The organism is Paenibacillus tuaregi (assembly GCF_900086655.1).
GTDB lineage: Bacteria > Bacillota > Bacilli > Paenibacillales > Paenibacillaceae > Fontibacillus > Fontibacillus tuaregi.
This window is the reverse complement of record NZ_LT575476.1, coordinates 2,276,984-2,329,615: the sequence shown is the minus strand read 5'-3', so window position 1 is coordinate 2,329,615 and position 52,632 is coordinate 2,276,984. Positions and strand designations below refer to the sequence as shown.

At 50.5% G+C, this 52,632-nt stretch carries 52 protein-coding genes (1 of these 52 running past the window's edge); 9 read left to right on the top strand and 43 right to left on the bottom strand.

The genetic code is table 11. The features are described 5' to 3' along the window. The 14 genes from BN6628_RS26300 to BN6628_RS10745 all read right to left on the bottom strand — a co-directional run. On the bottom strand, positions 1-1,554 hold a 1,554-nt coding region (locus tag BN6628_RS26300), incomplete at its 3' end, for a dynamin family protein (protein ID WP_187386128.1). Between the two features lie 166 nt (positions 1,555-1,720). Continuing rightward, on the bottom strand, positions 1,721-2,002 hold the full coding sequence (locus BN6628_RS10805; RefSeq protein ID WP_068617244.1) for an NAD/NADP transhydrogenase alpha subunit: 282 nt from the start codon (positions 2,000-2,002) through the stop codon (positions 1,721-1,723). Between the two features lie 25 nt (positions 2,003-2,027). Beyond that, positions 2,028-2,708, bottom strand: coding sequence for an endonuclease III (nth, locus tag BN6628_RS10800; RefSeq protein ID WP_068617243.1), 681 nt, complete (start codon positions 2,706-2,708; stop codon positions 2,028-2,030). 78 nt (positions 2,709-2,786) lie between these two features. Beyond that, entirely contained in the window at positions 2,787-5,531 is a 2,745-nt protein-coding gene (locus BN6628_RS10795) for an S-layer homology domain-containing protein (RefSeq protein ID WP_068617242.1), read from the bottom strand. A gap of 78 nt (positions 5,532-5,609) precedes the next feature. Then, positions 5,610-6,275, bottom strand: a complete 666-nt coding sequence (locus BN6628_RS10790) for a GerMN domain-containing protein (protein WP_068617241.1) — start codon at positions 6,273-6,275, stop codon at positions 5,610-5,612. A gap of 23 nt (positions 6,276-6,298) precedes the next feature. Then, positions 6,299-7,687, bottom strand: coding sequence for an N-acetylmuramoyl-L-alanine amidase family protein (locus BN6628_RS10785; RefSeq protein ID WP_068617239.1), 1,389 nt, complete (start codon positions 7,685-7,687; stop codon positions 6,299-6,301). Positions 7,688-8,005: 318 nt separating this feature from the next. Next, entirely contained in the window at positions 8,006-8,620 is a 615-nt protein-coding gene (locus tag BN6628_RS10780) for a GerMN domain-containing protein (RefSeq protein ID WP_068617237.1), read from the bottom strand. A 27-nt stretch (positions 8,621-8,647) separates the two neighbouring features. After that, complete coding sequence (locus BN6628_RS10775; RefSeq protein WP_068617236.1) at positions 8,648-10,174, bottom strand: N-acetylmuramoyl-L-alanine amidase family protein; 1,527 nt, start codon at positions 10,172-10,174, stop codon at positions 8,648-8,650. Positions 10,175-10,488: 314 nt separating this feature from the next. Next, positions 10,489-11,091: a 3-isopropylmalate dehydratase small subunit gene (gene leuD, locus BN6628_RS10770; protein WP_068617234.1), complete on the bottom strand. Its 603-nt coding sequence runs from the start codon at positions 11,089-11,091 to the stop codon at positions 10,489-10,491. Positions 11,092-11,124: 33 nt separating this feature from the next. After that, entirely contained in the window at positions 11,125-12,549 is a 1,425-nt protein-coding gene (gene leuC / locus BN6628_RS10765; protein WP_068617233.1) for a 3-isopropylmalate dehydratase large subunit, read from the bottom strand. A gap of 294 nt (positions 12,550-12,843) precedes the next feature. Then, positions 12,844-14,043, bottom strand: coding sequence for a M20 family metallopeptidase (locus tag BN6628_RS10760; protein ID WP_068617231.1), 1,200 nt, complete (start codon positions 14,041-14,043; stop codon positions 12,844-12,846). Between the two features lie 45 nt (positions 14,044-14,088). Next, complete coding sequence (locus BN6628_RS10755; RefSeq protein WP_068617230.1) at positions 14,089-14,982, bottom strand: MetQ/NlpA family ABC transporter substrate-binding protein; 894 nt, start codon at positions 14,980-14,982, stop codon at positions 14,089-14,091. A 48-nt stretch (positions 14,983-15,030) separates the two neighbouring features. Next, the gene (locus tag BN6628_RS10750; protein WP_392397637.1) at positions 15,031-15,699 is read right to left on the bottom strand and encodes a methionine ABC transporter permease; all 669 of its coding nucleotides are present in this window, start codon (positions 15,697-15,699) and stop codon (positions 15,031-15,033) included. Then, complete coding sequence (locus BN6628_RS10745) at positions 15,683-16,708, bottom strand: methionine ABC transporter ATP-binding protein (protein ID WP_068617228.1); 1,026 nt, start codon at positions 16,706-16,708, stop codon at positions 15,683-15,685. Before BN6628_RS10745 ends, BN6628_RS10750 begins: the two co-directional genes overlap by 17 nt. Before the next feature lie 230 nt (positions 16,709-16,938). Between BN6628_RS10745 and BN6628_RS10740 the strand changes: the two genes are divergently transcribed. After that, positions 16,939-17,856: a LysR family transcriptional regulator gene (locus BN6628_RS10740; protein WP_068617227.1), complete on the top strand. Its 918-nt coding sequence runs from the start codon at positions 16,939-16,941 to the stop codon at positions 17,854-17,856. Between the two features lie 63 nt (positions 17,857-17,919). Here BN6628_RS10740 and BN6628_RS10735 read toward each other — a convergent pair whose 3' ends face one another. Further along, positions 17,920-18,771, bottom strand: a complete 852-nt coding sequence (locus BN6628_RS10735; protein WP_392397636.1) for a carbon-nitrogen family hydrolase — start codon at positions 18,769-18,771, stop codon at positions 17,920-17,922. A 149-nt stretch (positions 18,772-18,920) separates the two neighbouring features. On the opposite strand from BN6628_RS10735, the gene BN6628_RS10730 reads away from it, so the two are divergent. From BN6628_RS10730 to mtnB, 7 genes are all read left to right on the top strand, one after another. Beyond that, positions 18,921-20,111, top strand: a complete 1,191-nt coding sequence (locus BN6628_RS10730; RefSeq protein WP_316245800.1) for a pyridoxal phosphate-dependent aminotransferase — start codon at positions 18,921-18,923, stop codon at positions 20,109-20,111. A gap of 368 nt (positions 20,112-20,479) precedes the next feature. Continuing rightward, the gene (gene proB, locus BN6628_RS10725; protein WP_068617226.1) at positions 20,480-21,583 is read left to right on the top strand and encodes a glutamate 5-kinase; all 1,104 of its coding nucleotides are present in this window, start codon (positions 20,480-20,482) and stop codon (positions 21,581-21,583) included. 19 nt (positions 21,584-21,602) lie between these two features. Beyond that, a complete protein-coding gene (locus BN6628_RS10720; RefSeq protein ID WP_068617224.1) occupies positions 21,603-22,850 on the top strand; it encodes a glutamate-5-semialdehyde dehydrogenase in 1,248 nt (415 codons plus the stop codon). Between the two features lie 25 nt (positions 22,851-22,875). Further along, positions 22,876-23,742 (top strand): pyrroline-5-carboxylate reductase, encoded by an 867-nt coding sequence (gene proC, locus BN6628_RS10715; protein WP_068622189.1) that lies wholly within the window; start codon positions 22,876-22,878, stop codon positions 23,740-23,742. After that, positions 23,739-24,950: a 2,3-diketo-5-methylthiopentyl-1-phosphate enolase gene (locus tag BN6628_RS10710; RefSeq protein WP_068617222.1), complete on the top strand. Its 1,212-nt coding sequence runs from the start codon at positions 23,739-23,741 to the stop codon at positions 24,948-24,950. The genes proC and BN6628_RS10710 overlap by 4 nt, the downstream gene beginning before the upstream one ends. Continuing rightward, positions 24,947-25,624: a 2-hydroxy-3-keto-5-methylthiopentenyl-1-phosphate phosphatase gene (locus BN6628_RS10705; protein ID WP_068617217.1), complete on the top strand. Its 678-nt coding sequence runs from the start codon at positions 24,947-24,949 to the stop codon at positions 25,622-25,624. Before BN6628_RS10710 ends, BN6628_RS10705 begins: the two co-directional genes overlap by 4 nt. Further along, positions 25,621-26,268, top strand: a complete 648-nt coding sequence (gene mtnB, locus BN6628_RS10700) for a methylthioribulose 1-phosphate dehydratase (protein WP_068617216.1) — start codon at positions 25,621-25,623, stop codon at positions 26,266-26,268. The genes BN6628_RS10705 and mtnB overlap by 4 nt, the downstream gene beginning before the upstream one ends. 196 nt (positions 26,269-26,464) lie before the next feature. Here mtnB and BN6628_RS10695 read toward each other — a convergent pair whose 3' ends face one another. From BN6628_RS10695 to BN6628_RS10565, 27 genes are all read right to left on the bottom strand, one after another. Then, a complete protein-coding gene (locus tag BN6628_RS10695; RefSeq protein WP_068617215.1) occupies positions 26,465-26,803 on the bottom strand; it encodes a hypothetical protein in 339 nt (112 codons plus the stop codon). Continuing rightward, positions 26,787-27,902, bottom strand: coding sequence for a hypothetical protein (locus BN6628_RS10690; RefSeq protein WP_068622187.1), 1,116 nt, complete (start codon positions 27,900-27,902; stop codon positions 26,787-26,789). Before BN6628_RS10690 ends, BN6628_RS10695 begins: the two co-directional genes overlap by 17 nt. A gap of 21 nt (positions 27,903-27,923) precedes the next feature. After that, entirely contained in the window at positions 27,924-28,382 is a 459-nt protein-coding gene (locus BN6628_RS10685) for an anti-sigma factor (RefSeq protein WP_068617214.1), read from the bottom strand. Then, positions 28,379-28,885: an RNA polymerase sigma factor gene (locus BN6628_RS10680; RefSeq protein WP_235847616.1), complete on the bottom strand. Its 507-nt coding sequence runs from the start codon at positions 28,883-28,885 to the stop codon at positions 28,379-28,381. Before BN6628_RS10680 ends, BN6628_RS10685 begins: the two co-directional genes overlap by 4 nt. A 182-nt stretch (positions 28,886-29,067) precedes the next feature. After that, positions 29,068-29,406: a hypothetical protein gene (locus tag BN6628_RS10675; protein ID WP_068617213.1), complete on the bottom strand. Its 339-nt coding sequence runs from the start codon at positions 29,404-29,406 to the stop codon at positions 29,068-29,070. Between the two features lie 213 nt (positions 29,407-29,619). Next, positions 29,620-30,309, bottom strand: a complete 690-nt coding sequence (locus BN6628_RS10670) for a DnaD domain-containing protein (RefSeq protein ID WP_068617212.1) — start codon at positions 30,307-30,309, stop codon at positions 29,620-29,622. A 49-nt stretch (positions 30,310-30,358) separates the two neighbouring features. After that, positions 30,359-31,654 (bottom strand): asparagine--tRNA ligase, encoded by a 1,296-nt coding sequence (asnS, locus tag BN6628_RS10665; RefSeq protein ID WP_068617210.1) that lies wholly within the window; start codon positions 31,652-31,654, stop codon positions 30,359-30,361. Between the two features lie 23 nt (positions 31,655-31,677). After that, positions 31,678-32,892 (bottom strand): acetate/propionate family kinase, encoded by a 1,215-nt coding sequence (locus BN6628_RS10660; RefSeq protein ID WP_068617208.1) that lies wholly within the window; start codon positions 32,890-32,892, stop codon positions 31,678-31,680. Continuing rightward, entirely contained in the window at positions 32,889-33,761 is an 873-nt protein-coding gene (locus BN6628_RS10655) for a 3-hydroxyacyl-CoA dehydrogenase family protein (protein WP_068617206.1), read from the bottom strand. Before BN6628_RS10655 ends, BN6628_RS10660 begins: the two co-directional genes overlap by 4 nt. Before the next feature lie 142 nt (positions 33,762-33,903). Next, positions 33,904-35,406 (bottom strand): AAA family ATPase, encoded by a 1,503-nt coding sequence (locus tag BN6628_RS10650; protein ID WP_068617204.1) that lies wholly within the window; start codon positions 35,404-35,406, stop codon positions 33,904-33,906. Next, positions 35,399-35,935: a hypothetical protein gene (locus BN6628_RS10645; RefSeq protein WP_068617202.1), complete on the bottom strand. Its 537-nt coding sequence runs from the start codon at positions 35,933-35,935 to the stop codon at positions 35,399-35,401. The genes BN6628_RS10650 and BN6628_RS10645 overlap by 8 nt, the downstream gene beginning before the upstream one ends. Positions 35,936-36,206: 271 nt before the next feature. After that, positions 36,207-36,713: a cell wall elongation regulator TseB-like domain-containing protein gene (locus BN6628_RS10640; RefSeq protein WP_068617200.1), complete on the bottom strand. Its 507-nt coding sequence runs from the start codon at positions 36,711-36,713 to the stop codon at positions 36,207-36,209. Between the two features lie 33 nt (positions 36,714-36,746). Continuing rightward, positions 36,747-38,045, bottom strand: coding sequence for an amidohydrolase (locus BN6628_RS10635; RefSeq protein WP_068617198.1), 1,299 nt, complete (start codon positions 38,043-38,045; stop codon positions 36,747-36,749). Beyond that, on the bottom strand, positions 38,035-38,685 hold the full coding sequence (locus BN6628_RS10630) for a redox-sensing transcriptional repressor Rex (RefSeq protein WP_068617197.1): 651 nt from the start codon (positions 38,683-38,685) through the stop codon (positions 38,035-38,037). The genes BN6628_RS10635 and BN6628_RS10630 overlap by 11 nt, the downstream gene beginning before the upstream one ends. Before the next feature lie 31 nt (positions 38,686-38,716). After that, a complete protein-coding gene (gene dinG / locus BN6628_RS10625) occupies positions 38,717-41,575 on the bottom strand; it encodes an ATP-dependent DNA helicase DinG (protein WP_068617195.1) in 2,859 nt (952 codons plus the stop codon). Between the two features lie 168 nt (positions 41,576-41,743). Beyond that, positions 41,744-42,376 (bottom strand): hypothetical protein, encoded by a 633-nt coding sequence (locus BN6628_RS10620; protein ID WP_306432870.1) that lies wholly within the window; start codon positions 42,374-42,376, stop codon positions 41,744-41,746. Positions 42,377-42,488: 112 nt separating this feature from the next. Continuing rightward, positions 42,489-42,872: an aspartate 1-decarboxylase gene (gene panD / locus BN6628_RS10615; RefSeq protein WP_068617189.1), complete on the bottom strand. Its 384-nt coding sequence runs from the start codon at positions 42,870-42,872 to the stop codon at positions 42,489-42,491. Continuing rightward, entirely contained in the window at positions 42,865-43,770 is a 906-nt protein-coding gene (gene panC / locus BN6628_RS10610; RefSeq protein ID WP_068617187.1) for a pantoate--beta-alanine ligase, read from the bottom strand. The genes panD and panC overlap by 8 nt, the downstream gene beginning before the upstream one ends. Beyond that, positions 43,767-44,603 carry a 3-methyl-2-oxobutanoate hydroxymethyltransferase gene (panB, locus tag BN6628_RS10605; protein WP_068622181.1) on the bottom strand — a complete coding sequence of 279 codons (837 nt, stop codon included), beginning with the start codon at positions 44,601-44,603 and terminating at the stop codon, positions 43,767-43,769. Before panB ends, panC begins: the two co-directional genes overlap by 4 nt. A gap of 287 nt (positions 44,604-44,890) precedes the next feature. Beyond that, a complete protein-coding gene (locus BN6628_RS10600) occupies positions 44,891-45,862 on the bottom strand; it encodes a biotin--[acetyl-CoA-carboxylase] ligase (RefSeq protein WP_068617185.1) in 972 nt (323 codons plus the stop codon). Continuing rightward, positions 45,852-47,189, bottom strand: a complete 1,338-nt coding sequence (locus BN6628_RS10595; protein ID WP_068617183.1) for a CCA tRNA nucleotidyltransferase — start codon at positions 47,187-47,189, stop codon at positions 45,852-45,854. The genes BN6628_RS10600 and BN6628_RS10595 overlap by 11 nt, the downstream gene beginning before the upstream one ends. A 65-nt stretch (positions 47,190-47,254) precedes the next feature. Further along, positions 47,255-48,415: an N-acetyl-alpha-D-glucosaminyl L-malate synthase BshA gene (gene bshA, locus BN6628_RS10590; protein ID WP_068617181.1), complete on the bottom strand. Its 1,161-nt coding sequence runs from the start codon at positions 48,413-48,415 to the stop codon at positions 47,255-47,257. Between the two features lie 74 nt (positions 48,416-48,489). Beyond that, a complete protein-coding gene (gene bshB1 / locus BN6628_RS10585) occupies positions 48,490-49,179 on the bottom strand; it encodes a bacillithiol biosynthesis deacetylase BshB1 (RefSeq protein WP_068617179.1) in 690 nt (229 codons plus the stop codon). Further along, entirely contained in the window at positions 49,176-49,598 is a 423-nt protein-coding gene (mgsA, locus tag BN6628_RS10580) for a methylglyoxal synthase (protein ID WP_068617177.1), read from the bottom strand. Before mgsA ends, bshB1 begins: the two co-directional genes overlap by 4 nt. Positions 49,599-49,615: 17 nt before the next feature. Continuing rightward, positions 49,616-50,419, bottom strand: coding sequence for a 4-hydroxy-tetrahydrodipicolinate reductase (gene dapB, locus BN6628_RS10575; protein ID WP_068617175.1), 804 nt, complete (start codon positions 50,417-50,419; stop codon positions 49,616-49,618). A 21-nt stretch (positions 50,420-50,440) separates the two neighbouring features. Then, positions 50,441-50,974 carry a tetratricopeptide repeat protein gene (locus BN6628_RS10570; RefSeq protein ID WP_235847615.1) on the bottom strand — a complete coding sequence of 178 codons (534 nt, stop codon included), beginning with the start codon at positions 50,972-50,974 and terminating at the stop codon, positions 50,441-50,443. A 53-nt stretch (positions 50,975-51,027) separates the two neighbouring features. Continuing rightward, positions 51,028-51,360: a nucleotide pyrophosphohydrolase gene (locus BN6628_RS10565; protein WP_068617173.1), complete on the bottom strand. Its 333-nt coding sequence runs from the start codon at positions 51,358-51,360 to the stop codon at positions 51,028-51,030. Between the two features lie 153 nt (positions 51,361-51,513). Between BN6628_RS10565 and BN6628_RS10560 the strand changes: the two genes are divergently transcribed. After that, complete coding sequence (locus tag BN6628_RS10560) at positions 51,514-52,389, top strand: YitT family protein (protein ID WP_068617171.1); 876 nt, start codon at positions 51,514-51,516, stop codon at positions 52,387-52,389. Between the two features lie 62 nt (positions 52,390-52,451). Here BN6628_RS10560 and BN6628_RS10555 read toward each other — a convergent pair whose 3' ends face one another. After that, on the bottom strand, positions 52,452-52,632 hold the end of the coding sequence (locus BN6628_RS10555) for a sporulation protein YpjB (RefSeq protein ID WP_068617169.1). Its footprint extends 680 nt past the window's final position; the window shows 181 of its 861 coding nt (coding positions 681-861); its start codon lies off the right edge, out of view; its stop codon occupies positions 52,452-52,454.

The window sequence follows — 52,632 nt, the reverse complement described above, 5'->3', positions numbered from 1 at the left end:
GCGCGCAGCCAGGCTCCGCCGCACGGCCTCCTGCTGCGGGGCCAGCTCGGCCAGCAGCTCGGCGGCGATGCTCATGGCTGCGCGGCGATAGGCCATGGTGACGGCCGCTTTCACGTCTGCGGCATAGTTCAGCGTCGACTCGCCGGAGATGGTCGCACCAGCCTTGACCGGTCCGGAGATCCACTGGATATCCGCCTTTGGAAGCTCGTCACTCAGCCGCTGCTCCCAAGCTGCCGACCACAGCTCATGAGCCTGGCCAAGCTTGCGAATCAAGTCTCTGACATGCCAGTCCACCTGGGCGTTCACCTGATCTTTTAGTTTATGAAACAGCTCGTCCTGGCGGCGCTGCTTCTCCGCCTCTGTCTTGCCTCCGGCAAACAGAAAGCCCATCTTGAAGCCAGGAGCGCGGCTCTCCAAATACAGCTGCGCCGCTTCCCGGATTGGCGGAGTCATCAGCTGGGCGCTGCCAAGCAGCTTGTCCAGCTCCGCGGCGAAGCCGCTCTGGAGTCTTGAAGGCAGCATCTCGTTCTCTTCCGCTTCCCGTTGAAGTGCAAGAATCTCGTCCTCTACCCGCTGGGCCGCTTCCTCGCCCCCAAGCTGTACGAGCAGTTCATTCCGCTCTGTTTCCTCGGTATCTTTGAGCTGCTCCAGATGGCTTTCCGCCGTATGAAATGCGGAACAAGTTAAGCTGTAGTTCACCAGCTCCTCCCGGCGGGTGATCAGTTGGCCTATTACTTGCTTCAACTCTTGCAGCATGCTGTGCGGATGATCCGGCTGCTTCAAGGACAAATAGAAGATCCCTGTGGGCTTCACCTGCCACACGTCAAAAGCCTGCTCAACAGAACGACGATACTTGTCAAAGCTCAGCTCCTGTTCCCGGTGCTTGTCAATTTGATTGACAACGAGATACAGCGGCTTGCCCCAATCCGATAGGCTTTTGGCAAAGCTCAGGTTCGTTTCAGATTGGACATGGTTATAGTCCATGACATAGAACACCACGTCAGCCAGGTGGAGCGCCGATTCCGTGGCAAGCGCATGCCCCGCATCATTGGAGTCCACTCCAGGCGTGTCCAGCATCACTCCATGATCCCCGAGCAGCGGGATATGATCCCAGACGGAAATCCGGGAGAAGTCCTGGCCGTTCCGGCAGTATATTTCAAGCTCATCCAGCGAGGCTTCGATCGGCTCAGGCGCTTGTTTGTCTTCACCTGCTGCCATGGCTTCCGATGCGGCCGATGCAGCCTGTACCTGCGGCACACTGGCCGGGGTTAACAGGGCCCTCGGCGCCCCGCTGCGGATCATCACCACATTTGCACTGGTGGGAAGCGGACTCGCCGGCAGCACTCTTTTGCCGCATAAAGTATTAATCAGGCTGGATTTCCCTGCCGAGAAATGCCCGCAGAATGCGATGGTAATCTCGCCGGACAGGCGCTTTTGCTCAAGCTCATCCATATCCTGTGCGCCTTTCATGTCTCCGGCTTGCTTTAAATGCTCTTTCAACCTCTGCAGCATGGTCTGCAAAGGCTGCTTTGTATGAACTGAGAACGTTTCCATATTTGCTTCTCTCCCGAACTTGATTTTTCTATTGTTTTGTTAAGTGTTATGTGTCAGTTTGCAGTATAAATATGTTCATTTTAGCATTCAATCCGGCTGCGGGGAAACTTATTCGGGCAAAAAAAATAAAACCGGAGTGATCCGGTTTTATTTTTATCTAAAACTATTAACCTGCGGTTACGGCTTCCGCCTCATCCGAAGGAATCAGAATTTCAAATACCTTGCCGTGCTGCAGGATTGTAATGCCTCTGTCTTTGTCCTTCATTACAACGACTTCAGGCTTCTTCGCCATGCGCTCCAGGTAATGTTCAGGCACTTCCCCGGAATCGCTAATCGTTACTCCTTCAAGCTCACGCTCGTCATTCTCACCCAAATTAATCTCGATCACCTGTTCAAACATATCTGAGAATAACTCAAAATTGTCTGTGTAAACGGAAATACATCTCATGAAGTCTCATCCTCTACTATCAATATCATTTTTTGGTCTTGCTCTCTCTATCTTCTCTAAGCTGCGCAGTTTTCATACGCTTTTTGCCTTCCCGGCACACATCAAGCAGCGGACATACCTGGCATTTCGGGGACTGGGCCTTGCAGTGGTACCGGCCAAAGAAAATCAATCTATGATGTGTCAATGTCCATTCATCCCTTGGCACCTGTTTCATGAGCTTCTTCTCAACCTCTAAGACCGAATCCTTCCAGCCAGCCAGTCCCAACCGCTTACTGACGCGCTCGACATGCGTGTCCACCGCAATCGCAGGAACACCGAAGGCATTGGAGACCACGACGTTGGCCGTCTTCCTCCCGACCCCTGGCAGCTGAACAAGCTTGTCATGCTCGGAGGGAACTTCGCCCCCATACTGTTCAATCAGAATTCGGCAGAGATTCTGAATATGCTTCGCCTTATTCCGGTACAGACCAATCCGACGGATATCCTGCTCCAGCTCCTCAAGCGGAACCGACACATAATCCATCGGCGTATGGTACTTCTGGAATAAATCCACCGTCACTTTATTGACGGTCGCATCTGTACATTGAGCTGACAGAAGGACCGCTATCGTAAGTTCAAAGGCGTTGCTGTGATGAAGTTCACAGTGTGCATCTGGAAACATGGCTCCGATACTGTCCAGTATATGGCGGACTGCAGCCGCGTTCATGTGCATTCCTCCCGGCAAAAAAAAGTCTTGATACGGGACTGAATCCCGTATCAAGACGGTCAATCTCAAGAAACTGACTTATTGTTTTTCAATCTCAACAAGCTTGTTATTGTTGAAATATAATACAATATTATCATTTTCTTTGAGGGATTGCACGGTTAATGTGGTGTCGCCTTGGTGAACATATGTGTCCAGGCTCACTTCAAACCGGTAATTGTTATCGTTAAAGTCGTGTTTTACTGTAATAACTTTGGATGAAGCATCGTAATAACTAAACGGACGAACAATGGAGTTCAGTACGGTAAACACGGTTTGACCTGTCTCATCCTTGCGAATTTCAACATGATCCGAATTGGTCAGCGTATTTGCGTTTGTAGTCACCGAGCCATTGCGGATTACTTTGACACCGCCGTTTACCGGATAGGAAGTGTTCCCACCATTAAAGCTCTTCACCGTCACGGTTGAGCCATCCACGCTGAGAACCTTGCCGAGGTTCAGCTTAACCACTTGAACCGATACCACGTTTCTTCCATTGAACGTAACATTAATAACCTGCCCTGCGGTCAGTTCAGATGCCTTAATTGCCTGTCCGTTATCTCCCAGCAGAGTAGCCTTGTCCACATAGAATTCATCGGTAATGCCTTTGGATTTCGCTCTCACCCGGCTGTTCACAGTATCCACGGACACAACCTCGAATTGTACCGGAGTTTTGACGGCAAGCGTCTGCAGCGCATCCTGATTCGCGCTTAGCTGGGCAACAACCGCATCTCCCGGCTTGATATCGGAAAGGGACGGCGATGCGATTCCGTAAATTTCAAGCGGCAGGCTGCTTCCCGTATAATTCAGTGTCATGGTCTTGCCGCCGCTGAGCTGGATCGTCACGGTCTTGGCTGAAGTGTTAGCCGAGACATAAGTACCTTCGTATTTATAAATGATTTGGAGGGATAATGCCCGGTCTCCAATATGTGTGATGCTGACTTTGCGATCCTTGGTCAACAGTGGCTCAATGCCGCTAAGTGTTGGCGATGCAGAATTATAGTCCAGTTTGGTCTTCTCGTCCAAAGTGTACACGTGCAGCTTCTTCGCCCCATCAATAACCGTCAGCGCTTTATACTTGCTGTCATAAGACACCACTGTGGAATCCGTAAGCAGCTCGGATTGTCTTCCCAGCACTTGGATGCGTGTAACCTTCTCCTGGCCATCAAGCGTAATCTCAACCTGATCACCGGCGTTCACATCGGCGATCAGATCATTCAGACCCGCATCGGTAATGCCATCGATCAGAATGGACGGCTTATCAGCCAAGACCTTGACATCCAGGGCTCCGCTGGAATTTTTGAAGGTCAGCAGCTTGCTTCCCGCATTGACATCAACCAGCATGCCTTTCACGGTACGTTCCACACTCTGCGTTACTTCAAGATTGGTAAGCACACTGTTCTTGACGGTGTAATTTACTGCCACATTAGGCTTCAATTCACCCAGCGTAATAATCTGGCTTTGATAGCGAACCAGCGTGTTGTTATCGACTTTATACTGCTCCACACTGCCTGAAGCATCTTTTAAGGTCACCGTCTTCGCATTCTGATCAACGGATTGGATGGTTCCCGACGAAGTTTTATTCACCAGGCCCGACTTCACTTTAACAACCACGGTCTTCTTGTCGGGACTGAACGTCTCCTTCTGGATTTCGATGGTGCTGTCCGCTGTAATGGCTGTCGGTGCAATCACTTTCCCGTTCTGGTCAATAAACTGTGTAGCCGAGTCATATCCATAAGAAGTATACCCTGTCGGTGTGCTGACCCAAATGGTATTTCCCCCGGTTACTTTCGCAAACGTACCTTCGATACTTTCAACCTGCTGTTTAGGATCAGTGACTTCCACATACGCTGCAGAGCCGACTTTATCAATCGCCATTACTTTCGTGAACGGCTTCAGATCACTCTTCGCAATTTTGGTTTCAGAATCGCTTGTGAAGAATACACTCCGGTTATCCAGCGTAAAACTGCGCGTTTTGCCATCGATATACAGCGTCAACTTGGAATCGGTGAGTTCGGAGACAATCCCCTCATACACACCGGCATAACCCGGGTTAATGTACCCTTGTCCACGGCTGAAGAAGGTGGCGATTTGAGCGCGGGTTACCAGACCTAGCGGGTCGAATTTATTGCCTTCCACCCCTTTGGTTAAGCCAAGGTCCACGGCAACGGTAACAAAACCTCTGGCACCATTTGAGATTTTGGCGTTATCCGCAAATGTTGTGGATTTCGAGCCGGCTGCTTTGGCATCCGCTTCTTTGCCGAGCGAGCGCACAAGGATTTTGGCGATCCACTCCCGGGAAGCCTTTTTGGAGCCCCAAGACTCTTTAGCACCGGTTGCGGCGATTTCTTCTGTCTGGTCAATCAGCTTCTGCTGAATCGCCAGCGCGACGTAAGGTTCGTAATACTTGCCTACTTTCAGCTTATCTGGAACGACTGGCTTTGCCGGAAGCTTGCTGTCCAGATTCATGAAGCGCAGAGCAAGGGTGATAGCTTCTTCCTGTGTGATGCTGTCATTGGGACGGAACTTTCCTTTTTCCCCCAGAATAATACCTTCAGAGGCAAGCTTATAAATATGTTTCTCGGCCCAAAAGCCGCTGGCTACATCACTGAAAATGGAGGCTGTTCCAGCTGTCGTTTGACTGGACGTTGATGTTGTATTAGCCGCCGTAGTTGTTGTATTGGAATCCGCAAATGCGGCTGCTCCCCCGCTTAAGCACATTGCCGTAACCAGCATGGTGGAAACCGCCTTTTTAGATTGACGGATACGGCTTCTTTTGTAAGACATTGCATTCTCTCCTTTAACAAAAAATGGACTGCTGTATTCTCATTCGACATACAGCAGTCATATTCCTTTTCTTGCTAATTATTCTCTCGTCATGGGATGCGTCAGTTCGACATGGCCCATCAGCGTGTCGGCCTGTTGGCCATCCACGAGCAGTTCCAGGCTTTTTACCTCGTCAAATTGGAATGCCGTTTTCTTAAGCGCGTCAATGGCAAGTGATTCACCACCTGCACCCAGCCGTGCTTCATCCGGCAGATGGATATCCACAGTCAACTGTCCGTCTTTGAAGCTGACCGACTTGAACTCCACCTTTCCCCAGAGTGCGAAAAGCTTGCTGTCCCCGCTGCTTTGAAGAGACTTTACGGCAGCTTCATATTTATCCTTGGCTTCCGTGTAGGTGATTTCCTTCTGAACCTTCTTCAGCTCCAGCATTTGATCATCCGTGTAATAAGCCTCAATGGTTGTCTTCACGGATTTGGTCTCCGATTCATTTGTCCCTGTATTTCCGGTCTTACCGGTGCTTCCGGTGTTCCCACTTCCATTCGAACCGGAATTTCCTTGAACCTGCTGCTGTCCATTGTTTGCCTCGCTCGGCGTTTTGGACGCAGTCTGGTCGCCACTTGATGTCGTTCCTTCGCTCCCTTGTGTATTGTTGACTCCACCCGCTGACTGAGGCTTCTGGCCACAGCCTGCGCTGATCCCCACAACTACAACAAGCAGCGTTATGATCCATAATTTCCGTTTCACGTCACTTGCTCCTTTCGGGAAACCTACTGTACTTTGAGATATTCTTTGATGCCTGCCACGATGCCTTCAGCCACCTTGTTCTGGAATTCTTCTGTATAGAGAAGGGCCTCATCATTCTTATTGCTGAGAAAGCCGCATTCTAGAAGAACCGCCGGCATCGTAGTTTCCCGTGTTACATGAAGGCTGGCGTATCTTACTTTACGATCAGTAAGCCCGGAGGACTTAACAAGATATTTGTGCATGACTTTGGCAAGCTCCTGACTGGAATTTCTGGTGTAGTAAGTTTCCACACCACTAGCCGCAGCCGGACCGGAATTTGCATGGACGGAAATGAAAATATCCGCCTTCAGCTTCTCCGCTATCTTCACGCGGTCTGACAACGTAGGGTACGTATCTCCACTTCGCGTCAAGACCAGATCGATGTTCTTGTTGTTCTTTAGAAGCGCCTCAACCTTAAGCACCACGGCCAGATTGAAATCCTTCTCTTTCCGGTTCTTCACACTGATTGCTCCAGGGTCCGTTCCGCCATGTCCAGCGTCCAGAACCACAAGCTTCTTGCCGCTCGTCCCCGGTGGGGTTACCGGAGTCTCAGATGACCCCTTGTTTAAGTCCACGATCAGCAGACCGTCACCCGCATTAATTAATTCATAATTTTTAGCCTTATTCAGATCAAGCACAATGCGCACTGTCGAAGGATTATTGTTAAATAAGGAATAGCGCACTTTTGAAACATCCGGATACCCATCTACTTGGATAGACCCATTCTGAGTGCTGTCCAGCATGCCGTCAGGAAACGTATCGTCAAAACGCGCATTTGGCACGTCAATGACAATCCGGTCAGGATCAGCCATCTTGAACACACTCGGTTTCACCTTACCACTTAAGGCAACAATCAGCCGATTGTCGCTAAAGCTGATTCCCGTAATTGACGCGTTCCCGCCAGCTTGTCCGTTTCCAGACCCATTGTTTCCACTGCCTTCACTTGGGGTAATAAGATATACGGATTTGGTCTTGCTCACCCAGGTTACCTTTAAGCCCATCTGCTCACTGATAAAGCGAAGAGGAACCATGGTAGTATCACCTTTGAGATAAGGCGCTACAGGTACGGTAGTTTGAACCCCGTTTACTGTAGCCGCTTTCTTACCCACAACCAATTTGATCGTAGTATCCGCTTTCTGTATGGTTACCGTGCCAGTCTTATTCTCCCAGTTGACATTAAACCCCAGCTCCTCCATGACGACACGAATCGGAATCATTACACTTCCTTTTATTTCTTGAACCTGTCCATTCTTGGATAGACTCAATTCTTTCCCATCCAGATAGATATGCGTACCTGAATCAGCCGCACTTCCTATTCCGGGAAAAGCCCATAAAAAGAAAAATAAAACCGCAAAAAAACCTAATTTCTTCATCCTTCACCCCTACCATTGATGTATTTGTCCCTGGTGATTTCTACATAAAACCTAATCCTTCGACATCAGCCTGGACGCCTATTAGACGCGGTTCCCTATGAAAAGTTGCGAATTTATGCCAACTTTCCTGCCAAAATTTCCAGCTGGAACCCTCTTGTTCTTTATCGTCAATTCCTCGAAATAATTTAGGTTTTTATTGATATGGCAGCTTTTTCAAAAGCTTTCATCCCTTTCTCCGAAACAGCAAGGCGCTGTATTTACTGGATTGTATTACCAAAAAAAGAGAACCCGCTAACACGGATTCTCTCTTTACATACCTCACTTTGCTGATCGGGTCATAGGATGTTCCAACTCCTCGTGCCCCATCAGGGTATCAACCTTGCTGCCGTCAACAAGAAGCTCTATTGTTTTGACTTCGTTAAATTGGAAAAAGGTTCTCTTCAGCGCATCAATCGCTAATACCTCTCCTCCAGCCCCCAGCCTTGCCTCACCCGGCAGTTCGATATCAATGGTCAATTCCCCACTTTTCAGGTCTACAGACTTGAGCTTCACTTTCTGCCATAACGCAAACAGCTTGTCGTCTTCGCTACTTTGTAATGACTTGAATGCCTCTTCGTATTTCTCCTTATCATTCTTATAAGAGATTTCCCTCTGCTTCTCTTTCAAGTCCATCATGTCATTATCCGTATAATAAGTCCGGATGGACAGCGTTTTTTTATCATCCTGCGGGTCCTTCTTCGGCGGTTCGGTCTGATCTTGTTGACCGGCCCCATTTGCTGTATTAGCCGGCTCTTTATTCTCTTGTCCGGTCTGAGCTGTGTCCCCACCGCTTCCCTGTGGAGCAGACGGGGCAGTCTCAGGCTTTTGTCCGCAGCCCACGCTTAGCACAGCCAGCACAAGAAGCACACCGGCAATCCATAACCCTCTCTTCATCCTGGCTTCCCCCTCTTGAATCGAAGTTTACTGCAATCCGAGGTATTCTTTGATCCCTGCGACGATACCTTCCGCCACACGCTCTTGAAAGTCGTCATCATACATAAGGGACTCATCATTTAGATTGCTTAGATAACCAACCTCCAACAGCACCGCAGGCATCTTGGTCTCTCTTGTAACCTGAAGGCTCTTCTGACGGACCTTACGGTCAGGGAGGCCGGCTGCCTCTACAAGATGCTTATGCATCACATTAGCCAGCTCAATGCTGTCTGTCCGGGTGTAGTAGGTCTCTGACCCGGTTACGGAAGGTCCTGCACTGTTCCCGTGCACCGAGATGAAGATATCCGCGTTCAAACTGTTTGCCATCTTTACCCGGTCACTCAGGGTCGGGTAAGTATCGTCACTGCGTGTAAGCATGAAGTCAAGGCCGTCCACATTTTTAAGCAGCTCCTGGACTTTAAGCACTACAGCTAAGGTAAAGGTCTTCTCCACTTTGCCGGAAGCGCTCGAGGCACCCGGGTCTTTGCCCCCGTGACCTGCGTCAATAACGACTAGCTTCTTACCATTGTCACCAGGAGGAGTTACCGGAACCGACGATGAATCGGAATTCAGGTCCACAATAACCAAGCCATCCCCGTCGTTCACCAAATTATAGTTCTTACTGGTGCTCAGGTCCAAGACAAGACGTATTGTTGGTGGTTTGTTGCTGAACTGCGAGTACCGTACCTGCTTCACATCCAGGTAATCGGTCAGTTTCATAACTCCCTGTCCAGAGCTGTCCAAAGGTTGATCCCGCAGAAACGCATCAGAGAACTTGATATTCGGGATATCCACGACAATCCGGTCTGGACCCGTCAGCTTGCTTATCTTAGGCTTCACCTTACCGTCAACCGAGATCACCAGGCGGTTGTCACTGTAACTGATCCCGTTTAAAGCAGCCAGCGAACCTGTATTGGAGCTGTCCATCCCTCCTGATGAACCATCCGAATTCCCTTGAGTGGAACCGCTGCCAGAGGATGAGCCGGAGCCGCTGCTGCCCGGTTTAGGTACTTCAACAGATGACCCGCTATCCTTGCCTGAATTGCTGCCACTGTTCACACTTCCACTCCCGCTGCCGCTCTGGGTTTCAGACGTAGAGAGGAATACCGTTCTCGACTTATTATCCCACAGCACCTTCAGACCGGTCTGTTCTGAGACAAATCTTAATGGAACATATGTAGTATCCCCTTTGGTGATAGGGGCTGCCGGCATGGTGATCTTCGTTCCATTCACCAGGGCCGTTTTCTTGTTTACGGTCAGATCCAGCCTAGTCGTGCCCTGCTGAATATTCACCTTGCCCGACTTATCCCAATTTACGGTGTAGCCCAGTTCTTCCACAACTACCCGTATCGGAATCAGCACACTTCCCTTAATCTCCTGCACCTGGCTGCCCTTAGCCAGCTGAAGCTCTTTTCCATCCAGCTTAATATGAGTACCACCGGACTCTGCGTGCCCCTGCCCAGGCAGCGACAGTAAGAAAAAGAGTAAAAAAGCGATAAATCCCAGTTTCTTCATAATCACCCTACCATCCCATTTTTCAAATTGTTTGCATAGACGACCGACCGGCTGAGCGAGGACAACGAGGGTTAACACTATACGACATTAAAGACGCCACGTTCTCTTAAATGTTGCGAATTACTCCCATTTTATCAGGAAAAAATTTCATTTAATAGAGGGTTTAGAGATACAGATTTGTAATCTATTAAATTATTTTTTGACAAAAGCTCGTTCAGCTTGTTGAAACTTGGCCACGACACGGCAAAAGGCCCTGCCAGGATCATCCTGACAGAGCCTTTGTAATCATGTACCTTGCTTATATACCGGGTAAATTAAGCAAACAGGCGTGCGCTGTTCTTTTGCTCATAGGCTGAGATTTCATCCTCGTGCTTCAAGGTCAGACCGATATCATCCAGTCCTTGCAGAAGGAACTGACGACGGTGCTCATCCAGATCAAAGTTAATAACCAGACCGTAATCGTCAGTAAGAGTCTTGTTCTCCAAATCCACATGCAGCCTATAACCTTCATGAGCTGCTGTCCGCTGGAATAAATCCTCCACCTGCTCTTCGGAAAGCACAATAGGCAGAATCCCGTTCTTAAAGCAGTTATTATAAAAGATATCTGCGAAGGAAGGCGCGATGACACAGCGGAAGCCGTAGTCAAGGATAGCCCATGGTGCATGCTCACGGGAAGAGCCGCAGCCGAAGTTCACACGGGAGATCAGTACAGAAGCTCCCTCGTAACGGGGTTTGTTAAGCTCGAATCCTGGGTTCACGTTCCCCTGCTCATCAAAACGCCATTCAAAAAATAGAAACTGTCCGAACCCTGTGCGCTCAATGCGCTTAAGAAATTGTTTAGGAATAATAGCATCGGTGTCAACGTTGACCCGGTCCACCGGTCCAACGATACCGGATAATTTAGTGAATGCTTCCATGAATTTTGTCTCCCCTCTATTGGATTGTCTGTCTTAGCTGACAACCTCAGTCTTGAAATTCCAATCGCGCACATCCACGAAACGCCCTTTTACCGCAGCGGCCGCAGCCATCGCCGGGGATACGAGATGTGTACGTCCGCCGCGTCCTTGGCGCCCTTCAAAGTTCCGGTTGGAGGTCGATGCACAGCGCTGCCCTGGCTGAAGAACGTCCGGGTTCATCGCCAGACACATGCTGCAGCCTGCTTCACGCCATTCAAAGCCAGCTTCAGTGAAGATTTTGTCCAGACCTTCCTTCTCTGCCTGGATTTTCACACGTCCTGAGCCTGGAACCACAATAGCCGTTACACGGTCAGATACTTTATGCCCTTTGGCCACCGCAGCTGCGGCACGAAGATCCTCGATCCGGCCGTTCGTACAGGAGCCGATGAAGACATAATCGATTTCAATTTCAGACATCGGCGTGCCCGGGGTTAGTCCCATATACTCAAGCGCCTTCTCAGCCGCTTTGCGTTCATTCTCGGTTGCGAAATCAGCAGGGTTAGGCACCTGCGCACTGATGTTCGTTCCCATGCCTGGGCTGGTTCCCCAGGTTACTTGAGGAATAAGAGAATCCACATCGAACTCAACCACGCGGTCATACTGGGCACCCTCATCAGAAGCAAGCTCTTTCCAGCGGGCTACCGCCTCGTCAAAAGCTTCACCTTGCGGCACATACTGGCGTCCGCGAAGATATTCAAATGTAGTTTCATCCGGTGCGATCAGTCCCGCTCTCGCTCCGCCTTCAATCGACATGTTGCAGACCGTCATCCGTTCTTCCATGGACAGCTCGCGAATCGCTTCACCGGTGTACTCAATAACATAACCTGTAGCAAAATCCGTACCATATTTGGCAATGACGCCGAGAATAAGGTCCTTCGCCGTTACACCCGGATTACGCTTGCCGACAAAACGCACTTCAAGTGTCTTAGCCTTGGCCTGCTGCAGACATTGGGTTGCCAATACGTGCTCAACTTCGCTTGTTCCGATACCAAAAGCGAGTGCGCCAAACGCACCATGTGTGGAGGTATGGCTGTCACCGCAGACAATTGTCTTGCCCGGGTGGGTCAGGCCAAGCTCCGGCCCCATAACGTGCACAACCCCTTGATCGATGGTATCCAGATCAAACAGAGTTACGCCGAAGTCACGGCAGTTCTGAGACAAAGTATCGATCTGCTGTTTAGAGATTGGATCAGTAATATTGTAACGGTCTTTGGTTGGAACGTTATGATCCATCGTCGCAAACGTCAGCTCTGGACGGCGTACCTTGCGTCCGCTTAGACGCAGGCCTTCGAAGGCCTGCGGAGAAGTTACTTCATGCACAAGATGAAGATCAATATATAGGATGCTAGGCTTTCCTTCTTCCTGATGAATAACATGATTATCCCAAATTTTCTCATACATAGTTCTCTTCTGACTCATCATAATCACCTCTAATTAGCGAATGTCGCGATCTTTGTGACAAAGGGCCTGGTGTTTAGGTCCGGCTCTTCGTTTCGTTGCATTTACTATAGCACTCCATAGAGTATTATCGGAAATACATAAATACAATGAGTTTGATAGGTATGACCTATAACTTGAAGTTTTATAACGAATGAACCTTGCCTTTACGGGCTCCTAACCAGAATTTATTATAAAAAAAGACCACTCTGGCGCTATACCAAAGCAGTCTCTTCCTCTTTAACCTTAAATTATAAAACAAAGTCACTTCCTTCTTTAACCCTGAGGTTTGTTCCGGCTGAACTCCTCTTGAACAGCCGTAAGCACATCAGCCTCCTGGATCAGCCGTAAACCTGCCAGTGCAAGGGCCTTGGCTCCAATCAGGAGCGCTTCATCTCCTTGACTTGAAGCGGCAGCCTCACGGAATTCGGGAGTGTGTGCGATCAGTTCTTCAGGTCCGATTTTGATATAAGCATGGCTCGTCGGAACCACGTGGCTCACATTGCCCGCATCTGTTGAACCTATGCCAGAGCCCTTCTTCGGGGCAACCTCCTCACCCAATACGGCAAGTTCCTTGCCTACAATCTCATCAAGCGGCCGATTAAGGATAAAATCTTTGACCTCATTCTGAAAACGCTCAATCTTCACCGTGCTCCCCGTTGCCAAAGCCGCTGCTTCCGCAATGTTGCGGACCTTCGCAGACACCACCTCCGTATTCGCCCAGGTGCTTGCCCGGATAAAGAACCGGGCAGAAGCATATTCCGGGATAATATTGGGAGCATCTCCGCCATGGGTAATGATGCCATGAATACGAACCTCAGAAGGCAGCTGCTGACGTAAAGCATTGATGCCCGTAAAGAGTTGAATTACAGCATCAAGGGCATTAACCCCCTGCTCCGGTGCGCCCGAGGCATGTGCCGCTTTCCCATAGAAATGAAAATCCAGAGGGTCTACTGCCAAGGTTGGCGAGGTCAGAGAGGTTGTGCCGGAAGGATGAATCATCAGCGCGGCATCGATTCCCTCGAACAAGCCGTGTTTGACAAAGCTGCCTTTGGCGCTTCCGTTCGGTCCACCTTCTTCAGCCGGAGTGCCGAATACATACACTTCCCCGCCGGTCTCTTCGATGACTTGAGCCAGTCCAACCGCCGCAGCGGTGCTCAGCGTGCCGATGATATTGTGCCCACAAGCGTGGCCAAGCCCCGGAAGGGCGTCGTACTCAGCCAAATAAGCGATATTCGGACCAGGTTTGGAGGAGGCTCTGCGGGCCACAAACCCAGTCTCATGACCGGCCACATTCCGTGTCACTTCAAAGCCGGCTTTCTCCAATATGTTAGTTAAAGCACTGGATGCAAAGATCTCCTGGTTGCCAATCTCGGGGTTAGCATGAATCTGGTGGCTTGTTTCAATATATAGAGCTCGGTGATCATCAATATTTTGCAAAATTTTCTTCTTAAGGGTCTCCACAATCGCTCCCATGTATATTCCTCCCTGATCTTTATAAGAATTAGTCTCGGAAAATTGTTATTTTCCAGCTCTCTTTCCGTCCTCCACCAGCTTGTTTAAGGTGGCCTGTAGTTCTACGGCGGATAGATCCACCACCACATTGGCACCTTTAGAATCTTTCTTAACCTCATCTTCCACATCAGCCTCATGATAGAGATCAACAATAGTTTTGAAGGTGGCGTTATCTTTGTCCTTCGCTTGTGCCGCGAACACATTAATATACGGCTTCGATTGCTCACTCTTAGGATCGTCTTGGAAAATAGCGCCATCCAGCTTCAATCCTGCGTCCGTAGCCACGCCACTGTTGATTACAGATGCTGCCACATCATCCAGTACCCGCGGAGTCTGCTGAGCAGTTACAGGAACAATCTCAATCTTTTTCGGATTGCTCTCAATCTGTTCGGGGGTTACGAACAATCCCACATCCTCGGGCAGGGTAATCAGTCCGGCAGCTTGAAGCACTTTCAAGGCCCGCCCTTGATTGGAAGGATCATCCGGAATCGCGATTTTCGCCCCGTCAGGTATTTCCGGCACATTTGCGTATTTTTTGGAATAAAGGGCCATTGGAGCAATGACCGTTGCGCCAACTGGAACGATATCCTGGTTGTTCTCCGCATTAAACTTGCTGAGGAACGCCAGATGCTGGAACGCGTTCAGATCCACCTCGCCATTAGCCAGGGCCTGATTGGGCAGAATATAATCCGAGAAAGAGATCAACTCAATTTCGATGTTCTTCTCCTTCGCTTTCTTCTTCAGGGTCTGCCAGAATGGATCCTCCGAACCGGACACTCCGATCTTGACATGAATCGTATTCTTGGCTTGAACAGCACTTGAACTATTAGCCGAACTGCAGGCGGACAGAATAGACAACATCACAACTACAACCAAACTTAACTGAAATCTTTTCTTCATATTAAATTCCTCTCCCCAATCCCATTTCTATGAATAGTTAAATCGATCTTAGCGGCGCAAGAACTTGCGGGACAGATAGTTCCCCGCATACTGTGCGGCCTGCACAAGAACAATCAGGATAATGATTGTGACAACCATAACCGAAGTATTAAAACGCTGATATCCGTAGGTCATAGCCAGCGAGCCCAAGCCGCCACCGCCTACCATGCCGGCCACCGCTGAGAAATCAATGAGTGCAATGGAGATAAAAGTGAGCCCCAGGATTAGCGGACCTAACGACTCCCGGATCAGCACCCCAAATATAATTTGAAGAGGTGAGGCTCCTAGTGCCTTCGCAGCTTCAATCATCCCTGGATCAATCGAGACCAGGTTGTTCTCTACCACCCTGCCAATAGCAAAAGCGGCAATGATCGTCATGGGGAAAATGGCCGCCCATGTACCAATGGTTGACCCTATTACAAACCGGGTCAGCGGACTTATCGCAACCAGAAAAATAATAAACGGCACCGGCCGGACCACATTAATAACAAAATTAAGCAGGACAAACAGTATCCTGTTCTCGTACAGACTCCCCTTCCTGGTCAGGAACAATAGAAGTCCCAAAGCCAATCCTAGTATGGAAGCAAATATCAAGGTGACAGCCACCATTAACACCGTTTCGCCTAGAGCATCCACCACTTTTGGCCAAAACGCGCCCCAATCAATTGTCACTTTCATCCACCTCCAGTGCTTCCACAACTGATCTTAGTTCCTCTACCACCTGATGGATCTTAGAGTCCTCGCCAATGAACTCAACGATGAGGCTTCCAAATAATGACCCTTGCAGCTCATTAATGCTGCCGTACACAATATTGAAATCCAAATCGTACTTTCGGGATATTCTGGACAGCACAGGCTCACTTGTAATGCCATCTTTGAAAATCAGCCGATACAACCTGCCCGGATGCTTCTGTCTGACTTTCTCCAGCAGAGATGATGGCAGCTGGTCCTGGATTACAGAACGGATAAAGTTCTTGGTGGTCGCCTGTTGGGGATTGGCGAATATATCAAAGATCGGGCCTTCCTCAATGACTCTACCCTTCTCCATAACCGCCACCCTGTGGCAAATGCTGCGGATGACATTCATCTCGTGGGTGATCAAAAGAATCGTAATGCCGTACTCTTCATTCACTTTTTTCAGAAGCTTCAGAATCTCCCCCGTTGTCTCGGGGTCCAGAGCTGAAGTCGCCTCATCACAGATCAGGATATCCGGTGAGGTAGCCAGCGCTCTGGCAATGCCTACCCTCTGCTTCTGACCTCCCGACAGCTGTTCGGGATAGTACTCCGACTTGTCCTCAAGTCCAACGAAACGAAGCAGCTCTTTGACCCTCGCGTCCACCTGCTCCTTCGGCGTCTTGGCCAGCTTGAGCGGATACGCAAGATTGCCATAGACCGTGCGTGAATTGAAGAGGTTAAAGGTCTGAAATACCATGCCAATCCGTCTTCTCAGATCCTGCAGCTCTTTAGGCGAGACCGTTGTTATGTCACGGTTATGTACAATAATTCTGCCGCTTGTAGGGCGTTCCAGCAGATTCACCAGTCTGAGCAGAGTGCTTTTCCCTGCCCCGCTAAAACCAATAACGCCAAAGATCTCGCCCTGTCCTACCGATAAAGATACATTCTCAACCGCATAAAACGGTTTAAGGTTTAACGTAAACACCTTGCTGACTGCTTCAAATTGGATCAAATAATCGTTCCCCCTTATGATGAAAATTAAACTAATCAGGTAAATATACTTGGTATTTAAGTTACACATTAGGTCACATTCACCTTGAAGTCAATTCATAGGAAAATAGATATTTTCTATTAAATCGCGTAGTTTATCAGGAAAATCTATGTAACCGTTTAGAACCAAACCTATATAAGGTATAATACTCATAGGTATTGCTTATAACTTTGTCATAAATGAGGGATAACATGGAATTCAGACAGCTACAATATACCCTGCAAATTGCGGAAGAGCGGAATTTCTCGCGTGCTGCAGACAAGCTCCACATCGCCCAGCCTTCGCTCAGCCAACAGCTGTCCAAGCTGGAGAAAGAGCTGGGTGTCCTGCTTTTTCAGCGGAATACCAGTACGGTTGAGCTTACCCATGCCGGGGAGAGCTTTATTGCCCACGCCCGAAAAATTGTTGATGCCGTCGAACAGCTCCGTCAGGAAATGGATGACATCTCACAGCTCCGTAAAGGCCGGGTCGTTGTCGGCAGTATGCCAATCACCGGTTCACACCTGCTTCCTTATGTACTGCCCGCCTTCAAGGAGGCTTATCCGGATATTCAGATTTCCCTGCTTGAGGACACCTCCCTTAATTTGGAGAAGCTGACGGCTGGAGGAGGAACCGATCTAAGCCTGCTATCTCTGCCGCTTCAGGAGGATTCGCTTACTTACGAGCCGATCGGGGAAGAGCGGATTGATCTTGCTGTACCGCCGAACCATCCGCTTGCCTCTCTGACCTCCCTTGACAGCAGCCGCCAAATGGAGCTATTGAAGGACGAATCTTTTATCGTGCTCAAAAAAGGACAGGGGCTCCGCACGCTAACGATTGATATGTGCCGTCAAGCCGGATTTGAACCGAATGTGGTGTTTGAGAGCAACAATATTGAGACCATCCAATCCCTGGTCGCCGCAGGCATGGGAATTACGTTTGTGCCCCGGTTCATTGCCCGCGCCAAGCGCAGCGAGTTGATTCCAGTCTATATTCCAATTGACAACCCGGTACCGAGCCGGACCCTCGTGATCGCTTACCGAAGAGGACGCTACCTGTCCAAGGCAGCGGAAGCGTTCATTGAGACCTTCAAGCAAGTGCTGGACGAAAGAATGACCCCCGGCGACTAGCACCGGGAGTCATTCATAAAGCTGTATTCAGGGCAGCCGCCAGGCTCCCCATTTAACTTACAACTACAGTTCATACAACCCCGGACGCCGGTCTTCAAACACAGGAATTCGGCTCCGAACCTCATCCACAAGGGCAAAGTCAATTCCGGCTGTAACAATCTCTTCGCCTTCACTGCCTTCGGCAATGATCTCCCCCCAAGGATCAATGATCATAGAGTGGCCGAAGAAAGCATCCTTGCCGCTGACACCGACCCGGTTGCAGGCGATGACATACATCTGGTTCTCAATCGCTCTGGCCGTGAGCAGCGTGCGCCAGTGATGAAGTCTGGGATGCGGCCATTCCGCAGGCACGAACAGCGCCTTGGCGCCCCCAAGCGCTAGGGATCTGGCCAACTCCGGAAACCGGATATCGTAACAGATGGAAGCCCCTGCCGCCACACCTTCCAGATCAAAGATCACCCTTTGATCTCCTGCCGCCAGATACTTTTCCTCCTCCATCAGACGAAACAGGTGGATTTTGGAATACTCACCAGACTGCTCGCCCTCCCGGTTGTAGGTATACATCGTGTTCCGGACTTCACTGCCGGTCTTCTGGGCAACAGATCCTCCGATAATATTCACTTGATGTCTGCGTGCAAAACCTGACAGCCATTCCCGGCTCTCCAGGCCCTGCAGATCGGCCAGTTCATCAATCTGGGTTAGAGCGTAACCCGTATTCCACATCTCAGGCAACACCAGAACGTCCGGCTTCGTCTCGGCCTGCATGGCTTGCTCCATCCACTGCTCCAGCCGGTACCTATTCACCTTGGGTTCCCCAAGGACGATATCAGATTGAATTAAAGCTATATTAAGCTTAACCGCTTGCATCTCCTCTGCGGACATCTGAATCCCCCTTTCCTTGTTATATTTAATCATAGCCTTATCTGCTTAGGAAAAGCAACGGGGCTTAGTGAATTCATTCTATACAGCTGGGTTAAATCATGTTAAATTAAATGGAATAAACTAAGGACCAAAATGTGTGCGAAACTTCTAATCTGTACGCAAGAGTGAAAGTGGTGACTACTGTGAACAATCCTAAACCTTCCATTACAATACAACCTGCGGATGTGATGGGCCGCCTGCCCAAACAGTTCTTCGCATCCCTTGTGCAAAATGTGAACCGTGAGATAGCCGGTGGACATGACGTGATCAATCTTGGCCAGGGCAATCCAGACCGCCCTACACCGGATCATATTGTCAAAGCCGCACAGGAAGCCGTGGCCAAGCCGCTGTATCATAAATACTCCCCTTTTACAGGCTACGCCTTCCTAAAAGAAGCTGTAGCCCAGCGCTATCTGGAGGATTATGGGGTCACGCTTGACCCTGAGAAAGAAGTGGCCATTCTGTTCGGCGGCAAAACAGGGCTTGTGCAAATCAGCCAGATCCTTCTCAACCCGGGCGATTTGTGCTTGGTGCCTGATCCGGGATACCCGGATTATTGGTCGGGCGTGGCGCTTGCCGGAGCCGAAATGTCCTCTCTTCCACTGCGGGAGGAGAATAACTTTCTTCCCGATTATAGCTCTGTCTCCAGTCAAGATAAGCAGCGGGCCAAGCTGATGTTCCTGAACTACCCGAACAACCCTACCTCGGCAACCGCGCCCCTTTCCTTCTATGAGGATACGGTGCGCTTCGCCGCGGATAACAATATCGTAGTTGCCAGTGACTTTGCCTATGGGGCGATCGGATTTGATGGACACCGTCCGGTCAGCTTCCTGGAGACCCCAGGTGCCAAGGAAGTGGGCATTGAATACTACACTTTGTCCAAAACCTATAATATGGCAGGATGGCGGGTGGCTTTTGCGCTGGGTAACGAGAAGATCATTTCCCTCATTAATCAGCTCCAGGATCATATCTATGTCAGCCTCTTTGGCGCAGTTCAGGAGGCGGCCAAAGTGGCGCTGACGTCAAGCCAACAGCCTGTCACCGACCTGGTGGCTGTCTACGAGTCACGGCGCAACGCTCTCTTTGCTGCACTGGAGGAGATCGGCTGGCAGGCCCGCAAACCGGGCGGCTCCTTCTTCGCCTGGCTGCCTGTGCCGAAAGGCTATGACTCCGCCAGCTTTGCTGAGCTGCTGCTTGAGAAGGCCAAGGTGGCTGTGGCGCCGGGCATTGGATTCGGCAAGCACGGCGAAGGGTTTGTCCGGGTTGGACTGCTCAGCAGTGAAGACAGGCTGCAGGAAGCTGTTCACCGGATAGGCAGACTATCGCTGTTCTAAGCGATTTCACCTTTGCAATGCCACTTTTCCCATGTTATTCTTAACGATAATAGATCAAACGTGATGACGGGACCAGTACGAAAGACCAAGCGGCGCTGTCAGAGAGTAAATTCCTGTTGGCTGTGAGAGTTTACCGCCGCTCTATCGGAATCCTATCCCCGAACGGCCGGCACGAACATGCCGGACAGCTGCCCCTGTTACGGGCTGTAAGTTGGGTGAACCTCAGTTCACCAATAAAGGTGGTACCGCGGAAGTCAGAACTTTCGTCCTTTGCGCTGCAAAGGCGGAAGTTTTTTTATTTATAACCATACGGGGGCAAACCGTTGATCTGGCCCATATCGAACTAAACATGGTAGGAGTGAAATGTCATGCAACAACGTGTCGTCGTAAAAATAGGCAGCAGCTCGCTGACCTCCCCCGAAGGCGGCCTTAACCGGGATGCCGTTCATTTCTTCGCTTCGGAGCTTTCCGGGCTGCGTGAATCAGGCTTTCAGGTACTTCTGGTCACCTCCGGTGCTGTAGCCGCCGGTTTCCGGGAAATCGGTTACCCCGAAAGGCCGAAGCTGCTTCACGAGAAGCAAGCTGCCGCTGCCATCGGTCAGGCTCTCCTGATGCAGTCCTACCGGGAGGCTTTTCAAATCCATGGAGTCCAGGCTGCCCAGGTGCTGCTTACCCGAACAGACTTCTTGAACCGCAAACGGATGGGTAATGCCAGCATGGCCGTGGAAGAGCTCCTGAAGCAAGGCGTGATTCCTATCATTAATGAGAATGATACCGTATCCGTCGATGAGCTCAAATTCGGTGACAACGATACACTCTCCGCCCTTGTAGCGAACTTGCTTAAGGCCGATCATCTGATCATCCTGACAGATACGGAAGGACTGTACACCAATGACCCCCGGATTGACCCGTCAGCTACACGGATTGAGAAAGTGAGTGAATTTACGGACGAATTGTACAAAATTGCGGGCGGCTCCGGTTCCAAGGTCGGCACCGGGGGCATGCGGTCCAAAATTGATGCAGCCAAAATTGCCACCCGCGGCGGCGTGCCTGTATTTATCGGCAAGGGCGGCCTGCCCGGCGAGCTGCTTCGGGCCGTTCAAGGAGACGGGCGCGGCACTTACTTCGAGACACGGGCCTCTTCCCTCCCGATGAAGAAGCAGTGGCTCGGCTTCCTCTCCACCCCGCATGGCACCCTGATTGTTGATGAAGGCGCCGAGACGGCTTTGATCCATGGAGGGCGGAGTCTGCTGCCGGTAGGTGTTAAAACTGCAGAAGGTGCTTTCCACAATGGGGATGTGGTGGAGGTCGTGAATGAACAGCAGGAAGTGCTCGGACGCGGCATCGTTAACTATGATAAAGATCATCTCCAGGAAGTGCTTGGTCTCCCCAGCCACGAAGTGATGAAGAAGATGGATGGAATTCACCGGCTTGAGGTCATTCACCGGGATGAATGGATATCGCTCAAATAATTTTAAGGAGGCAATAAGGATGAGTGAAGTAAAAACCAAAGCGGAGCTGGCCGGATCGGCAGCTGTAATTCTGAATCAATTGACAACGGAGCAGAAGAACGAAGCTCTGCTCATTGTAGCCGAAGCACTGATTGCTGGAGCTTCCGCCATTATTGAAGCGAACCAGGAAGATCTTGAGCGGGGCAGGAAGAATGGCACGCCTGAATCCCTGCTCGACCGCCTTGCATTGGATAATGGCCGGATTGCCGGGATCGCTGAAGGACTGCGCCAGATCGTACACCTTCCAGACCCTGTTGGGGAAACACTGGAGACCCTGGAGCGGCCCAACGGACTTCACATTATAAAGAAACGGGTGCCGCTTGGAGTTATCGGAATTATCTATGAAGCTAGACCGAATGTTACCGTGGACGCCGTAGGTCTCTGCCTGAAGACAGGCAATTCCGTTGTGCTGCGCGGGGGTTCAGCGGCTCTCTCCTCCAACCGCAAAATTGTGGAGCTTATTCATCTTGCGCTGTCTGGCACGTCCATTCCACCGGAAGCTGTACAGCTGATTGAAGACGCGGACCGCTCTTCCGTTGACGAGATGCTGAAGCTGAATGGTTATCTGGACGTGGTCATCCCGCGCGGCGGCAGCTCCTTGATCCAAAATGTTGTTCAGAACGCCACGGTTCCTGTCATTGAGACAGGAGCGGGCATCTGCCATACGTATCTGGATGCCACCGCAGACCCGCAAATGTCCAAGGAAATCTCCCTGAACGCCAAAGTCCAGCGTCCTTCCGTCTGCAATTCGATGGAGACCCTCCTCGTTCATGAGTCCTTCGCATCGGTTTACTTAAGCGAGCTTGCCGAAGCCTTTAAGGAGGCCAAGGTCGAGCTGCGCGGATGCCCGCTCACCCTGCAGCTTGTGCCTTGGGCCAAAGCTGCCACCGAGCAGGACTACGCAACCGAATATAATGACTACATTCTGAATGTGAAAGTGGTTCCTCATCTTGATGACGCCCTGGCGCATATTGCCAAATTCGGAACCAAACACTCCGAATGCATTGTAACGGACAACGACGAGAATGCGGTTCGTTTCTTAAATGAAGTGGATGCTGCTGCCGTATACCATAATGCTTCAACCCGGTTTACTGACGGATTCGAATTCGGCTTCGGCGCCGAAATCGGCATCAGCACCCAGAAGCTGCACGCCCGCGGACCCATGGGCCTGCCTGCCCTCACATCCAGCAAATATATCATCCATGGCAGCGGTCAAATACGGCAATAAAGGAGGACAACCCACGATGACAGAAATGACTTCAAATACAGCCCTCACAAGCTCCAATCTGAATATTTGTTTTTACGGCGCGGGCTCAATGGCTGAAGCCATCGTCCGCGGTCTGATCAACAAATCGGTGGCCCGGCCTGAGCAAATTTCGATGCTTAACCGCAGCGACAAAGGGCGGCTTGATTTCTTAAATACGACTTATGGGGTTCAAGTTGCATCGGATCAACAGGAGAAACAGATAAGGCTCCAGCATGCCGATATCCTGGTGCTGGCAATGAAACCCAAGGATGCTGCTGAAGCGCTTAAAGCTCTTGGACCGCTTCTTCATGAGGATCAGCTCATTATCTCGGTCATTGCCGGTCTGTCCATCAGAACGATTCAGTCCCTGCTTGGCCGCAAGCAGCCCATTGCACGGACCATGCCGAACACGTCCAGTTCGATTGGACTTGGCGCGACCGGGATTTCCTTCTCTTCCGAAGCGGGAACTGAACTGCGCGAGCAGGTCATCTCGATCTTTGAGGCTGTGGGCATAGTCAGCGTAATCCCCGAGGAGCAAATGGACATTCTAACCGGGATTTCCGGCAGCGGCCCCGCTTACATCTACTATATGATGGAGGCTATGATCGCCGCGGGAACCGAGGGCGGACTCACCCCTGAACAGGCCCGCGAGCTTACCGTTCAGACGGTGCTTGGCGCGGCAAGCATGATGCTTCAGACCGGTGAAGATCCTGCACTGCTGCGCAAAGCCATCACCTCACCGAATGGCTCGACCCAGGCTGCTCTTGAAATTTTTGCGGCCGCAGGCTTCACGGATATTGTCAAAGCCGCCGTCCACCGCTGCGCGGAGCGCTCGCAGGAAATGGGCGCGGCTGTAGAGGAGGCTCTGTCATGAGCTTTTGCACAGCAACGTATAGGATTCATGATGCCAAAGCAGATTTCCGCAAAAAAGCCGAGTCCATTGCCGTCGGCATGACCGTTGGCAGCTGGACCGAGCTGCCGCAAATCCAGCAGGAGAATATGCGCAAGCATCTGGGCCATGTTGTTCGGATTGAGGAGCATGAAGACGCTCTGTACGGCCGTTATGCCGATGTTACCATTGCTTATCCGGATATCAACTTCAGCCGCGACCTTCCTGCCCTGCTGATTACCGCGTTCGGCAAAATCTCCATGGACGGCCAGATCAAGCTGCTCGATCTGGATTTCTCCAAGGAATTCTTGTCCGGCTTCCCCGGACCAAAATTCGGGATCGAGGGAATCCGCCAATTGCTGGGCGCACCTGAACGCCCGCTGCTGATGAGTATCTTCAAATCCGTTGTCGGTTACGACTTGGACGGCTTGAAGCAGCAGTTCCTGGCCCAGGCTTTGGGGGGAGTGGACTTGATCAAGGACGATGAAATCCTGTTTGAGAATCCACTTACCCCGATTCAGCTCCGGGCTGCGGAATGCCGTAAGGCCGCCGAGGAGGCGGAACGCACAACAGGCAAGAAGCTGCTGTACGCCGTAAACCTGACCGGCCCTACCTCACAGCTGCGCAGCCAAGCCTTGAAGGCGATAGATTCGGGAGCGACCGCCCTGCTCTTCAGCCCATTGGCTTATGGGCTTGATATTCTGCAGGAGCTGAGCAGCGATCCGGACATCAACGTGCCCATCGCGGCACACCCCTCCCTTGCGGGAGCTTTCTATCCATCCGTGAATTACGGGATCTCTGCCTCCCTGCTGCTGGGCAAGCTGATGCGCACGGCCGGGGCCGATCTGGTCCTGTTCCCTTCCCCTTATGGCTCAGTTGTGATGCCGAGGGAAGAGAATCTGGCCATCCGCCAGGAATTGGTGCGGACCGATCTTCCTCTGCGGACCAGCTTCCCTGTGCCTTCAGCTGGAATTCACCCCGGCCTGGTGCCTCAGCTGCTTGCCGATTTCGGCAGCGATGTGGTAGTGAATGCCGGTGGCGGAATCCACGGGCACCCGGGCGGCGCATCTGCTGGAGGGTATGCCTTCCTCCAGGCCATAGAAGCCAGCCTTCAAGGCATTCCGCTTGAGGAGGCCGCACATACGAATCCGGAGCTGCAAGCCGCTCTGAACACCTGGGGAGGACCGAAATGAGTCACAGCTTGAAACCCGTCGTATTCTGCGACTTTGACGGAACCATCACCGTCAGCGACAATATCGTTGCCATCATGAAACATTTCAAGCCGGAAGGCTATGAACCTATCATGGAACGGATTCTGTCCGGTGAGATTTCCATTCATGAAGGTGTTGGCGCTATGTTTGCCCTAATGCCTTCAACCAGCCGGCAGGAGATCACCGACTTTGTGTTAGGCCAAGCCGGAATTAGGGAAGGCTTCGCTGAATTTTTGCAGCATTTGCGGGATAGAGATATCCCATTCTATGTCACCAGCGGAGGCATCGATTTTTTTGTAGAGCCCCTGCTCGCTCCTTTCAACATTCCATCCGATCACATTTTCTGCAACGGCTCGGATTTCAGTGGGAGCAACATCCGAATCACCTGGCCTCATCCATGTGATGAACACTGTGCCAATGACTGCGGCATGTGCAAGACCACGGTGATGCGAAGCTTCCCAGCGGACCAATACGAACGGATTCTGATCGGGGACAGTCTTACGGACTTCGAGGCCGCCAAGCTGGCGGACCGGATCTATTCCCGTTCCCATCTGACGGAGAAATGTATTGAGCTGGGCGTTCCTCATATACCATTTGAGACCTTTATCCAAATTACAGAAGATTTTATTCGCAGGGAAGGAGCAAACCCATCATGAGCTTTACCAATATTCCATTGGAACAGAAGCTGGGTGTACTGGATGAGCTGCGCAAGGTCAAGGAGCAGTTCGCCGCCCGGGGCTGGTTCCCCGGAACGAGCGGCAACCTGTCCATCCGCATTGGCGACTTCACCCCAGAGGCGTTTTATTTCGCGGTAACCTCAAGCGGGAAGGACAAATCGGTGCATACACCGGAAGATTTTCTGTTTGTCGACGCCCAAGGCCGGCCTTGTGAGATAACCCAGTTGAAACCAAGTGCGGAGACCTTGATCCATGCCGAGATCTACCGGCTAACTGGCTGTGGGGCGATTTTCCACGTGCATACGATCTTCAACAATATTATAAGTGAAGTTTATGGAGACCAAGGCGCAATTCCCGCTCAGGGCATCGAGCTGATCAAAGGCCTCGGCATATGGGAGGAGAATGCCCGAATCGACATTCCGGTTGTCCCTAACTATGCCGAAATCCCAAGGATCGCCGAGCTTATCCCGGGAGCACTGAAACCGGAGATTCCAGGCATTGTGCTGCGCAACCATGGAATTTACGCATGGGGCAAGAATGCTTTTGAAGCCAAACGCCACTTGGAATCGTTTGAGTTCATTTTTGAACATATTTATCACACCCTGGCCCTCCGAAAGTCATAGGACCTTCAGTGAATGGGATTTTATGTATAGTTATGTTACGATAGCAGAACAAGGAAAGAGGAGGCACAGCGGTGCCCCCTCTTTTTTAACCTTCACATCCAGCAGAAAGGAATGAATCCTGATGAACTTCTTCCATCCCTTCACTCTGCTCGTTCTGCTTCTTTTTACCGGTGTAATTATATATATTCTCAGAGCCTCATTGTCCAAGAAAAAATAAAGTCGCCTGGGAGCATACCCACAAAATGCCCATTAAGATAATTCCAATCATATCGTAGTGAATCCGGGTATTCCGGCGGAAGACGGTATGGGCCATGATCTCAAGCCCAAGCAGGATAAAGTAGATAGGCCACCATGCCTTAGCCGCTGCAAGCCCATTCATGCCTTTATATTCCGCGTATAAAATGACGATTCCCAGAATCAACAGCGACACGCCCATGGATACTGATCCTACCCGCCAGTGCCGGGCTCCCGTTCGGACTATCTCCCGGGAACCCGGCTTTTGCATACAAGCGTTCTGACTAGAATCGGTCATCATCCAAATTCCTTCTTTCCATCTGAAATGCTGAAGGTTTCTTCTTACCTCCGGCAAGCAGCCGAATCCCCCCGCCGATAAGTACTACAGAGACAATAAACGGCCGCAAGTACTTCTCAATGCGGTAATTAATACGAAGCTCAGGAAAGTGTACATCCAGGTAAGGAACAATCAGGTTCATGCTGATATAGTAGATACCGAGCGCAAGCAGAAGCAGTCCGAGCAAGTGCTTATGGCTGCCGATCCGGTCCACCAGCGGCTTGTCGACCAAGGGCTCTCTGCCATAACGGCTGATCGTTTGAAGTCCGTCGAAGAAGCTGTAGAACCAGATGAGCGGCAGCAGGAACAAGAACAAGGAGAGCCGCATGACATCAATTATATAAAAGGTGCCGAGGAAAAGAACCATAAGCTGCACCCCTCTTTTTAGCAGTCCGAGATACATGTGGCCCGCTCCCGGAATCATGGACAGCAGGGTCGCAAGCACTTTGCTGCGGCGGCCGCTCTCTCTGCCCATTTCCCATTCGTCAAATAACGTCCGGTCTTGAACCAAGTCACCGGCCTGCTTGCGGTGGATGCACTGTACAGCATCGAACATACAGTACAGCCATATTACTGGCAGAACGCCGAGGAACAGCAGAAACACCGAATCATGCGTAATCCCCGCCAGGAAGATGAGCATGGTGATTGTACCAAAGAAAGCTACTAGAAACGACAACCCTCTTTGCATCAAGCCCATATGTAAATGACCCAGTCCAGGTAAGAACGATAGTAAGATTGTGAAGAACCGGTCAGATTCAAGGCGGCGGTTGGAGACTGGCGGGGGCCCGTAGACACTCTCATAGCCTTCACCCGGGTAATCTTTTAACAGAACAATAAACAAATCAAACATGCTGAGACCCCAGACCAGGGCGGCAAACACGATGCCTGCGATAAATATGTCCCCACTGTTGCTGACCAGAGCCAACAAGAAGCCTCCCAGCAGCGCCCCGAAGAACAGCAGCATATAAATGACACAGCGGGCCTTTTTTCTCCAATAATAGTGCCCAAGTCCAGGCAAGAAATTCATAAAAAAAGCAGTAATCCGATTGCGGTAGACTGGCATGATATCCTTCCTTTCCATTCTTTATTCCGATCTCTTATTCCACTGATCCAACCAGCCTGTCGCTTGGTCCAGCCATTTCTCGCTGAGCGGTTTGTCATGGTGAGTCCATACCTTCTCAGTGCTGCTGGATAAATGATCAAACACTCCCGAGGTCAGCATTAGAAAAGTAATAGAGGCGGCTGCGGCGTAATGGGTAACCGGATGTTTGAGCCAGTTCCATTTACTGCTTAGTAATTTGCTTTGACCGCCAATAGCCTTAGGTTTCTGCGGCAGCTGTTTCATTACCTGATCACTGAAAGCGACCGGGTCTTCTAGAGCAGGAAGACGTTGTTCGAGCTTTTCAAAAGCGTTCATGTACTCCAGCAAAAAGGCTCCATCTTCCAACAAAAGCCGATCGATCTCATTCTGCTCCTCAGGCTTAAGCTCACCCTGTATGTACTGTCTCAACATTTCCTGATGCTCGCGCTTTCTCTCACTCATAACCACTCCTCCTCCTTCCAATGTGTCCTCATCCACTGTCTTGCCCTATATAATCTGGATTCCACCGTTTTGATGGCGATACCTTCTTCTTCGGCAATTTGTTCATAGCTCTTCTCATTCAAATAAAAGGCGGTAACTATCGCCTGGTGTGAATCCGGCAGCTCGCGTATTTTTCCTGCTACAATCCGCGTCCTCTCTTTTCGAACGAGGGAACTCAGCGTATCCTCCTCCTGAGACGGCAGCTGCTTCAGCAGCTCTTCGCTTTCCCACTCATCCTCCTTGCGCCTGGCCCTTCTTCGCTTGAAATCGATGGCTTTGTTAACACAGATTCGGGTAATCCATGTTTTGAATCCCTGGTCACGGTATTCGGGGAGAGATTTATAGACTTGGAGGAAGGTCTCCTGGGCCGCATCCTCCGCATCCTTGGCATCATGAAGAACCGAGTAGGCCATTCTGTATATATAAGGCCCGTATTCATTCACAAGCTGTCTGAATGCTTCCATATTTCCGTTTCGTATCTCGCTGATCAGCTGCTCTTCTCCAATAACTCTCCCCTCCTTCCTTCAAATAGACGCACCCAATTAGGGGTACCCCTGCATTTCTATAGATGAAAAATTAAAAAAAGACAGCCCCTGATGAATTCAGAGGCCATCTCTTTCGAATTATATCATGTGAATGCTCAATTTTAGAATTGAATCTTTATTGTACCACCAAATGTACCTGACCAGGTAAGTTGATAGGCTCCATAAGGAAGATTGGAGACTACCCCTCCATCAAGAGAAATGACTTCAACTGAACCTGACAGTGTTGGTCTAAAATGCTGGGTGAATACGACCACGCCTGTGTTCACATTCTTAAGAACCAGATCACCGCCATGGAGATTGGCGATCTTGCCTGAGGTGTACAGATTCCCTTGGCCCGTTGCCGTATTGGAAAGTGTAGCAGCCGCAGCTACCATAGGGATCATGGCAAATACAAGCACACAAAGCAGCATAATGAAAGAAACTTTCTTGTTCAGCTTCACATAAATTCATCCTTTCGACTAGTAAATTAGGGTTAGTCGTGACAATGAGGAAGTGAACGCCGGCCAGCTATTCAGTGCTTGTACCCTAATCAAAAAATACCATATCTTCTATTACATAACAATATTACTTTTTAAAAAAATTTTGCGTTTAAACAAAAAAGCTGACCCACCGGCACTATGTCCAGCAGATCAGCTTATTCTTGCTATTATGAATTATTTGTTCCCCCGGAATCGCTGGGTGTATGCCTTAACATCCTGGGCATTCTTCACGCGGTTCCTGCTCCATTCCAGGAGAATCCGGTCAATATACCGGAAATGTACTTTACCGGCGAATACCGCTTCCTTCAAAGCAAGACGGATGAGCTCATCCGGATACCCGTCTTGATCCAGCCAGCCGGAGATGGTCTCGCATTCCATCGGCGAGAGCGGTCTGGCAAACTCCTTCTCGAACACAACAAACAAATTGCGCTGTTGGTCCTCAATGGCCTCTGTCTCCTCTTCCACGGCATTCCGTTCTTTCTGCCGCTGGGCTGCCGTATCCTCGGCCAGACATACGCTTAGCTTGTGGTACATCCCCGTCAAATTATAGCGCTCTGCGCGCACTCCTTGAGGGTCAGTGACTTCATCAATGCTCAGCCACCCTTCCTTCATCAGCCTGCGCATGGCGCTGGCTACTACAGAAGGTGTGGCACCCATACGCTGTTCAATTTCCTCCATGGCCGGGAAATCCTTCATCTCCAGCTGCCGGAAAGCCAGCAGCTGGATGAGCAGCATCGCTTCCGTATCGCTAAGTTTCAGCTTCTGGTAATGTGCCAGCAGAGCATAGGGAACACTGGCTGAGCCCTTCTCGAGCCCATAAGCGATTCCGTTAGCCCAAACTTTCCAACCTTCGCCCATCCCCATTAAACTATCACCTCTTCAATCAGGAACAACGTAAGGCTGTTTAAGATCATTATGGATACAACCGGTAGAGAGTCCGTGGGAAAGGAATGGTCTCACGAACATGATCCAAACCACAGATCCAAGCCACGGTACGCTCAAGTCCAAGCCCGAAGCCAGAATGAGGAACCGTTCCGTATTTGCGCAGATCAAGATACCACTGATAGGTCTCCGCCGACAATCCGTGTTCTTCAAAGCGCTGCTGCATCAGCTCCGGATCATCGATCCGCTGGGAACCGCCGATAATCTCACCATATCCTTCGGGAGCGATCATATCCGCGCACAGCACCACATCCGGACGGTTCGGATCCGGCTTCATGTAGAACGCTTTGATGTCTTTAGGGTAGTGGGTGATGAAGACCGGCTTGTCGTAACGCTCAGCAATCGCTGTCTCATGAGGAGCCCCGAAATCCTCTCCCCAAGGAATATCAAATTCCTTCGTGTGCAGGAACTCAATCGCCTCATCATAAGTAATCCGCGGGAACGGAGCTTTGATGTTCTCCAGCTTGGACACATCGCGGCCAACCGCTTCGAGTTCAGGACGGCAGTTCTTAACTACAGACTGCACAACATGAGTAATAAAATTCTCTTGAACCTTCAGGCTTTCCTCATGATCGGTGAATGCCATCTCCGGTTCAATCATCCAGAATTCAATCAGATGCCGGCGGGTTTTGGATTTCTCCGCACGGAACGTTGGACCGAAGGAATATACCTTCCCGAGCGCCATCGCAGCGGCTTCCATATATAACTGACCGCTTTGAGTCAGGTAAGCATCCTCGTCAAAATATTTGGTATGGAATAGATTCGTAGTTCCCTCAGCAGAGGTAGGAGTCAGAATTGGCGGGTCCACCAACGTAAATCCGTTCTCATCAAAGAACTGCTGAACCGCACGGATGATCTCTGCGCGGATTACCATAATTGCGCGCTGCTTCGAAGAGCGCAGCCACAAATGACGGTGATCCATCAGGAAGTCCACACCGTGCTCCTTCGGAGTTATCGGGTAGTTCTCCGTAATATGAATGACCTCGATGTCTGACACGGTCATTTCATATCCCGACGCACTGCGCGGTTCCTCACGGATTACCCCTTCCACATAGAGAGAGCTTTCCTGGGTCAGGCTTTTCGCCTTATCCCAGATCACTTCGGACACCTCGCTCTTAACCACGACGCCTTGAATGTAGCCGGTACCGTCGCGAAGCTGCAGGAACTGAATTTTACCGCTGGAGCGCTTATTGTTAACCCAAGCTCCGATTCTTACTGTCTCTCCGACATGTTCGCCTACGTGACGAATCACTGTTTTGACCGCCATGTTATCTCTCTCCTCTGACGCTTTTAATTTTGCCCTTTCGCTTCCTGAACGATCCGATTCGTATCGCGGGCGATCACAAGCTCTTCATTCGTTGGAACGACCAGGACTTCAACCTTGGAGTTGCTTGAAGAAATGCGGCGCGGTTCACCGGAACGAATCTTGTTCAGTTCAGGATCAAGCTCTACACCTAAATAGGTTAAGTTCTCACATACTTTTTGCCGTACAATCGCGGAATTTTCCCCTACTCCCGCTGTAAATACGATAACATCCACACCGTTCATGGCAGCCGCATAAGAACCGATATACTTGCGCAGACGATATTCATACATCTCAAACGCCAGAGTGGCATTCGGCTCACCAGCCTCCATACCATCCGTAATATCCCGCATATCACTGCTCACCCCTGAAATTGCGAGCAGACCGCTGTGCTTGTTCAGCATGGAGTTGACTTCACTGATGGACAGCTCTTCCTTGTTCATGACAAAGGTAACCACCGCTGGGTCCAAATCCCCGCTGCGCGTGCCCATCATCAACCCTTCAAGCGGTGTGAGACCCATGGAGGTATCCACGGAAATTCCGCCTTGAACCGCAGTCAGACTTGCTCCATTTCCGATGTGACAAGTGATGATCTTCAGATCTTCAATCGGCCGATTCAGGAATGAAGCAGCTGCCTTGCTTACAAATTGGTGGGATGTTCCGTGAGCACCGTAGCGGCGCACATGATGCTTCTTGTACAGCACTCTTGGAATCGGGTACAGGTATACTTTCTCCTCCATTGTCTGATGGAAGGCTGTATCAAATGCAACCACCTGTGGAACGCCCGGCATGTTCTTCTCAGCCGCATTGATCCCCATGATTGCCGGAGGATTATGAAGCGGCGCAAGGTCGAACAGGCGGCGGATTTCCGCTTTTGCCTCAGGTGTCACCAAGGCTGAACCTTTAAAGGTCTCACCGCCATGAACCACCCGGTGACCGACAGCCTGAATCTCATCTACGGAATTCAGAACACCGTGCTCTTTGTCTGTCAGCTTCTCCAGCACCTTGCGAATCGCTGTGGTGTGCTCAAGAATTTCGCTGACTTCGGTCACTTCTTCCTTATCAGTCGGTTTGTGGGTAAGGATGGAAGAATCCATACCGATGCGCTCAACCAATCCTTTGGCCAGCACACTTTCATTTTCCATATCATACAGTTGGTATTTTAAAGAGGAACTACCCGCGTTAATTACGAGAACTTTCATATCCGGTCACCATCCTTATCGTATTTGAAAAAGCCTTCGCCCGTTTTAACTCCCAGATTACCGGCACGGACCATTTTCTTCAGTACGATGGAAGGGCGGTATTTCAGCTCGCCGAACTCACGGAACATACGCTCAAGCGCGGCCAGCACGGAATCCAGGCCGAAACGGTCGGCCATTTCCAGCGGCCCGTATTGGAACTGATAGCCTACACGCATGGAATCATCGATATCTTCAGCAGAAGCCACACCTTCGCCCAGAACATGCAGAGCTTCATTAATCAAGATGCAAATAATACGGGAAGTGACAAAGCCAGGCGACTCATAAACCATAATCCCCCGCTTCTCTACTACTTCCTCCACGAAACGCTTGGTGTTGTTGAAGGTGTCATCAGAAGTCTTCAGACCACGGATAATTTCTACAAGATCGATCCGGGATACCGGATAAATGAAGTGCATGCCGATGACGCGCTCCGGATACATCGTGCTTCCGGCAATCTCCGTCAGGCTTAAAGTGGAAGTATTGCTCGCCAGAATAATGTTGCTTGGGCACACCTGATCCAGCTGGGTGAATACCTCTTTCTTCGCATTCAAATCCTCCGAAATCGTCTCAATGACCATGTCACAGGTTCCGAGTTCGGCAAAATGCGTTACTTTTGTAATTCTGGAAAGAATCAATTTCTTCTCAGCTTGGGTGATCGCCCACTTCTCCAGCTGTTTATCTAAGCTTGTCTCAATCATGCTGTAAGCATGGTTCAGCTTGTCCGGGGTCTCTTCTACCAGCAGAACATCCAATCCCTTGGCTGCAAGCATTTCGCAAATACCTTGGCCCATAGTTCCGCCGCCGATAACGCCTATTTTTTTAAAATACATGGTGTCTCGTCTCCATCCTTTGGATTAATCTCTCTACATCTTATTATACCCTTGATGTCGAATAATACATCTTTTTATACCCAACATATAATAATATCTTAGCACGAATAAAAAGTAAAAAAAAATTACCAACCTGAAAAAATCAGGCTGGTAATAGGGCGCTGTCACGAAATTGACAACGAAATTCGTCTCCTGAGAGACGTTCCTCACTCATGAGAATATCAAGAGATTTGTCGAATACTGCCGCATGTTCGATTAATGCCGCTTTAGTTCTTGCCGCAAGCTCATCAAGGATGCTGCTGTTCTCGTTCATGAGCACTTCTTTGGTCACCATATCCATGTTCACAATCCCAAGGCTGGTCAGACCGGAAGTCATCATCGTGTGTACGAGCTTAAGCGCCTGTTCAAAGTCATTGCGGGAACCTGTGCTTCTTCCGCCGTAATAGATCTCCTCTGCAGCAGCTCCAGCTAAGGCAACCATGATCTGACCTTCCAAGTAGGATTTCGTATACAGATATTGTTCTTCCTGCGGGTTATGACGGACATAACCAAGGGCTTGTCCCCGCGGGCTTAGAGCGACTTGATTCACACTGCCCGGCGCCACAATCTCCGCAAGCACGGCATGACCGAGCTCATGCACAGCAACTCTGCGCTTCTCTTCGTAGGTGGATTCGCGGTCAGTCTTCTCACCGAGCATGACTTTATCCACACCCATAGAGAGGTGGCGCTGTTCAATCACAGGCAGATTCTCGCGCATGGCATAGATAGCCCCTTCATTCATCACACTTTCGAGCTGGGCACCCGAGAAGCCATACGTCTCATCAGCTAGCTTATCCAGCATAACATTCGCATGCAGCGGCTTGTTCTTGGCGTGAAGCTCCAAAATATGCTTGCGGCCTTTCTTGTCAGGCAGATCAACCTGAATATGACGATCGAAACGGCCGGGACGAAGCAGCGCGCTGTCCAGCATCTCTTTCCGGTTAGTTGCGGCGATTAGAAGAATCCGCGGCGTATCCGAGTTATAGATCCCGTCCATCTCGGTTAGAAGCTGATTCAGCGTCTGGTCATACTCGCGCTGTTGGCCGCCTTCACGCTTGCCACCAATCACATCAATCTCATCAATAAATATAATCGCGTTCTCTTTCTTCTCTTGAGCTGCGCGGGTCCGTGCCTCCTTAAACAGGTCACGAATGCGTCCGGCACCCACGCCGACGTACATTTCCACGAACTCCGAGCCTGAAGCCGCCACGAACACAGATTTCGTATAATGCGCTGCCGCTTTGGCCATCAGCGTCTTACCGGTCCCTGGAGGTCCAGTCAGCAGAATCCCTTTAAGCGGGCGAATGCCGAATTTCTGAATTTCCTCATGTCTGACCATGAAATCAAGCGCCTCGCGAAGCTCCTGCTTTGCACTGTCCTGGCCGCCGATTTCTTCAAAGGTCAGCTTAGCTGGTCCCGCCTTCTTGCGCTTCTTCTCCTGGGAGGCACCTACTGTAATGCCGCCTCTCATCTGAACCACAGCGTAGAGAGCACCGACCATAGCTAATCCAATGATAACCGGGATAATATTAAGACCGATGTAAGCCATAAACACGAGCAGCACAAGCACAAATCCGATGACGATTTCTTTAATATACTTAGACATTATTCCATACCCCCAGTTGGCCCGGTACCCTTGGAAGAACAATAAACTTGCTGGCTTTGCCGTCGGTTAAAGTTACATAAATATTATCATTATCCATCGCGCTGTTTACAGTAAGATTCGGGCTGCCTTCCTTCAGCTTCTCCAGCGTGGCTGGAATTTCCGTATACTTCTTATTATCCATCGCTTCAGCTACCGGGAAGAGCGCCTTCGACCACCATTCGTCCAGCGTCTTGCTTGAATGATCAACCACCGTTAATTTCAGCTTCCGGCTTCCGAGCAGGGACTTACCATCAACAGTTAAACGCTGAACCAAACCACTTATATCCGTTTTTGGATCCAAATCGAGTTTCAAATCCACCTGCTTTTGGGTAATATCAAACTGAACATTCTTCACACCATCATACTGGGTAACCAATTTCTTAAGCGGAGCTTGTACCGCAAACTGGCTATACGCGAACCAGCCACCGAACAGGACAACCGCAGATATAGCGACAGTAGTAACCAAAGGAACGATACGCAGCTTCTTCAATAGAAGATCCTCCTTATAAAAAATCAACGGATTTCTCCGTCTTTTTGTATACTCAAATATATATCTCAAAAGTACAAGTAATAGTATATCACAGAATATATACTTTTTCTAAGCGAATGTCTGAAAATCTTTGAAATTGTTGGGATATTTCTCACAACGTTCAATAAATAGACGCAAACTAAACAAGACCTTCCATTCTTATGATGGAAGGTCTTGTTTATTAGAACCTAGGTTTAGAGCTTTATTTTTAAATATATCAATAGCAATCCTCTTAACGATTAGGCAGGGTAAACGTATCCTGTAGAGCCTGACCATCCGAGAATCTGTAGAATCTGTAGTTATAATGATCCTTTTCTTTGTAGAACAATTGATATACATATTCCTTTGCTGTGTCATCCGGGTCTTTGTCATAGATTCCAGGCACGAGCCTCACAATAGTTGCATCTGGCAGCTCAGCCTTCACCTTATCGCGCACCTGCTCCAGAGTAACTCCGTTCTTGGCCAGCTCCTGATGATCCACTTTGCCGTCAACCACCCAGACCACGATGTCCTGATTGGATGTATTTTTGCCCTCGATGACCCAGCATATGGTATCCCAGACTGACTTGCTCGCATGCTCTACCGAGGCTAGTCCCGCCTGCTGCTTCGCCACTATAATTGCCGCATCCTTCTCCGCCCAGTAATCACTCATGGTATATACATAATAACGCTGTATCCCGAACAGAACTACAAGCACAATGAGAATGGAGAGCAGAATCCATTTCGTCTTTTTCTTCAAGCCTTCACTTCCTTTCTGGCCAGAAGTCTCCGCTTAACGGGAGAGCAGTCCTTCAAAACATGCTTGAGCTTCCCGGCGAATCCGCTCTTCATCCATTGTGATGCAGCTTCCATCTTTCACAACTTGCGCCCCGTTCACCCACACGTGCTTAACATCCTTCGGCCCTGCAGAGTAGACCATGTGGGAAATAAAATCCGTAAATGGAACAAAATGAGCTTGATTTGTATCCAAAGCAATGAAATCCGCTTTCATGCCAACGGCAAGACGGCCAGTGTTCTGAAGATAGACAGACTGTGCGCCATAAATGGTGCCCATCTTGAGCGCCTCATCCGCAGGCACCGCAGTCGGATCACCTGATACACCTTTATGAATCAATGCGGCAAGCCTTACCTCTTCAAACATATCCAGGTTATTATTGCTGGCTGCGCCGTCGGTACCCAAAGAAACGACCACACCAGCCTTCTGAAGATCCATTACACGCGCTACACCGCTCGCCAGCTTAAGATTGCTTCCCGGGTTATGAGAGACGGCCACCTTGTTTCTGGCCAGGATCTCAATCTCTTCGTCGGTAAGATGAACACCATGGGCTATAATGGATGGACGGGAGAAAAATCCAAGTTTCTCCAAATGGATCGTTGGACGTGTCCCATAATCATTGATGTTCTGCTGAACTTCCGCAGCCGTCTCCGACATATGCGTATGCAGCGGCAGGTCCAGATCATGTGCCGCCTGGACAAACTTCTCAATAAATGCCGGAGGACATGTATAAGGGGAGTGCGGCGACATCATGGTAGTGATTCTTCCATCGGCCTGTCCATGCCAGTCTTTGGCGAATCGTACCGCCTCCTCCAGCTTCATCTGCTGCACGTCTTCCGGACACAGCCCTATAGCTCCACGCATAAGCACCGCGCGTATCCCGGATTCCTGGACCACCTTGGCCACCTGGTCCATATGGTCATACATGTCCAAGAAGGTCGTGGTTCCGCCTTTGAGCATCTCCAATACGGACAGGGATGTTCCCCAGTATACATCGTTAGATGTAAACTTGGCCTCCATCGGCCACATCTTCTCTTGAAGCCACGTTTGGAGTTCCATATCATCACCATAACCCCTCAGCAGGGACATTGCCGCATGGCCATGGGTGTTGATCAATCCTGGAGAAAAAAGCAGGCCGCTTCCGTCAAAAGCTTCTGTCTCCTCTTCACCTTCCGGGCAATTCTCTCCAATATATTTAATTACATCATCCTCGATCAGCATATATCCCTTGATCACGGATTGCCCGGGCTCCAATACCACAAAGGTTCCGTTCTTGATCAACCATTTACGACTCATTCCACTCGTCTTCCTTTCCATCCTCCAAATAATAAGCCAAGCTGAGCAGATCGGTGGTGAAATCCGCCGCGTGCAGACGTACCCCAGCAGGCACCTTCAGAATAGTCGGCGCGAAGTTAAGTATGGCTTCTATTCCGGCGCTGATCAGCTGATCAGCAACCCGCTGAGCCTCAATATCAGGGACTGTAATAATCCCGATCCGGATATTCAGCCTCTTGACCGTCTCTCCCAATTCCTCAATCGGCTGCACTGTCAATGAGTTGATCTTCTGGCCAATCTTGTGCTCGGAAGCATCAAAGAGGGCCACAATCTTCATGTTATCTTTCAAATACGTATTGTAATTCGACAAGGCTTGGCCCAGATTACCTGCCCCAACAAGGGCCACATTAATCTGCTGATCCAAATTCAGGATTTGGCGGATCTTCTCAATCAGATATGAAACATCATACCCAATCCCCTTGCGGCCAAAGTCACCAAAATATGCCAAATCCTTGCGGATTTGTGCCGGGTTGAGATCCAGCTTTTGTCCAAGCTCCTGTGAAGAAACGGTCGCAACCTCCCGCAGGCTAAGCTCATTCAGAAAGCGCAGATATACAGGCAATCTGCGCACAACCGCGTCCGATATTTTCTCCGATTTCATCTCTATTTCCCCCTAAATCTAATGAGTCCGGTCAATCGCCGGTGCCTAGCCATTCTGATATTCGGGACACCATTTGCTGTGTGGGCATATGCTCCATCTTTGGCCCCGGCAAAGAATACAGGAAGTACTTCCCATAGTAGGACTCAAGAATCCGCGTATCATAGACAATCACAATTCCGCGGTCCTGTGAGGAGCGGACCAGCCGTCCGAAGCCCTGCTTGAACCGGATCACCGCCTGCGGAACGGACAGCTTCATGAACGGATTCTTCTTCTGCCGCTGAAGCCGCTCACTCTTCGCTTCCACCAGCGGGTGATTCGGTGGCTGGAACGGCAGCCGGACGATCGCCAGGCTTGTCAGCGCATCTCCCGGGATATCCACCCCTTCCCAGAAGCTGCTTGTTCCCAGCAGTACCGAGGCCTGCTGGCCTTGGAATCTGCGGGTTAGCTTGGTGCGGTTGCCGCTGTCCACGCCTTGTCCGATCACGGTAATGCCTTGCGCGCCAAGCACCTCTTTCAACGGATCGTAGACCTGGCGCAGCATCCGGTACGAGGTAAACAGGACCAGCATACGGCCCTGTGTCGCTACCGCCGCATCAGCGAGCGAGCCCACCAATGTGCTGACAAAGTAGTCATCACCAACACTCCCCTTAACACTAGGGAAGTCTCTTGGAATGACAAGCAGTGCCTGCTCCCGGTATTTAAACGGGGAAGGAAGCATTGAAGTAAGCAGCCGATCCTGATCCGAAGCTTCCTGAAGTCCCAGCTGTTCAATCATGTACTGGAATGATTTGTCCACGGACAGCGTTGCCGAGGTCATAATAACACTTTTCTTTTTGTCAAAGAAATATTCCTTCAGCTGTTGGCTAACTTCAACTGGCACCGCGTAAATCTGCAGAGAACGGCTGCGGTAATGTCCGTTGCCTTCGATCCAATACACGGTCTCTTCGTTGTCCAGCTTCATGAATGAGCGGATATTGTCCCGCTCGGCCACCAAGTCTTTAAATAGACCGCTGATGTCCGTAAGCAAGCTCTCCGACCCATAGCTGTCATCATCATCCTTCAGCTCATTCATCATCCGCTCACCCTTGCGGATGACGCCCCCCATCGTCAGATAGATTTGATTCTCAAGCTCGCTCAGCTCTTCCCAGTTCTTCGGCTTGTTATTCGGCAGGAGCCTAAGCACGAACTGGCCGGGTTCACCGGGAGCCGCATCACTTCGTTCAGGCATCAAGCTGAACAGCTGGTCGCTGAGGCGGTCCCAGTTCTCTTTGATCTCCAGCAGCTCCGGATACAAGTTATCAATTACGTTAACCCATTCCAGTGCTTTCTCCGAACCACTGCTTTGAAGCTGGATGCGGAGATTAGGAAGCTGCCCTGTACGGCTGTCTTTATACAGCCGGGTAAGGGTATGAAGAACGGTGAAATACTTCATATTCATACCAAGGTGCTTGCCAGCCACATCTTCCAGATGATGTGCCTCATCAATCACCAGCCGCTCGTAGGATGGCAGCAGCTGATGCCCGGCCTTCACATCCGTAAACAGTTTGGAATGATTGGTGATCACCACGTCGGCCACTCCAGCTTCATGTTTGGCCTTGTGATAGTAGCATTTGCGGAACCAAGGGCAGGAGCGGCCCAGACATGAGTCTGATTCACTGGCAACTGTCTCCCAGAAGTCCGCCCCCCGGTTCCCTTGATTCAGCTCTTCATCGTCGCCGGTTTCGGTCTGGGTAAGCCAGACGATCATCTGAGCCGCGATCATAACCTCTTCCTTGGGCGATACAAAGTCTCTTTTATTTATTTTATGTTCAAATTTACGCAGACACAAATAATGCTGTCTGCCCTTGAAGATCGCTGCACGGAATGGAAACGGTACAACCTCGGACAATAAAGGAATATCCCGCTCACGTAATTGCTCCTGAAGGTTTATGGTATGTGTGCTGACCATAACTTTCTCTTCGGCCTTTACACTGTGATAAATCGCGGGAAGCAGGTATCCAAGGGATTTCCCCGTTCCAGTGCCAGCTTCCACAAGCAAATGCTTATCCTCGTCGAATGCCCGCATTACCTCGTCCAGCATCATATTCTGGGCTTCACGCTCTTCGAACTGCGGGAGCTTCGCCTTCAGATTCGCACGGACCTGACTCAGGAACTGTTCAAAGGAAACGTCTTCGAGCGGATTGTCCGCCTCCTCGCTTCTCGCCGGCTTGATGTCGATCCAGTCCTCGGTCTTCAAGGCAAACTGCCGGTAATAGGAATAACCGTCCGCCATGGGCGCGGCAGCTTCCTTCTCCCTCTCATGCAGTGCCGCATCAAAGAACCACCCCAGATCGCTGTCTTCTCCTGCGAACAGGTCAGAGAGACGCTGCAGCGACAGAAGAGGCAGCTCTTCAATCTCCTCCAGACATTTCAGGAAGATCAGTGCGGTCGCCAGCGCGTCCGAATCGGCCTGGTGTGGTCTATCATGCGTAACCCCGAACTCGCCGGATACAAATCCAAGCTGATAGGAGGTAAGTGAAGGGAACATAATTTTCAGAAAATCCATCGTATCCAGAATACGTCCAGTAAATGGCAAATAACCCGTTTTATCTAAAGCACTCTGTAAGAAATTAAAGTCAAAAGCAACATTATGTCCAACCAGGATTACATCGTCCAGAAGGGGAACCATCTCCATCATAACCTCATCGAGGTCCGGCGCGTCCTTCACATCCTCCTCCGTTATTCCCGTTAACTGGGTAATGAACGGCGGAATCGGAACTCCCGGCTTCACATATGACGAATACACCTGAGTTATCGTTGAATCGTGATCTATAATGGCAAGCCCAACTTGAATAATCTCATCAGAGGACTGGTTACCTGTCGTTTCAAAATCGAGAACGGCATATTTCATTGTATACTCATTACCTTTCGTTCCAGTCTCCTTAACAGCATAACAAAAAATGCCCGATTTGAAAATTAATCATGCAAACAAATATTCGCACAAGATCATCTTGGCATCACAAAAAAACGATGCGCTTTCCCGAAGGGATTACGCATCGTCTCACAATTGTGCACCCATCTACATTAAGGCCGCAAGTTGACTTCCGAACTGCAGGGAACCTTGCTTTTGCTTGCATACTTCAAGATTGGAGAGCGGCTCGGTAAATGTAGGATCAATATGATGGGCAAGTAAAAAATAATCCCGCGCTCTCTCCATCTGGTTCAGCTTGGCTTCAATGCAGCCCAGAGCATTGTAGATAATCGAGCGCAGCCGTTTGTTCTCCGTGAGGGGCAGCACCCATTGAAAGTGGCGCCCGGCCTCCCTGACTTCATTCATATACAAATAAGACATGGCTAAATAAATCCGGGCGAGAAGGCTGTCTTTGAACTCCTCTGTGGTGAGCTTGAACTGTTCGACTGCATGAGAATACATCATCAGCTTGTAATAGCCCTGCCCTTTGATAAATGAGCCTGACTTCATCTCAGGAAGCTCAGCCGACTCCATGGAATCCGGCAATCCCCAGCTTTTGCGCACATCACTCATTTTCTCTTCAAAAGATAACCATTCTTCAATGATGCCATCACTCATGTGCTTGAGCATCTGCCACTTTTTGCTGAGCTCCTGCTTCTGAGTTCCTTTTGCGACCGGGTACACCTGGGCAATTTCCTCTAACATATCATTCATTTCCGCAAAAACATGCTGAAACATCATCTGCATCCCACCTTACACGAAAATGAAATCAAGCGGCGGCCTATGTTCATTTTTTGTCCGGGAGCCTGATTTCATTCTTGCAGGCACCATTTAAATAATGGTTTGCTTCGCGTTATCGGATTGTAGCATGCACCTCATGCCGGGCGGTTTCCACCGGCCGGTTGTTCTCATCAACAAACACAACCGTAGGTTTATGTGTCAGGAGCTCCTCCTGGGACATTTGAGCATAAGAAATAATAATTACCGTGTCGCCCGGCTGAACCAGTCTGGCCGCAGCTCCGTTAAGACAGATTACCCCGCTGCCGCGCGGACCTGTGATCACGTACGTTTCCAATCTTGCGCCGTTGTTATTATTTACAATCTGCACTTTTTCATTCTCAAGAAGATCGGCCCGCTCCATCAGACTCTCATCAATAGTGATGCTGCCCACATAGTTCAGATTCGCTTCTGTTACTGTTGCACGGTGGATCTTTGATTTCATCATCGTTCTATACATGGTTAACCACTCCTTCAGGTGAGAGCAGAATATTGTCAATCAGTCGGGTCTTGCCAAATTTCACAGCCAAAGCAATAATAATCTCGCCTTTGATCTGGGTGGCTGGCATAGATTCGTCCACCGGAGTAAGCCCCGGGAATTGAAGAATATCCACATAATCGATCTCCGCGAGGGGCTTTGAGTTAATTTTTGCCGTAATGGTATCCCGGACCTCGGAGAGTGAAACGGATCTGCCGCTGCGGATCATCTCCTCCGCCTCTCGGAGCGACTTAGACAGGACCAGGGCCTGCTCCCGTTCCTCAGTCCCAAGATATACATTGCGGGAGCTTAACGCCAAGCCGTCAGATTCCCGGATAATCGGACATGGAATGATCTCGACGTCAAAATTCAGATCATCGACCATTTGCCGGATCACAGCAGCCTGCTGGGCATCCTTCAGGCCGAAATAGGCCCGGGTTGGGCTGATCATATGCAGCAGCTTGCCAACGACCGTTGTGACACCGTCGAAATGTCCCGGGCGGGAAGCTCCGCATAGACCGCTGGTAAGCTCGGACACTACAATCTTTGTTTTGGTCGGTTTAGGATACATCTCCAGCACGCTCGGCAGGAATACTATATCGACCCCTTCACGCTTCGCCAGGGCCAGATCCCTTTCTTCATCCCTTGGATAACGATCCAGGTCTTCTCCCGGGCCGAATTGGATCGGGTTCACAAATATACTAAGCACAACAAGATCGTTATGTTCACGTGCCTGCTTCAGCAGGCTGGCATGACCATCGTGCAGGAACCCCATCGTTGGCACAAAGCCCACCGATAGCTCCCTGCCTTCCTTAGCCGAGCTCAAGCGCTCCTTTTTTAAGTACGTTCTTAGCTCATCCACCTGATGAATCAATATCATGACCGGGTATCCACCTTTCTTTTTCCGTACAGGGACTCCACTACATGGTCATCCGCTTGGAATACGTGCTTCTCGGCCGGAAATTGCCCCGATTTGACCTCCTGAACATACTGCCCAATTCCCCGGCGAATTTCAGCGCCAATATCTGCAAAAGTCTTCACGAACCGCTTCTCACGATAGTCGGAGTCATATTTAAGCACATCATGATACACAAGCACCTGTCCGTCGCAGCCTCTTCCCGCTCCAATGCCGATCGTAGGAATGGAAAGCTGTCTGGAGATTTCCGCCGCTACTTCCTCCGTAACCAACTCCAGCACCACGCCAAAAGCCCCGGCACGCTCCAGCGCCTTGGCATCTTCGAGCAATCTTCGTGCATCCTGTTCATCCTTGCCCTGAACACGGTATCCGCCAATCTGGTTGACCGATTGCGGGGTCAGTCCGATGTGTCCAAGCACTGGCACACCGGATTTCACAATGCTCTCCACAGCCAGACAGATCTCGACGCCACCCTCCATCTTCACAGCATGAGCATGGCCTTCCTGCATAATCCGTCTTACGTTCCTCAGGGTCTCGTCAATACCGCCGTGATAAGTCATAAACGGCATATCCGTCACAATGAACGTATGCTCAGCCCCTCGTCTTACCGCACGGGAATGATACACCATGTCATCAAGAGTAACTGGAACCGTCGAGTCATAGCCAAGCACCACGTTGCCCAGGGAATCTCCCACGAGCAGCATATCCACACCCGCTTCTTCCGCCAGCTTGGCGGAAGGGTAGTCGTAGGCGGTGATCATGGTGAGCTTCTCGCCGTTCTGTTTCATTTTTTTCATTTTTACAATGTTAAGCACGGACCTTCATCTCCTTTGGGTTTCCCAAAATTAGAAGCTTTGCGCGCACAACAAAAAGAACCTTTCAGTTGTGCACCAAAAAGTCCGAAAAGTCCATAGATCTTAAGAAGAGTCACTTGCGTTCGTCCCTTCTGTCTCGGTCCCTTCGGCTCAGAGCAGAATCCAACGTAACCTTAGATTCACTTGCTTGTTGTACTTTCCTTAGAGTGCAGTTTGGATGACTCCAATACCACCTCGTACGGACAGTATAACAGATAACGTCAATTTTTTCATCCGCCAAGTTGTACATCGCCTGAGAATATCAAGGTTTTCCTGCCATCCTGGTCCAGAATCAGCGCTCCGCTCATATCAATCCCGGTGGCATATCCGGTTACAGGTCCTTGAGGAGTGTTCAGCGTAACCTCCTGGTTGATCGTTACAGATAGAGCTTCCCATAAATGGGCAATGGGTCCGAAGCCCTCCTCCAAATAAAGCTTGTACAGCTTCTCGAGCTCTGACATCACCGCCCCGATGAGCGACTCACGATCTATCAGCTGTCCGCTCTCCAGCCGCAGGGAAGAGACCTTGTCCCGCAGTTCCTCCGGGTAATCCTCTGCCGTCATGTTGGCATCGATGCCAATCCCGGCGATGCAGTACCGGATTCGCTCGTCTTCCGCGACGGATTCCAGCAGGATGCCGCATATTTTGCGTCCATGCACAAGGAGGTCGTTCGGCCATTTAATGCCGGAGTCCACGCCGGTCACTGACCGGATCGCTCTGCATACCGCCACAGCCGTAAGCAGCGTAAGCTGGGGGGCACAGGATAGTGGAAGGCCAGGTCTCAGGAGCAGGCTCATCCAGATGCCCTTGCCAGGCGGAGAGAACCACTTGCGCCCGAACCGTCCGCGGCCCACTGTCTGTTCCTCCGCTATGACCAGGGTGCCTTCTTGGGCCCCTTCTTCAGCAAGCCTGCGCACATCCTCTTGAGTGGAGGTGGTAACATCCAACACTTTAAGCTGTCTGCCCAGGACATCAGTCCGCATGGCGCCCATCAATGTGACCGCATTGAGACGGCTTGGCTTCTGCACCAGCCGGTAGCCTCTTCTGGATATGGCATCGAATTCATATCCGGCCTCCCGCAGCTTGTTGATCTGCTTCCAGACCGCAGCACGGCTGATCGATAAACGCCGGCTGATTTCTTCCCCGGACAGGTATTCCCCCGGGTTCTCCATAAATATATCAAGCACCGTGTTAGGCTTCATCTTCGTTCACCATCCGTTTCACTTCTTCAATCAGTTCAACATGCTCGTTGGCGACATCACCCACGGCTGCGGCAAGCAGCAGTTTTTTCATTAAAATGCTGAGCCACGGCCCTCCCGGTCTCCCGGCCGCCTCCAGCACATCCGTACCGGTGAGCGCAAGCTCTTTGACCTGATGCAGCGGCACACTCGTATGCCACCTGCGAATTTGCTCAAGATCCCCCGTCATATTCGGATTTGTCTGCTGCTCCGATCCCGGAACATCTGGTCGATCAGCCTTTGAAGCCTGGGTTAAGACTACGGCCCTGTCGATCCATAAACCGGCAATTTCCTTGCCATAAGCCAGCTGCAGCGCGATCCAGCTTCGGCGCATGAACTCTATGCTCTCAGCGGTATCAAGGTGCCTTGAATGATATACAATCGACGACCACTCCTGGTCGAAGCGGACCAGTCCGGCTGCAGCACTTGCATCCCGGTTGGAGAACGTCCAGCGTTTCAACAAATCCAGAACCTCATCTTCGGGGATATGAAGCGCCTGGATTAGGAGTGATAGTCTTAACCATAAGGGTTCTGCAGGCAGGGAGGAGAGATGCTTAAGCCGCTTCTCGTCCAGATGAGTCAGATCGGCCGGAATCTTGGCCTGCTCAAGCAGCCTGCTCCGTCTCAGAAGCTCGAGCCCCCGGATGGGGTCTGGCCCGGCAAGCATTTTCTCCAGCTCGGTACGGATTCTTTCGGTCGCTATGTATCCCATCTTGTCCCGGCTGCGCATTATGGCTCTCCAGGTGCTGGGAACGAGTCTGAAGCCGAAAACGGAAGCGAACCGGACCGCACGGATCATCCGCAGCGCATCTTCGTCAAACCGCTTGTCCGCGTCCCCCACACAGCGGATCACCTTAAGCTCAATATCCCTACGTCCTTGGAAAGGGTCCGTTAAGTTTCCTTCCAGATCCATGGCCATGGCGTTCATGGTGAAGTCCCTTCGCTCCAAATCCTCCCGGATCGCGTCAACGAACTGCACGGACACGGGACGCCGGTGATCCTCATACTCGGTCTCCTTGCGAAAGGTTGTGACCTCGAATGCCTGCTTGCCGATAAGTACAGTCACGGTTCCGTGCTTAAGCCCCGTCGGCACGCTCCGGTCAAACAGCTGAATGACGTCCTCAGGCTTGGCTGACGTGGCAATATCCATGTCGTGGACCGGCCTGCCCATGATCTCATCACGGACACACCCGCCCACCCAATAAGCCTCATAACCCGCCTGGGTTAATTTCGTTAACACCTGCACACCAGCGGACATCATTGCAGGCTCCACCTGTGTCCACATCTTCATAACTTCAACCCTCTCCTCGCAAACAAGACTCCGGGGAGAGGGAAGTTCCTCTCACCCGGAGTTTATTAGCTGCATACCGGCTTTAGGCTTGGAACTTGCCTCCCAAGCACCCGGTAGTAAATTTGCTCATATTCATCCGTGATCCGGTCGCTGCTGAACTGGCATCTTGCCCGGTCCAGACAAGCCTTGGACATTTCGCCAGCCAGCTTTTCGTCGGTCAGCAGCTTAACGGCATAATCAGCCATCGCTTTTGTATCCCCGGTCGGAGCCAGAAATCCGGTGACTCCATGCGCCACCAGCTCAGGAATTCCCCCTGCTTGTGAACCGATCGTTGGCACGCCGCAGGCCATGGCCTCCAGAGCAACCAGCCCGAAACTCTCTTTCTCTGAAGGCAGCAGCAGGACATCAGCCATTGAAATGATCTGGGCGATCTGATCCTGCTTACCGAGGAAATGCACACGGTCCTCCAGGCCAAGCTCCTTGATCTTGCACTGAACCTTCGGCAGGTCCGGACCCTCGCCCACAAACAGCAGGCGCGCCGGGATTTGTGCACTCACCTGTGAGAAGATATCAACCACATCATGCACACGCTTAACCGGCCGGAAATTCGAGATATGCATCAAAATCTTCTCGTTAGGAAAAGCAAAATCACTGCGCAGCGAATCTATGTCACGCGGATAGTAAATCCGTTTATCTACAAAGTTATAGGTTAAATCAATATCGCGGGTGATCTCCAGAACCTCCCGTGTTTCTCTCATCAGGTCCTCAGATACCGAGGTCACCGCATCACTCTCGTTAATCGCCAGTCTGATGAGGTCCTTAAGCGATTCATCCTGGGCTAATACCGTAATATCTGTTCCGTGCAGCGTGGTCACTACTTTAAGGCTGTCTCCGACCATCTGTTTGGCCAGGAAGGCGCATACCGCATGGGGTACAGCATAATGAACATGCAGAATATCCAGCTTCTCCCGCTTGGCAACCTGGGCCATTTTGGTCGCAAGCGACAAGTCATAAGGCGGATACCGGAATACGTAATAATCGTTCACTTCTACTTCATGATAGAATATATTTTTCTGAAAAGCTCCGAGCCGGAACGGGACACTATGGGATATAAAATGAACCTCATGGCCCTTCTCAGCAAGCAGCTTGCCAAGTTCGGTAGCCACAACCCCTGATCCGCCAAGTGTCGGGTAACAGGTGATGCCGATTTTGAGAGATTGGCTCATGTCAGGGGCACCTTCTTTCTTATAGAATGATAACCATCGATTTGTCACTTCCATACATCGTATGATTCATTGGGTTAAAATAGATGAACTTTATATGGGGTCTTGACCGCGAACCCTTCTGCATAAGGAATCAGCTTCCGTTGTCCAAGCAGCGCGTCCCTCGCTTTTACCCGTTCCACATAACCCTGCGTCAGCGGAGTCGCGACCCCATCCTTGGCAGGTGTGAATTGGGATTCATAACACATCAGAGATTTCATCTTGATCTCATAGTGATCACTCACATCCACAATAAGATCCGGTGTTCTCCAGTCATTAATGAAATAGAAATACAAATCCTCCACCAGCACCGCGGGCTTGTCCGGCATCCAATTTCGAAGCTTGGCATTAAACACCGCTTCTTCTACAAGCTTGCTGCATGCAACATGATCAGGGTGCCGATCCTCCCAATAGGGGGCGAATACAACCCGGGGAGCATATTCCCGGATCACCGAGGTGACCGCAGCCACATGCTCGGGTGTCATATACAGGCCGCGATCGGGCAGGCCAAGATTGGTGCGGACCTCAAGCCCAAGCACGTTGGACGCCTTGTCCGCCTCCTGCTTACGCAGTTCCACATTCCCGTTGGATGACAATTCGGCTTCAGTCAGATCACAGATCCCAACTTTGTAGCCTGCCTGAACGTGTTTGGCGATGGTTGCGGCCATGCCAATCTCCGCATCGTCCGCATGAGCCCCAAAGATAAGGATATCGAGCCCCTTACTCATTTATCTAACCTTGGGCGGTGTAGTTCAACCAGCTCACGCCAGCTCAAATCTCCGCGGTCCATAGCTCGTACCATAATTTCTGCGGAAGCTACATTGGTCGCAACAGGAATGCCGTGAACGTCACACAGGCGAAGAAGCGCGCTAATATCCGGTTCATGAGGCTGCGCCATCAGCGGATCACGCAGGAAAATGACCAGATCCATTTGATTCTGGGCAATCAAAGCTCCAATCTGCTGGTCTCCACCCAGCGGTCCGGACAGGAAGCGGTGAATCTTCAGCTTGGTATTCTCCATAATACGCTGGCCTGTTGTGCCGGTCGAGTACAAGGTCTTCCCATGAAACACATGTTCATATGCAATAACAAAGTTAACGATCTCTTCTTTTTTACGGTCGTGGGCAATAAAAGCAATGTTCAGCATGTCTGAGACTCCCCCTGCTAATCGATAAAATGTTCAAAGCCGTATACAAGTCCTTTATACTCCATAACCTTCTTCACAGCCAGATTCACGCCGGGCATATAGCCTGCACGCTCGTAAGAATCATGACGGATCTTCAAGGTCTGGCCAAATCCTCCGAAAATAACCTCCTGCTGGGCGAACACACCCGGCAGGCGCACGCTGTGAATGCGGAAGCCATTGTAATAACCGCCCCTTGCCCCCTCAATAGTCTCTTCCTCTTTCGGGTTGCCTTGACGGAATTCTTCCCTGTTCTGGGCAATCAATTCAGCGGTCTTCACTGCGGTTCCGGATGGGGCATCCAGCTTCTGATCCCCATGGTACTCAATAATCTCCAGATGAGGGAAGTGCTTGGCAGCCTGGGCAGCGAATTTCATCATCAGGATGGCCCCAATGGAGAAATTCGGGGCGATCAGTCCGCCAACGCCTTTGCTCTGGCACAGCTTGTCCAGATCCTCAATTTGTTCCGGAGTAAAGCCCGTCGTCCCGACCACAGGCGATACCCCAAGGCGGATCGCAAGCTCCGTATTGGAATAAGCAAATTGAGGAGTTGTAAAGTCAACCAGCACCTGAGCTTTACTCTCCACCAAGGCCAGCTCAAGATCGGATTGAACTTTTATCCCGCAAGCAGGGAGCCCGACCAGCTCACCTGCATCTGTCCCTTCACCTGAACGATTGATGGCAGCTGCCAATTCTAGATCGGCATCCTCCAAAACCATCTTTACAACTTCCTTCCCCATTCGGCCAGCTGCGCCAGCCACCGCCACTCTAATCTTCGTCGTCATATTCATGCTCCTCACTGTCCACTAGGATGATGATTGGTTGATCTTGGATTCGATACGTAATTCCCATTCTTTTAAAGATTGAACCGAAGGATCACCTTCGAGCAGATTGATTGCCTCCCTCAAAGCAGAGAGGGCAAGCGGATGTTCACCAAGTTCGCTATACGCTGCTGCAAGTCCTGTAAAGGCTTGGGAAGACAAGGGATCCTTCATCACGGCCTGTTCAAGCAGAATGGCGGCTTCTCTTATTCCGCTCATCTCCACGTTAGGGGCTTCCAGTATCCGGAGTGCCCTCTGGGTCATCTCCATTCCCTGCAAACGTTCCATATGCAGGTTATATTCATCCATGCCGGGAGTAAGATTCACAGCCTGCTCCGCATGATAAAGTGCCTTATCAAGTCTGCCGCTACGAGCGCAGGTCACCGAGCAGCGGTAATGAATATCCGCATCAAGAGGGCTGAAATTCAGCGCATGATCGAACCATCTTATGGCCTGTTCAAAATCATTCTCCAAGATGCTTTTATAGGCTTCAGCCAGACAGTCTTCCGCTTTCATCATAGGGCTTCCCCCTTCTCTTAGGCTGCTGTTCTTACAGCATATGATAGAAGGGCTCAGTCGGTGTCTACTTTCGTCCAGCGGTCCGCGTCTCTGGCATTGAATTTATGCATCACCTTGTTATGAGCCTCTGTCAGATCAATTCCAAGCGAATTGGCAAAGCAGGCCGTAATAAACAAAATATCCCCCAGCTCCAGCTCAATCGAGTTCTCTGCTTCGGTTACTTTCTTGGGCTTCTCACCATAAGTATGATTCACTTCTCTAGCCAGCTCGCCAACCTCCTCGCTCATCCTGGCAAGCAATGCAAGCGGGCTGAAATAGCCTTCCTTGAACTGGGATATGTAACGATCCACTTCGCGTTGAATCTCGGCGAGGGATTTCTCTTCCATTTAAATAATGCCCCCCTTCGGGTCTGAAGGTTTTACCCCTATGTTATCCTAAAGAAGTTTTGAAAACAAATCCTTTTTTAATCCTTACCTAAAAAGGTATACTAAACATTGGAGCTTACTGACTCCACTATTATCCAACAAGCGAGGGATTGCATGCTTACCACCAGACTGGCCCGTTTAACCAAAACCATCCTGCCGATCCTGCTCGGTACGGCCATTTATGCCTTTGGGCTGCTTTATTTTATCATCCCTAATAAACTGATGGAGGGCGGAGTGACAGGGATTACGATCCTGCTCAAATACGCCTTCTCGATTTCACCTTCCCTATCCACCCTGGTCTTGAACATTCCGCTGTTCCTGTTAGGCTGGAAAGTGCTGGGGAGCCGGCAAATTGTATATAGCGGGATCGGAATCGGATCGCTTACCTTCTTTCTTTGGCTGTTTGAGCAGCTGATCCGCAAAGGCTGGATCATCCCGTTCCAGACCGAGCATGATTACATATTAATTGCACTGTATGCCGGCGTCACACTCGGCGCTGGTCTTGGACTTGTGTTCCGGTTTGGCGGGACAACAGGCGGTTCGGATATTATTGCACGAATCTGTAACCGCAAATATGGCTGGAGTATGGGCCAGGTCATTTTGGCGTTAGATGTGATTATCATCGGGGCTTCCCTGCTGTATATCAAGAAAGAACAGATTTTATATACACTGGTCGCCGTCTTCATCGCCTCCAAAGTTATTGATTTTATTCAGGAGGGCGCTTATTCAGCCAAAGCCTTTACCATTATCAGCGATTACGCCCCTGATATTGCGGAACTAATTACAAAGGAAATGGAACGCGGGGTTACTTTGATTCCAGCCGTGGGAGCTTACTCTAAGCAAGCCAAGCATATGGCCTATTGTGTTGTAGGAAGGCAGGAAATCCGGAGATTGACCCAAATTGCCAAATCCGTAGATCCGCGGGCCTTTATTATTATCAATGATGTGCACGATGTGCATGGAGAAGGATTTAAAGAAGATATGAATTGAACATTCAACCAAAAAAAGGAAGAGCCGTCCGTTATTACGTGCGGTTCTTCCTTTTACTAAAATTAAAATCTCCATCCGCCTCTGTCTTTGCTGCCAGAGACCGGTCTGACCTCCTGATATGCATTATAATGCCGCATTCCGGTATAGGTTAGTGCCAGGGCAATCCAGCCGCCGATCAGCAGACTCCACTTCCAGGGATTCGAGCTGCCGGCAAGAGGCAGCAGAACCGGCTCGGATCTTTTT

Excerpts from the sequence above, each read along its gene's own strand:
- BN6628_RS10695 (WP_068617215.1), bottom strand. The coding sequence starts at position 26,803 with ATGATGACCGATTCTAGTCAGAACGCTTGTATGCAAAAGCCGGGTTCC.
- BN6628_RS10560 (WP_068617171.1), top strand. The coding sequence starts at position 51,514 with ATGCTTACCACCAGACTGGCCCGTTTAACCAAAACCATCCTGCCGATC.
- dinG (WP_068617195.1), bottom strand. The coding sequence starts at position 41,575 with ATGAAATATGCCGTTCTCGATTTTGAAACGACAGGTAACCAGTCCTCT.
- mgsA (WP_068617177.1), bottom strand. The coding sequence starts at position 49,598 with ATGCTGAACATTGCTTTTATTGCCCACGACCGTAAAAAAGAAGAGATC.
- BN6628_RS10760 (WP_068617231.1), bottom strand. The coding sequence starts at position 14,043 with ATGGGAGCGATTGTGGAGACCCTTAAGAAGAAAATTTTGCAAAATATT.
- panD (WP_068617189.1), bottom strand. The coding sequence starts at position 42,872 with ATGTATAGAACGATGATGAAATCAAAGATCCACCGTGCAACAGTAACA.
- dapB (WP_068617175.1), bottom strand. The coding sequence starts at position 50,419 with ATGACGACGAAGATTAGAGTGGCGGTGGCTGGCGCAGCTGGCCGAATG.
- BN6628_RS10630 (WP_068617197.1), bottom strand. The coding sequence starts at position 38,685 with ATGAAATCGGAGAAAATATCGGACGCGGTTGTGCGCAGATTGCCTGTA.
- BN6628_RS10595 (WP_068617183.1), bottom strand. The coding sequence starts at position 47,189 with ATGAAGATGTGGACACAGGTGGAGCCTGCAATGATGTCCGCTGGTGTG.
- BN6628_RS10635 (WP_068617198.1), bottom strand. The coding sequence starts at position 38,045 with ATGAGTCGTAAATGGTTGATCAAGAACGGAACCTTTGTGGTATTGGAG.
- BN6628_RS10710 (WP_068617222.1), top strand. The coding sequence starts at position 23,739 with ATGAGCTTTTGCACAGCAACGTATAGGATTCATGATGCCAAAGCAGAT.
- BN6628_RS10705 (WP_068617217.1), top strand. The coding sequence starts at position 24,947 with ATGAGTCACAGCTTGAAACCCGTCGTATTCTGCGACTTTGACGGAACC.
- BN6628_RS10775 (WP_068617236.1), bottom strand. The coding sequence starts at position 10,174 with ATGAAGAAACTGGGATTTATCGCTTTTTTACTCTTTTTCTTACTGTCG.
- BN6628_RS10735 (WP_392397636.1), bottom strand. The coding sequence starts at position 18,771 with ATGATTAAATATAACAAGGAAAGGGGGATTCAGATGTCCGCAGAGGAG.
- nth (WP_068617243.1), bottom strand. The coding sequence starts at position 2,708 with ATGAACGCGGCTGCAGTCCGCCATATACTGGACAGTATCGGAGCCATG.
- BN6628_RS10670 (WP_068617212.1), bottom strand. The coding sequence starts at position 30,309 with ATGGGGATGGGCGAAGGTTGGAAAGTTTGGGCTAACGGAATCGCTTAT.
- BN6628_RS10685 (WP_068617214.1), bottom strand. The coding sequence starts at position 28,382 with ATGAGTGAGAGAAAGCGCGAGCATCAGGAAATGTTGAGACAGTACATA.
- BN6628_RS10655 (WP_068617206.1), bottom strand. The coding sequence starts at position 33,761 with ATGTATTTTAAAAAAATAGGCGTTATCGGCGGCGGAACTATGGGCCAA.
- BN6628_RS10565 (WP_068617173.1), bottom strand. The coding sequence starts at position 51,360 with ATGGAAGAGAAATCCCTCGCCGAGATTCAACGCGAAGTGGATCGTTAC.
- BN6628_RS10690 (WP_068622187.1), bottom strand. The coding sequence starts at position 27,902 with ATGCCAGTCTACCGCAATCGGATTACTGCTTTTTTTATGAATTTCTTG.
- BN6628_RS10785 (WP_068617239.1), bottom strand. The coding sequence starts at position 7,687 with ATGAAGAAATTAGGTTTTTTTGCGGTTTTATTTTTCTTTTTATGGGCT.
- BN6628_RS10650 (WP_068617204.1), bottom strand. The coding sequence starts at position 35,406 with ATGTCTAAGTATATTAAAGAAATCGTCATCGGATTTGTGCTTGTGCTG.
- leuC (WP_068617233.1), bottom strand. The coding sequence starts at position 12,549 with ATGAGTCAGAAGAGAACTATGTATGAGAAAATTTGGGATAATCATGTT.
- mtnB (WP_068617216.1), top strand. The coding sequence starts at position 25,621 with ATGAGCTTTACCAATATTCCATTGGAACAGAAGCTGGGTGTACTGGAT.
- BN6628_RS10750 (WP_392397637.1), bottom strand. The coding sequence starts at position 15,699 with ATGAAAGTGACAATTGATTGGGGCGCGTTTTGGCCAAAAGTGGTGGAT.
- BN6628_RS10720 (WP_068617224.1), top strand. The coding sequence starts at position 21,603 with ATGAGTGAAGTAAAAACCAAAGCGGAGCTGGCCGGATCGGCAGCTGTA.
- BN6628_RS10740 (WP_068617227.1), top strand. The coding sequence starts at position 16,939 with ATGGAATTCAGACAGCTACAATATACCCTGCAAATTGCGGAAGAGCGG.
- BN6628_RS10620 (WP_306432870.1), bottom strand. The coding sequence starts at position 42,376 with ATGATGTTTCAGCATGTTTTTGCGGAAATGAATGATATGTTAGAGGAA.
- BN6628_RS10780 (WP_068617237.1), bottom strand. The coding sequence starts at position 8,620 with ATGAAGAGAGGGTTATGGATTGCCGGTGTGCTTCTTGTGCTGGCTGTG.
- proC (WP_068622189.1), top strand. The coding sequence starts at position 22,876 with ATGACTTCAAATACAGCCCTCACAAGCTCCAATCTGAATATTTGTTTT.
- panC (WP_068617187.1), bottom strand. The coding sequence starts at position 43,770 with ATGATATTGATTCATCAGGTGGATGAGCTAAGAACGTACTTAAAAAAG.
- BN6628_RS10680 (WP_235847616.1), bottom strand. The coding sequence starts at position 28,885 with ATGGAAGCATTCAGACAGCTTGTGAATGAATACGGGCCTTATATATAC.
- BN6628_RS10755 (WP_068617230.1), bottom strand. The coding sequence starts at position 14,982 with ATGAAGAAAAGATTTCAGTTAAGTTTGGTTGTAGTTGTGATGTTGTCT.
- BN6628_RS10600 (WP_068617185.1), bottom strand. The coding sequence starts at position 45,862 with ATGAAGCCTAACACGGTGCTTGATATATTTATGGAGAACCCGGGGGAA.
- BN6628_RS10570 (WP_235847615.1), bottom strand. The coding sequence starts at position 50,974 with ATGATGAAAGCGGAAGACTGTCTGGCTGAAGCCTATAAAAGCATCTTG.
- BN6628_RS10660 (WP_068617208.1), bottom strand. The coding sequence starts at position 32,892 with ATGAAAGTTCTCGTAATTAACGCGGGTAGTTCCTCTTTAAAATACCAA.
- panB (WP_068622181.1), bottom strand. The coding sequence starts at position 44,603 with ATGAAAAAAATGAAACAGAACGGCGAGAAGCTCACCATGATCACCGCC.
- bshB1 (WP_068617179.1), bottom strand. The coding sequence starts at position 49,179 with ATGAGTAAGGGGCTCGATATCCTTATCTTTGGGGCTCATGCGGACGAT.
- bshA (WP_068617181.1), bottom strand. The coding sequence starts at position 48,415 with ATGAGCCAATCTCTCAAAATCGGCATCACCTGTTACCCGACACTTGGC.
- leuD (WP_068617234.1), bottom strand. The coding sequence starts at position 11,091 with ATGGAAGCATTCACTAAATTATCCGGTATCGTTGGACCGGTGGACCGG.
- proB (WP_068617226.1), top strand. The coding sequence starts at position 20,480 with ATGCAACAACGTGTCGTCGTAAAAATAGGCAGCAGCTCGCTGACCTCC.
- asnS (WP_068617210.1), bottom strand. The coding sequence starts at position 31,654 with ATGGCGGTCAAAACAGTGATTCGTCACGTAGGCGAACATGTCGGAGAG.
- BN6628_RS10805 (WP_068617244.1), bottom strand. The coding sequence starts at position 2,002 with ATGAGATGTATTTCCGTTTACACAGACAATTTTGAGTTATTCTCAGAT.
- BN6628_RS10795 (WP_068617242.1), bottom strand. The coding sequence starts at position 5,531 with ATGTCTTACAAAAGAAGCCGTATCCGTCAATCTAAAAAGGCGGTTTCC.